Source organism: Anaerolineales bacterium, from assembly GCA_037382465.1.
GTDB lineage: Bacteria > Chloroflexota > Anaerolineae > Anaerolineales > E44-bin32 > WVZH01.
In genome coordinates this window covers 1-43390 of sequence record JARRPX010000052.1, presented here as the reverse complement: position 1 = coordinate 43390, position 43390 = coordinate 1, and the positions used below count along the sequence as shown (strand labels likewise).

At 56.0% G+C, this 43390-nt stretch carries 36 protein-coding genes; 27 read left to right on the top strand and 9 right to left on the bottom strand.

The features are described 5' to 3' along the window. Window positions 1–137: 137 nt before the first annotated feature. Both P8Z34_12795 and P8Z34_12790 read right to left on the bottom strand, forming a co-directional pair. On the bottom strand, window positions 138–701 hold the full coding sequence (locus tag P8Z34_12795; protein ID MEJ2551553.1) for a hypothetical protein: 564 nt from the start codon (window positions 699–701) through the stop codon (window positions 138–140). 171 nt (window positions 702–872) lie between these two features. After that, the gene (locus tag P8Z34_12790; GenBank protein MEJ2551552.1) at window positions 873–2159 is read right to left on the bottom strand and encodes a citrate synthase; all 1287 of its coding nucleotides are present in this window, start codon (window positions 2157–2159) and stop codon (window positions 873–875) included. Between the two features lie 204 nt (window positions 2160–2363). On the opposite strand from P8Z34_12790, the gene P8Z34_12785 reads away from it, so the two are divergent. The 8 genes from P8Z34_12785 to P8Z34_12750 all read left to right on the top strand — a co-directional run bounded on the left by P8Z34_12785 (window position 2364) and on the right by P8Z34_12750 (window position 9164). After that, window positions 2364–2795, top strand: coding sequence for a Fur family transcriptional regulator (locus P8Z34_12785; GenBank protein ID MEJ2551551.1), 432 nt, complete (start codon window positions 2364–2366; stop codon window positions 2793–2795). A 25-nt stretch (window positions 2796–2820) separates the two neighbouring features. Next, a complete protein-coding gene (locus P8Z34_12780) occupies window positions 2821–3780 on the top strand; it encodes an energy-coupling factor ABC transporter permease (protein MEJ2551550.1) in 960 nt (319 codons plus the stop codon). Between the two features lie 3 nt (window positions 3781–3783). Further along, on the top strand, window positions 3784–4569 hold the full coding sequence (gene cbiQ / locus P8Z34_12775) for a cobalt ECF transporter T component CbiQ (protein MEJ2551549.1): 786 nt from the start codon (window positions 3784–3786) through the stop codon (window positions 4567–4569). 3 nt (window positions 4570–4572) lie between these two features. Further along, on the top strand, window positions 4573–5283 hold the full coding sequence (locus P8Z34_12770; GenBank protein ID MEJ2551548.1) for an ATP-binding cassette domain-containing protein: 711 nt from the start codon (window positions 4573–4575) through the stop codon (window positions 5281–5283). 71 nt (window positions 5284–5354) lie between these two features. After that, window positions 5355–5942: a TlpA disulfide reductase family protein gene (locus tag P8Z34_12765; GenBank protein MEJ2551547.1), complete on the top strand. Its 588-nt coding sequence runs from the start codon at window positions 5355–5357 to the stop codon at window positions 5940–5942. After that, window positions 5942–6688 (top strand): prolipoprotein diacylglyceryl transferase, encoded by a 747-nt coding sequence (locus tag P8Z34_12760; GenBank protein ID MEJ2551546.1) that lies wholly within the window; start codon window positions 5942–5944, stop codon window positions 6686–6688. Before P8Z34_12765 ends, P8Z34_12760 begins: the two co-directional genes overlap by 1 nt. A gap of 169 nt (window positions 6689–6857) precedes the next feature. After that, entirely contained in the window at window positions 6858–7544 is a 687-nt protein-coding gene (locus P8Z34_12755) for a metal-dependent transcriptional regulator (protein ID MEJ2551545.1), read from the top strand. 219 nt (window positions 7545–7763) lie between these two features. Beyond that, window positions 7764–9164, top strand: a complete 1401-nt coding sequence (locus tag P8Z34_12750) for a GAF domain-containing sensor histidine kinase (GenBank protein ID MEJ2551544.1) — start codon at window positions 7764–7766, stop codon at window positions 9162–9164. A gap of 206 nt (window positions 9165–9370) precedes the next feature. Here P8Z34_12750 and P8Z34_12745 read toward each other — a convergent pair whose 3' ends face one another. Continuing rightward, complete coding sequence (locus P8Z34_12745) at window positions 9371–10279, bottom strand: TerB family tellurite resistance protein (GenBank protein ID MEJ2551543.1); 909 nt, start codon at window positions 10277–10279, stop codon at window positions 9371–9373. A gap of 226 nt (window positions 10280–10505) precedes the next feature. Between P8Z34_12745 and P8Z34_12740 the strand changes: the two genes are divergently transcribed. Then, window positions 10506–11366: an RNA 3'-terminal phosphate cyclase gene (locus P8Z34_12740; protein MEJ2551542.1), complete on the top strand. Its 861-nt coding sequence runs from the start codon at window positions 10506–10508 to the stop codon at window positions 11364–11366. Between the two features lie 21 nt (window positions 11367–11387). Here P8Z34_12740 and P8Z34_12735 read toward each other — a convergent pair whose 3' ends face one another. Beyond that, on the bottom strand, window positions 11388–12722 hold the full coding sequence (locus P8Z34_12735) for an ATP cone domain-containing protein (protein MEJ2551541.1): 1335 nt from the start codon (window positions 12720–12722) through the stop codon (window positions 11388–11390). 254 nt (window positions 12723–12976) lie between these two features. On the opposite strand from P8Z34_12735, the gene bfr reads away from it, so the two are divergent. The 7 genes from bfr to P8Z34_12700 all read left to right on the top strand — a co-directional run bounded on the left by bfr (window position 12977) and on the right by P8Z34_12700 (window position 19959). Then, window positions 12977–13456 carry a bacterioferritin gene (bfr, locus tag P8Z34_12730; GenBank protein MEJ2551540.1) on the top strand — a complete coding sequence of 160 codons (480 nt, stop codon included), beginning with the start codon at window positions 12977–12979 and terminating at the stop codon, window positions 13454–13456. 279 nt (window positions 13457–13735) lie between these two features. Beyond that, window positions 13736–15175: an NBR1-Ig-like domain-containing protein gene (locus P8Z34_12725; GenBank protein MEJ2551539.1), complete on the top strand. Its 1440-nt coding sequence runs from the start codon at window positions 13736–13738 to the stop codon at window positions 15173–15175. 174 nt (window positions 15176–15349) lie between these two features. Then, a complete protein-coding gene (locus P8Z34_12720; protein MEJ2551538.1) occupies window positions 15350–16219 on the top strand; it encodes a dihydrofolate reductase family protein in 870 nt (289 codons plus the stop codon). A gap of 239 nt (window positions 16220–16458) precedes the next feature. Then, window positions 16459–18183 (top strand): hypothetical protein, encoded by a 1725-nt coding sequence (locus P8Z34_12715; protein MEJ2551537.1) that lies wholly within the window; start codon window positions 16459–16461, stop codon window positions 18181–18183. Window positions 18184–18247: 64 nt separating this feature from the next. Beyond that, window positions 18248–18448: a hypothetical protein gene (locus tag P8Z34_12710; GenBank protein ID MEJ2551536.1), complete on the top strand. Its 201-nt coding sequence runs from the start codon at window positions 18248–18250 to the stop codon at window positions 18446–18448. A gap of 249 nt (window positions 18449–18697) precedes the next feature. Continuing rightward, a complete protein-coding gene (locus tag P8Z34_12705; protein MEJ2551535.1) occupies window positions 18698–19051 on the top strand; it encodes a hypothetical protein in 354 nt (117 codons plus the stop codon). Between the two features lie 443 nt (window positions 19052–19494). After that, window positions 19495–19959: a GyrI-like domain-containing protein gene (locus P8Z34_12700; GenBank protein ID MEJ2551534.1), complete on the top strand. Its 465-nt coding sequence runs from the start codon at window positions 19495–19497 to the stop codon at window positions 19957–19959. Window positions 19960–20202: 243 nt separating this feature from the next. On the opposite strand, the gene P8Z34_12695 is transcribed toward P8Z34_12700, so the two are convergent. Continuing rightward, entirely contained in the window at window positions 20203–20856 is a 654-nt protein-coding gene (locus P8Z34_12695) for a hypothetical protein (protein MEJ2551533.1), read from the bottom strand. Window positions 20857–21246: 390 nt separating this feature from the next. Between P8Z34_12695 and P8Z34_12690 the strand changes: the two genes are divergently transcribed. From P8Z34_12690 to P8Z34_12660, 7 genes are all read left to right on the top strand, one after another. Further along, window positions 21247–21855: a hypothetical protein gene (locus P8Z34_12690; protein ID MEJ2551532.1), complete on the top strand. Its 609-nt coding sequence runs from the start codon at window positions 21247–21249 to the stop codon at window positions 21853–21855. Between the two features lie 14 nt (window positions 21856–21869). After that, on the top strand, window positions 21870–24734 hold the full coding sequence (locus P8Z34_12685; protein ID MEJ2551531.1) for a hypothetical protein: 2865 nt from the start codon (window positions 21870–21872) through the stop codon (window positions 24732–24734). Then, on the top strand, window positions 24731–26407 hold the full coding sequence (locus P8Z34_12680) for a hypothetical protein (protein ID MEJ2551530.1): 1677 nt from the start codon (window positions 24731–24733) through the stop codon (window positions 26405–26407). The genes P8Z34_12685 and P8Z34_12680 overlap by 4 nt, the downstream gene beginning before the upstream one ends. A gap of 195 nt (window positions 26408–26602) precedes the next feature. Then, complete coding sequence (locus tag P8Z34_12675; GenBank protein MEJ2551529.1) at window positions 26603–28486, top strand: hypothetical protein; 1884 nt, start codon at window positions 26603–26605, stop codon at window positions 28484–28486. A gap of 54 nt (window positions 28487–28540) precedes the next feature. Further along, entirely contained in the window at window positions 28541–30013 is a 1473-nt protein-coding gene (locus P8Z34_12670) for an alpha/beta fold hydrolase (GenBank protein MEJ2551528.1), read from the top strand. 280 nt (window positions 30014–30293) lie between these two features. After that, window positions 30294–30503 carry a cold-shock protein gene (locus P8Z34_12665; protein MEJ2551527.1) on the top strand — a complete coding sequence of 70 codons (210 nt, stop codon included), beginning with the start codon at window positions 30294–30296 and terminating at the stop codon, window positions 30501–30503. 194 nt (window positions 30504–30697) lie between these two features. Next, entirely contained in the window at window positions 30698–30877 is a 180-nt protein-coding gene (locus P8Z34_12660) for a YegP family protein (protein MEJ2551526.1), read from the top strand. Window positions 30878–30915: 38 nt separating this feature from the next. On the opposite strand, the gene P8Z34_12655 is transcribed toward P8Z34_12660, so the two are convergent. The 3 genes from P8Z34_12655 to P8Z34_12645 all read right to left on the bottom strand — a co-directional run bounded on the left by P8Z34_12655 (window position 30916) and on the right by P8Z34_12645 (window position 36204). Next, the gene (locus P8Z34_12655) at window positions 30916–32916 is read right to left on the bottom strand and encodes an SUMF1/EgtB/PvdO family nonheme iron enzyme (GenBank protein ID MEJ2551525.1); all 2001 of its coding nucleotides are present in this window, start codon (window positions 32914–32916) and stop codon (window positions 30916–30918) included. A 223-nt stretch (window positions 32917–33139) separates the two neighbouring features. Next, complete coding sequence (locus tag P8Z34_12650) at window positions 33140–35800, bottom strand: Ig-like domain-containing protein (GenBank protein ID MEJ2551524.1); 2661 nt, start codon at window positions 35798–35800, stop codon at window positions 33140–33142. Further along, complete coding sequence (locus P8Z34_12645) at window positions 35797–36204, bottom strand: hypothetical protein (protein MEJ2551523.1); 408 nt, start codon at window positions 36202–36204, stop codon at window positions 35797–35799. Before P8Z34_12645 ends, P8Z34_12650 begins: the two co-directional genes overlap by 4 nt. A gap of 409 nt (window positions 36205–36613) precedes the next feature. Between P8Z34_12645 and P8Z34_12640 the strand changes: the two genes are divergently transcribed. The 4 genes from P8Z34_12640 (at window position 36614) to P8Z34_12625 (ending at window position 42925) form a co-directional block, all read left to right on the top strand. Continuing rightward, window positions 36614–40279, top strand: coding sequence for a two-component regulator propeller domain-containing protein (locus P8Z34_12640; GenBank protein ID MEJ2551522.1), 3666 nt, complete (start codon window positions 36614–36616; stop codon window positions 40277–40279). 86 nt (window positions 40280–40365) lie between these two features. Then, entirely contained in the window at window positions 40366–41025 is a 660-nt protein-coding gene (locus P8Z34_12635; GenBank protein MEJ2551521.1) for a response regulator transcription factor, read from the top strand. A 299-nt stretch (window positions 41026–41324) separates the two neighbouring features. Next, entirely contained in the window at window positions 41325–41924 is a 600-nt protein-coding gene (locus tag P8Z34_12630) for a hypothetical protein (protein MEJ2551520.1), read from the top strand. Window positions 41925–42169: 245 nt separating this feature from the next. Continuing rightward, on the top strand, window positions 42170–42925 hold the full coding sequence (locus P8Z34_12625) for an SIMPL domain-containing protein (protein ID MEJ2551519.1): 756 nt from the start codon (window positions 42170–42172) through the stop codon (window positions 42923–42925). A gap of 26 nt (window positions 42926–42951) precedes the next feature. Here the strand turns inward: P8Z34_12625 and P8Z34_12620 are convergent. Continuing rightward, window positions 42952–43390: hypothetical protein (locus P8Z34_12620; protein ID MEJ2551518.1), on the bottom strand; the 439-nt coding region annotated here is incomplete at its 5' end.

Below are 43390 nucleotides of genomic sequence, written 5' to 3'. Positions count from 1 at the left end.
CGCAGATCAAAAAATCCACAGTATCTACTCCAAATCTCATCATGTCGACCTTGCTTCAGCAGTTCTTTCGCGGTGATCATTGAATGACCTCCTCCATAAATGTAGTTACCGGATAATAAGTTCCAAAAATATGGTGTTCAATCTTGCATCATAGTCTTTATACAACTCCGAATACTCCTTAGATTCGGAAATAAAAAAGGTACAGACATCTTGTATTTTTCATCTCCGGGTATTGTCTTTATAAAGAAGAATCGATCCTCCGCCCAGACGAGTGCAACATCCATGAGCGTCCAGGCGATGGCTGCGCTGAGCGTAAACCGGGAAGGGTGGAGCAATAGCATACACACCGCGGCGCCGGCGAACCATAAGACGCCGGGGTGCCGGCTGAGTGCGTAGGTTCCGGTGTCGACGAGATAGGGGTGATCGGCAGGATGATTGCGCGGTGTCTTGAGCGGAATTTCGATGAGGACGGAATACAGTATCAGCGACACGAAAATAACCAGGCCGATCCAGGCCGGCACACGCACCCAGCCTGCGAACTCGGCCGCGGACGGTGTGGACAACACGCCCAGAAGTCCGATGAAAAATATGCCCCCGCTCAACAAGAAAAGCGGCTTGAGCCATGTGATTTTGTGCATCAACGCCCAATCGTATACGGCAATGAATGCAAACGCGATGCAGCCCAGGAAGATGGATGTCATCTGCTCGTTAGATACTTAGATTGCTGGCAACCAAGCGCTTCTGCATCAGATAATACACGGGACGCAGGGGGGCTGTCAAAGAGTACTTTAAGCCTGCTTCAATCCAAAATACGCAGGTAGAAACTCCCGGAGAAGCTGAATTCAGTTTGGTGGGATAATTCGGGCTGCGCTTCAGCGTTTTTCGATGGGGACGTAATCCCGCTTTTCGGCGCCGATATACACCTGCCGCGGTCGGGTGATACGCTGCTCGGGATCGCCGAGCATCTCCTGCCATTGCGTCAGCCAACCGACGGTGCGGCCCATGGCGAACAGCACGGTATACATATCGATCGGCAGCCCCATCGCCTGGTAGATGATCCCGGAATAAAAATCGACGTTGGGATACAGCTTGCGCGAGACGAAGTATTCGTCTTCCAGGGCGACACGTTCGAGCTCGAGAGCGATGTCGAGCAGGGGATTGCGTCCGGTCACCTTGAACACCTGATCGGCGATTTTCTTGATGATGACGGCCCGAGGATCGTAGTTTTTATAAACGCGATGCCCGAATCCCATCAAACGGAACTCCCCATTTTTGACGTGCTGGATATATTCGGGCACGCTTTCCACCGTGCCGATTTCTTTGAGCATGCGCAGTACGGCTTCATTTGCGCCGCCGTGAAGCGGACCGGAAAGCGATGCTGCGGCGCCCGTCATGGCGCAGAAGGGATCGGCTTTCCCCGATCCGATGGCGCGCATCACGCTGGCGCTGCAGTTTTGCTCGTGGTCGGCGTGGAGGATGAAGAGCACGTCCAGGGCGCGCTCGAAGATGGGGTTGGGTTTGTATTTGGTCTCGGTCATCTTGAAGAGCATGTTGAGAAAGTTGCCGGTGTAGGAAAGATCGTTGTCCGGCATCACGATGGGAAGACCCTGCAAGTGGCGGTAGGAGTAGGCGATGATCGTGGGAACCTTGGCGACGATGCGCCGGATTTGATGGTGACGCACTTCGGGGTCGTCCACCTGTTTGGCATCGGGATAATAGGAGGACATTGCCGCCAACGTGCTGATGAACATGTGCATCGGATGCGCATTGTTGCAGAAGGATTGGATCAGCCGCCTGAGATTCTCGTGGATGAAGGTCCGGTGAGTCACTTCATAGATCCAGGCATCAAGCTGTTCTTGCGTGGGTAGTTCGCCGTTCAGGAGGAGATAGGCAACTTCCAAATACGTGCTTTGCTCGGCGAGTTGCTCGATCGGGTAGCCGCGGTAGCGCAGAATACCCCTGGCGCCGTCGATGAACGTAATCGCACTCTTCGCAGAGGCGGTGTTGGTAAACGCCGGGTCGTAGCTCATCATACCGAAATCGTCCTCATTGACCTTGATTTGGCGCAAGTCCATGGCGCGTATGGTTTCGTGATTGATGGGTAACTCATAATTCTTACCCGTTCGATTGTCGGTGATGGTCAATGTATCTTTCGGCATGGATGTCTCCTTTGTTGAGGCGAACTGAAGTCAAACGATCTGTAATGAGCCTTGCTTACGCTCGGGCGTACGGTATTCATACATTGTACCGTGGAACACACTGCAATGTCTTGGTTTACTGCGGAGTAACCCATCCGGACCTTGACCTGCCGGGTTGAGGATGATATTCTATATGCAAATTTTTGCAACTGCAAGGATTTGCGTATGTCGTGTGGTGAGAGGCTGGCGAACGATCTTCGATCGAAGGGTTATCGGGTGACCCCGCAGCGCACCGTGATCCTGGAGACCATCGCGCACAAATCGGGGCATCTTTGTGCCCAAGACATATACTCCGATGCGCGGCGAAAATTGCCGGGTTTGAACCTGGCAACGGTATATCGTACGCTCGAGTCCCTGCACGAAGCAGGGATGATCGATCTCTTCAACGATGGTTCCAACCCGTCTCTTTTTGCGCTGCGCGATCCCTGCAATCCACACGGCCACCTGGTTTGTCAACAATGCCACGCCGTTTTCGACGTCGATCCGGAGGTTCTCGACCGGATCGTTCAGAACGTTTCTGCGGAAACAGATTTCTCCGTCAATCCCAATCACCTGACGTTGTTTGGCCTTTGCGCCGCTTGCCGGGGCGAAGGTTAATCCCCTATGAGGAGGACATAGCGCAATGTGGTTATCACCCCATCTACTGCACATTCCGGACGGTTTCCTTTCTACGCCTGTAGCCGTCGTCGGCTGGGCGCTCGCGTTCGTGTTCATTTCGGTTGCGATTCGCCAGACGAAGAATCAACTGGGCGACCGGCAGGTCCCGCTGATGGGCATCCTGGCGGCGTTCATTTTCGCCGCACAGGCGATCAATTTTCCCATCGCCGCAGGCACATCGGGGCATCTCCTGGGCGGTGCGTTGGCGGCCATTCTTTTGGGCCCGTGGGCCGCGACGCTGATCATGACGGCGGTCATCGCCATGCAAGGGCTTCTGTTTCAAGACGGCGGCCTGCTGGTGATGGGTTGGAACATCATCAACATGGGTGTGTTGACCGCTTTCGTCGGTTACGCGACGTATTCGTTCGTGCGTCGCGTGACGGGGGACAGTACGCGTTCTCGCCTGGCCGCCGCGTTTACCGGCGCCTGGCTTTCCGTGGAAGTGGCCGCTCTGGCCACTGCCCTGCAGTTGGCGGTCTCAGGCACCTCGCCGATTCAATTGGGACTGCCGGCGATGGCGGGCGTGCATGCCTTGATCGGAGTCGGTGAGGGTTTGATCACCGTCGGGGCGCTGGTTTTATTGCAAAAGGCTTCGAACGGCTTGCTCGTAGAAGGTGAAAACGCGCCTGGCCGCCGCAGCGCCAACATTATCGCCGCAGGTTTGCTCGTGGCTCTGATCGTGGCCTTGTTCTCACCGCTGGCTTCCGCGTCCCCGGATGGCCTCGAATTCGTCGCCGAACAAAACGGATTTCTCGACCGCGCACTCGATCCGACTTATTCGATCCTGCCGGATTACACCGTACCTTTCATCGCCCACCCCGTTCTGACGACGATCGTAGCGGTCGCCTTGGGTACACTGCTGGTATTTATGGTAGCATGGTTTGTGGGACGGAACACCACACGGAGTGAAGCCGCAGGGGATTGATCCTTGCACTACCATCTCACAGACCTTTACCGATTGCAGCCGAGTTTCCTGCATCGCCTGGATCCGCGCGTGAAGCTGCTGGCGGCGTTTGGTTACATCCTGGCCGTCAGCCTGACGCCGGAAGGCACGTGGTGGGCGTTCGCTTTTTTCTTCCTGCTTTTGCTCCTGGCTACATTTCTCACGCGATTGGGTATATTCTTCACGATCCGCAGGTCGTTCATCGTACTGCCTTTCGTGCTCGCCGCCCTCGCCGTGCCGTTCACTTCGCCGGGTCAGGTGATCTGGCGGATTCCGGGGTTGAACTGGGGGGTTAGCGAGCCGGGTTTGATCCGCTTCCTGAGCATCCTGGCGCGCAGTTGGCTGGCCGTTCAGGCGGCGATCCTGCTGACGGCGGTTACCCAATTCCAGGATCTCCTCTGGGCATTGGGGTCGCTTCGCTTTCCGCGCGTATTGGTTTCGACGATCGGCTTCATGTACCGCTATCTCTTCGTCTTGGCCGACGAGGCAACCCGCATGATGCGGGCGCGCGCATCTCGCAGTGCACGCGTTCCGGGCAGTCGTCGTCGATCGCTTCTCTGGCAGGGAAGGACCGCCGGCGCCATGGTGGGCAGCCTTTTCCTGCGAGCGATCGAACGCAGTGAGCGGGTCTATGCGGCCATGCTGTCCCGTGGCTACGACGGTCAGATGCGCTCGTTGACTCATTTTCATATGCGCGCCAAGGATTGGATTTCGCTCGTGACGGTCGGTTTGCTGCTGATCGTCCCGTTGAGCGTAGATTGGATGGTTTGAGCAATGCATCACACGATCGAAGTACGTGATCTGCAGTTTACGTATCCGGATGGACGCGCCGCATTGCGCGGCGTGAGCTTCTACATTGCGCCCGGCGAAAAGGTCGCACTCGTCGGCCCCAACGGCGCGGGCAAATCGACGCTCATGCTGCATCTCAACGGCATTCTCAGAGACCGGGGAGAAGTCCGCGTCTGCGGGACGCTCGTTGAAGAACGCACGTTGGGTGAAATTCGATCCTCCGTGGGGTTGGTCTTTCAAGATCCGGACGATCAGCTGTTTTCACCAACGGTGTTCGACGACGTCGCCTTCGGACCGCTGTACATGGGATTGCCCGAGGCCGACGTGCGGGCGCGCGTGCAGCGAGCTCTCGAAGCGGTGGAACTGCGCGGCTACAGTGATCGGGTCTGCCACCATCTCAGCGGCGGCGAGAAGAAGCGCGTGGCCATCGCCACCGTCCTTTCGATGGATCCGGAAATCCTGGTGCTCGATGAACCGACTGCGGGGTTGGATCCGCGCGCTCGCCGCAGTTTGATCCATTTGCTGCATGTTCTGCCGCAAACCATGCTCGTTTCTACGCACGATATCCCCATGGTGGCCGAGTTGTTCGAGCGCACCGTGGTGATCGATGAGGGAGAGATCGTCTACGATGGGTCGACCCAATCGCTGATGACGGATCGAGATTTGTTGGCGCAGCATGGTCTGGAAGCGCCTTGATCCGATCCCGCTGCGAACGGATGTAGATCCATTCAACGGAAGGTACGGTTCTGAGGGTGAGAAAAGCAGGCATGCATTCCACGATGCAGCGCATCGTCCCCTTCATGCGGGACCGAAAGCGCTGGACGGCCTTCACGGCCTTGGTGATGTTGCTGGGCATGGCCTGGACAGGCGCATCGATGGTCTCCGATGCGGAAATTTCCAGCGCGGGGATCGCGAGTCCGCAGGAAGGTTTTTTGGCGCCGGATTTCGAACTCGACACGCTCGACGGCGCAGCCGTATCGCTGGCTGCGCTCCGCGGCCGCGTCGTCGTGGTCAATTTGTGGGCATCCTGGTGCCCTCCGTGCCGTGCGGAGATGCCTGCGCTTCAGGCGCTTTACGAGGAATTCGCCGCGCAGGATCTGGTCGTGCTCGGAGTGAACATGACCGATCAGGATTCGGCGGCGGAAGCGATCGACTTTGCCGACGAGCTCGGGCTGACGTTTCCCATTGCCTTCGACCGCAGCGGTGAGGTGGCGAGGTCGTACGGGATGCGCGCCTTGCCGAGCACCTACTTCGTCGATCCGGGCGGCGTCATCCGCCGGGTGATCATCGGTGGGCCGTTGAACGAGGCCACGCTTCGAAGCATCGTGATGGACTTGCTCGAGGAGGCGCAGTAATGCTTCCGATCGTGAACCTTGGGCCTCTGGCATTACCGCTGCCGGGGCTTTTACTTATCGGTGGCGTTTGGCTGGCCACGTTGACCATCGACCGGGAAGCCGGCCGTAGGAGCCTCTCCGCCAGCACGCTCAACAATCTGGTCTTCATCGGCTTGATCGGGGGCGTCTTGGGCGCGCGACTGGGGTACGTCTTGAGTCACATCGATGCCTACGTGAACGCCCTGCCGGACGTTTTCTCACTGAATACCAGCACGATGTCGCTGGGAGACGGGCTGCTCGTCGGTTCGATCGCAGCGTTGATCTACGCCCAGCGCAGGGAATTGCCGTTGTGGTCGACGCTGGATGCATTCACGCCCGGCCTGGCGCTGTTTTCTATCTTCGTCGGATTATCCCACCTCGCCAGCGGCGATGCGTACGGTGCACCGACCTCGCTGCCCTGGGCGCTGCGGTTGTGGGGCGCCGAGCGGCATCCGTCACAGGTGTACGAGATCGCGGCCGCCTTGCTGGTGTTCTGGATCGTCAGCCGGCTCAAGCTCGCGGCTCCTTTTCCCGGGTTTCTGTTCCTCACATTCATCGCCGCGTCCGCCGCCGGCCGTGTGTTCCTGGAAGCGTTTCGGGGAGACAGCGAGATCGTATTCGGCGGCGTACGCAGTGTGCAGCTGTTGGGATTGACCGTTTTACTGCTCGGTCTTTTCGGGCTGCACCTCCTGGCAAAGGATGCCCGAACGATGAAGGCGGAGTCTTAACCCGCCATTCCATTTTCTCCTTCTTGTAGTAGCGCAATTGGCTGCAGATGAGTCGGCATCTGCCCTTCTCGTCCTGACGGGTCGGCAAGCTGTAAATAGCCGCGTTGACGAGGTTGGATTGCGCCAGTACAATGCAGCCTGAAGGACGTGTGCGATTGAGGATCATGCGATGAAGCCGCTTTCCTCCGCCGTGGAGGATTATCTGAAGACGATCTACGAGATCCAGCGCGAAGAAGGCAACGAGCGGGTGAGTACGTCTGCGTTGGCGGATAAAATGAAGGTCACCCGGGCTTCCGCCACCGGCATGCTGAAGAAACTCTCGACTTGGGATCCGCAGTTGATCCATTACGAACGTTACCGCGGGGTCCGGCTAACGCCGGCCGGCGAGAAGATTGCGTTGGAGGTCATCCGCCACCACCGTCTCGTCGAACTCTACTTGACCGAGGCGCTCGGTTTTTCGTGGGACGAGGTGGACTCCGAAGCCGACCGTTTGGAACACGTGATATCGGAAAATCTCGAAAGACGCATCGCGGCGATGTTGGGTGATCCCAAACTCGACCCGCACGGTTCCCCCATTCCGGATATGGAGGGAAATCTACCGCAGCTCGACGAAACCCAATTGACAGAACTCAAGGTCGGGCGGCAGGCATGTGTTTCCCGCGTTCTGGACGATGACCCGGCAGCTTTGCGTTATTTATACAAAATCGGTCTGCAACTCGGTGCATTGGTGGAAGTCATCGGACGATTGCCGCTTTCCGACATGATCGAAATCCGGGTCGTCGGCACGGGAGATATCCACACACTCAAACGAGAGCTGACGAATCGTGTCTACGTCTCGGCGGGCCCTGATAGATAAGCGTCAACCGGTGATTGGTTCGGGCTGGAATGCCCCGGCGCGCAGTTTGTAGGTTGATTGTAAACACGATATGCGGTCTTCATGGTGCATACTTGTAGGAATAGAGTGCAGGTAACGTTGAATTGAGATCCGCGGATGTTCACCGCTTGTCATTTCCACGTTCGTGTGCTGCGGATCGAGGATCAAGTGCTGCGGAAGGTATGCCCGGAGAATTGGTAAATGCTTGATTGGCATCAATCGCTACAAACGATCATTACCGAGATATCCTCCATTCTCGGGCAGCGTATGGATGCGTCCTCGTTGTTGGCCCTCCTGCCGGTCGTCGCTTTTCTGAACGATCTTTTCGGAAACCGGGATCGTCCCAAAGACGAGAAACCATCCAATATGTCGGTTTCCGATCGCGAGCATTTACTGCAGCGGCAGCTACAGCAACTGCGGTCGCTTTTGAGCATGACCACATCACTGAGCGCCACGTTGAATTACGAGCGCGTTTTGGAAATGACTCTCGATCTGACCTATGGAGTCCTCGACGAACCCGGCTTGCCGGCGAGCAAGATCGTCGGCGCTTTGCTGCTTTTTACGGACGATGCGCTGTACATTGCCGCTGCGCGGGGACTCACCCACGCCGACATGCGGGTCACGTTTTCAGGCGAACAAGGGATGCTTGAGGAGTCTTTGTCGAGCGGATCGCCGCGCATGGTCTCCAATCCGAGCAGCGATCCGGAGCTCCAGCGTCTGGTGGGCGTGCGTTCGTGCAAGGTCGCCGTTTGTATGCCCTTGATCGTCGGTATCGAAGCGTATGGATTGCTGCTGTTTGCCCATCCTCACCCAGATTATTTCACTCCGGATCGTTTGGAGATCATCGCCGCTGTCGCCAATCAGGCCATGGTGGCGCTGCAAAACGCGCAGCTCTACCGCGAGCTCGAGCAGGAAAAAGAACGGATCATGGAAATCCAGGAAGAGGCGCAGAAGAAATTGGCGCGCGACCTGCACGATGGGCCCACGCAGTCCATCGGCGCCATCGCCATGCGGGTGAATTTTGCCCGCCGTCTTCTTTCTCGCGATCCCGACTCGGCCGCCGAAGAACTCTTCAAGATCGAAGAATTGGCACGGCGGACGACCAAGGAAATCCGCCAGATGCTCTTTACGCTGCGGCCTTTGGTGCTGGAATCGGAAGGCCTGGTGCCTGCAATCCGGCAGCTGGCGGAAAAGATCCACGAGGCGCACAAACAGAATGTGATTGTGGAAGCGGATGAGGGCGTGGGCGAAAACATCGAGGTCGGGAAGCAGGGCGTAATCTTCTTCATCGTGGATGAAGCGGTGAACAACGCCCGCAAGCACGCGCAGGCCGAGCACATCTACGTTCGTTTGAAGCGCAAGGGCGATATGTTGTTCCTGGAGATACAGGACGACGGCGTGGGCTTTGATGTTGCTGCGGTGGAAGAAAATTACAATCAACGCGGCTCCCTCGGAATGATCAACCTGCGCGAACGCGCCGAGTTGGTCAACGGGTTGCTGCACATCGATAGCGCCAAAGGTAAGGGGACGCGCGTACAGGTGACGATCCCGATTACGTCTGCCGCCGCCGAACACCTGCACCGGGCGGGATATTCCAAGTAAGAACGTGTCAAAGACTCAGTAGATCATTCGATTGGGGTCATTATTAGACGCTGTCCCAATCATGTTGGACGCTGGCTGCAGATATCCACCCGCAGCCGACGGGCGAGGGATACACATCCATCGCCAGCGATAGCTCATCAGAGAGCTTCTTTTTTTACTGACTGCCGTTTGTCTAATGCACTACGCCGGAGTCTTCAAAGGGACGTTCAGGAGCGGGCGCTCAATTTGGCGTCGATGAACTGCTTGTGGGTTAACTTGAGGACCTGTGCGATCTTACGGATTTCTTCGGTTTCGTCGTGGGACAGATCGCCGTCGGCGGCTGCAACTTGAAAGAGCGCACGCACGAATTTGATGCGCTCTCCTTCGTCCGTGGCGATGAAAAATTCTCGGGAGAGACGATAGTAGTCCACGCCTTCTTCAAAGGCGCTGATGGCGGTCTCGGCTACCAGCGCCGCCGTTTCCTGCCGGAGGTCCCAGCTTTTACGCAGGATTTCCACGATCGACGCTCTCTCTTCCGTCGTAACGTCTTTGTCTACGAAGGCGACGCGCGAGAGCAGTCCGCTGGCCAGGCAAAGCTTTCGGAATTCTTCGTCGGAAAGCGGAATCTCCGCCTCGTTCTCCCCCAGTTTTCGTTTCATCTTGTAGTAGATGCGGTTGCGGATGAAGTCTTCCAGATATTGTTCCCGATTGGCGGTTCCGGCTACAGTCCGTGACCGTTTTTTCGCCGAGGCGAGTATCATCTTCCCCATGCGGCTGAAGATGTTGGTGTTGATCGAATCGATCGCGGATTGAATCTCATTGGCAACGGCTCGCTCCTCGGGTGTTACGGTGCCGTCCGCCTGGATCAACCGTTCCAGAGTTTCAGAGGCGAGCTCCTTATCCTTGCGGGTCCGAATCGCTGCCCGCAGGTCATGCAGCAAGCGATTTCTCTCGGATGGGTCGATTGGCGAGTCGATGTAAATGTCCAGTTCCGCCCAGTCCCTGGCCGACAGACCGGGCAAGTGAAAGAGCAGGTCTTTCAGGGCGTTGATTTCGTCGTGGGAGACCTCTTCGTCGGCCCAGGCAGCGGCGACGAGAACTTTCGCAAGGGAGAGTATCAAATCACTTTTCGGCATCTTTGCTTTCTCATTCCAACATCATATCACGCGAATGACGAAATCTCCGTCGGCAGCCATGAACGCCCGGAAGTAAATCATCCGTTCGCATCGGTTTCTTATTGGGAGGATATCGAGGCGATCCGGCCTGGAATTTGCGAGGCCGGTATTGCATATTACAGGCGGTTTTCAGGCTTGTTTGCTAGAATGACGGCGGCCGGTGTGGAAGTCCGTTACAGGAGCGGCGGTGATCGAAATCGATGGTTCTCAGGGAGAGGGTGGCGGGCAGATTCTGCGCAGCGCGCTGGCGTTATCGATCGTGACCGGAAAGGCCATGTGTGTGCGCAGGATCCGAGCGCGGCGTTCGAAACCCGGCCTGCGCGCCCAGCACTTGAAGTCCCTCGACGCGGCGGCGCAGATATCGGCGGCGGCTGTCGACGGCGCTCACCTGGGTTCTTGCTACCAGTACCTCGACTGGCAGTGGGTACATTATCTGGCGCGCTGCGGTTACCGCCTCGATTTATCCCTCGAGCGGGCGGGTTTTTTCCCGCAGGGCGGCGGGCGTCTCCAGGCGAACGTTTTCCCGGCGGGTGAGATCTCGCCCCTTCGTTTGATGGAGCGTGGCGAACTCCGTGGGATACGCGGCGTGTCGATTGCCTGCAATCTGCCGCAGCACGTCTCCGAACGGCAGCGAAGGCAGGCGCTCCGACGCTTGAAGATTTTGGGATGCGGTGTCGAGATCGAGATTGATACGATGCCTTCCTTCAACAAGGGTTCGCTCTTGTGTCTTCTGGCTGAATTCGAAAACGGCCGCGCCTGCTACTTCGGCCTGGGGGAACGCGGTTTACCGGCGGAACGTGTGGCGGACCATGCCGTGGACCAACTTCTGGCGTTCATCGAAAGCGACGGCTGTGTTGATCAATACCTCGCCGACCAGCTCCTGCTCCCGCTGGCCTTTGCCGGAGGGGCATCGGAGCTCCGCACTTCACAGATCAGCCAACACTTATTGACCAACGCGAACGTGATCCGTGCTTTCACTTCGGCGAAGATCGAACTGCTGGGCGAAGTGGGTGAATCGGGCACGGTAAAAATCAAACCCGCAAATTAGGCGACTCGTCGTTCTCCGAGTTCAGTGCACGAGGCCGCCGCCGATGAATTCTCGTAATACGGATTCCATCGGTACGGCGGAATCATCTTCGATCGGTTCGACGGCTTCGAGAAAGTGACAAACCCGTTCGGCGCGCACATATGCGTCCTCCCGCAGGGGGTCTTCCTTATAAAGGTCCCGCCACTCGAGGAAACGATCCAGCATCCGCGGACGATAGAGGGCGATCTCGTACGGCATGCTGCTGTTGAGGATGTGGTCGGCGGTGTTGATGTAGGGGATGATGTTGCGCATTTCGCTGGTGCGAACGTAATGCCAGTGTTCGAGCGTCTGTTGCGGATTGTAGGCGCGGTGTTTCGCGTCGCGCAGCATCCTGCGGATCAGGCGCAGATCGGTCCAGCGGATGTATTTCCCCTCCGGGGTCTTCATCTGCAGCAGCGGTTCGAGGTAGAGTTTCATCTTGAGCTCGGTGGGGATTTGTTCGGTCATCTCGGGGTAAAGACCGTGCAGGCTGTCGATGAGCAGGATCTCACCCGGCTGCAGCTTGAAAGGCGTGTGATCGGGAGACCGTTTTCCAATCTTGAAGTCGTAGAATGGGATGCGTACCTCCTCCCCTTTGACGATGCGTTTGAGGTGCTCATTGATCAAAGCAAGATCGAGCGCTTGGGGAGTTTCGAAGTCGTAATCCCCGAATTCGTCTTTCGGGTGCATTTCAAGATCGAAGAAATAATTGTCCACGTTGAGGGAAGCGAATTTCATGCCCATGCGCTTCAAGCGCTGTTCGATTTTGAGCGTCGTCGTTGTTTTACCCGAAGAGGACGGGCCGCTGATCAGGACCATTTTTAGCTCCTCGCGGCGATCTGCGATCATCTCGGAGGCGATATCGACGTCTCCTTCGTAAGCGGCTTCTGATTCGCTGACGATTTGTGCGAACTCGCCATCGTGAATGCGATCATTGAGGGCATCGACCGTATGCACGTTGTGCGACACCGCCCAATCCAGCGATTGCCATAATTTCGCCCAGGGGATGTTGCCCGAAGGCCGGCTGATCAGCTCGCCGGAGTCTCGACTGCGCGCCCGCTCCAGGCGGTAGATGATGTAGGCCTTGGCCACTTTGGCGTGGCCGTTTTCGATGAGCACTTTTTCGACGACGTCCTGAATTTCCTCGATGTGGGGATTGTGCCCTTCGGGACATTGTTCTTCCAGTTTCTTGACGACTTGCTGCGCCAGTTCCTCGGCTCGCTCTCGATCGCGGCCTCCTACAGCCACTGCGGCGCGATAGATGGCGTTGGTGATCCGGTCAGGGTTAAATGGGACGATCGCTCCACTCCGCTTGACAACATGCGTAATTTTGGGCATCTCGATCCTCCCTATTCTGGTGTGCATCTTCCGTGTGCGAGTGAATGATTCGTATGTTAATCATATCGCAGATCGCAGCGCCTGTTGAGCATGAAGCGCAGGGCTTGCTGATCCAGAGTGTATACGAGCAGGTCGACGCCGTTAGTGACATTAATCATTCACAGGATGTTGGTTGTACTCTAGGCGATTGGCGGTGCAGGCCATATAATTGAACTGTATCGCAATCAAATATGGAATAATAATGGAGGGAGATTATGAAGGGCGATCCGAAACTCATTCAGAATCTAAATGCACTTCTGGCGGATGAACTCACCGCCATCAGCCAATACATGGTTCACTCAGAAATGTGCAACAACTGGGGATATCGGGAGCTTCACGAGGCCAAGGAAAGTCAGGCCATCGATGAAATGCACCACGCCGAATGGCTCATCGAACGCATCCTGTTCCTCGAGGGCAGACCCGTGGTTGATAAGCTGCTGCCCATGTCGTTTGGGAAGACCGTACTCGAGATGATCAAGGTCGACCAGACAGCGGAAGCTGGTGCGGTCAAAGCGTATAACGAAGGCATTGCGCTGGCCAGCGAGCTGGGCGACGAGAGCACCGCAGATTTGCTCGTCACCATCCTCAAGATGGAAGAGGGGCATATCGATTGGGCGGAGAAACAATTGGCCCAAATCGAGCAGATGGGCCTCGAAAATTACCTCTCTCTGCAGATCGGTGAGGAAGAGGAATAGCAACCCATTTCCCTCGATGAAATCGAAATAGTGCACAGGGTTGGTCCGAGGATCGACCTGCACAACAACCATCCACCCATTTTCTGGCGTGGATGGTTTGCATTCCGGCGATGGCGAATAGTGAATCTCAATCACAGTCCTGGAGATCGTTTCCGAGAGAATTTAACACCCTGTTACAGGCATTTTACCTTTCGGCAATCACCTGCTAACACCCCCGGGATAGTCTTGGTCAAATCCGATGCAACGGGATCGAGAGGGGAAGATCCCGGGAGGAATGAAATGAAACCCATCCACTGGTCCGTTGTACTTGTAATCGCTATCTTAATCTCGATATGTTTGGCGGGCTGCAATTGGAGTCTTGAATCCGGAAATCCGGTCGACGGCTCGAATGAAGTCGATGCAGCCATCGCCAGCGGTCCTACGCCCACCTTACAACCGACGCAGGGATCGGCAAACGTCCAGCAAGCTCTTCCGGATTGCGTAAACCGTTTCGCTCTGTCGGGAACGGTAAACATATCCACCGGCCAGTCGTTCCAGGCAGGTGAGACCTTCGATGTGGTCTGGCCGCTTGAAAACACGGGTACTTGCGTCTGGGATGCGGATTACGTGCTGACGCTGGTATCCGGAGAAGCGCTTGGCGCACCGACGTCCCTTTCTCTGGGCGCTGACGTATCCCCGGGTGAGATGCACAGCATCACATTCCAGATGACGGCTCCCTCGCAGGCGGGTGTCTATACATCGATGTGGCGCTTGCAAAGCGGCACGGGTGAGATTTTTGGGCAAGATACTCCACCTGATGCACCCCTGCGCATCTCAATAAAGGTCGTCGGAACCGGGGCGGCCATTGCTGAGCCCACATCCACGCCGACCAATTCGTCGCCAACGGATGGGAACGTTGCCCCGAATCCGTATCCGTTCGTGGATGCGGTCAGCAAGGCAATGGGGGAGACGATGACGGTCAACCAGTGTTTCGATCTGGTATCCGGAGAAGTGATCAGCTGTGGGCATCCGCATGCGGATTTCAAATACACCTACGCCAGCCAGCAAGGCGGCAATCTTCTGCCCTGGAACGAGTTCGAATTTTCCGGTGAACGGGAATCTCTTCCCAGCCAGGAAGATTGTCAGGATGCGTCGTATTACGGCCTGAGCTTACAGCTGGCGCTTCCGGCCGAATCATCTGCAGGGAAGTTCTACGGCTTCCATACCGAGTATGACGGCGATGCGGTCTACGGGATGATCCAGCCGACGGATTTCAACGCCGGTGGATTGACTTTCAACTACATCACCTTCGAACCCGAATCTGAATTTCCGATAATGAAAGCAACCGCAATTCCCAACCTCAATTTGTTTGTCATCCTGCAGATGGAGGGAGTTACGCTGCTGGACGAGGATTGTTATGATCTGACCAGCGGGCAGGAAGTGTCGTGCGGCAGTTCGGATGCCAGTTTTCGCTACAACTACAACGGCTACTACGGTGGGATCCTGGAGGCGAAACCGGCGATCGAATTTGCCGCGGCGGTGACGTCTCAGCCGACGAAAGTCAGTTGTTCGACCTCGGCGTACATTTACGAAGCGGCCGTCACGCTCGATTCGTATGCGACAGAGGTCTACGTCTGTTTCGAGGCGGTGTACGATGGGGACACCGTATACGGTTGGCTGCATCCGACCCATTACAACGCAAACGGCATGACCTTCGACTTCGTGCTCTACGAACCATGATATCTGCACGACGATAGGGGCCGGGAGTATGGATGACGGGTGTTTCATCCCGTCATCCTCTTCTTATTCTTCCGCAGAGTCAGCGAAGGATCGAGATCGCGCTCCAGACGAAAAAGAAGAATGATGCTAAGATTGCATCTGGTATTCGCTTCGTGCTTCAGAGGAGGATTTCGCGTGGCGGATGAGGTGCTCCAGCTTTACCCATTGCCGGCGAGAAAGGTTCCGCTGAAAGGTCTTTATCTCGCCCACGATCTGCGCCATCAACCTGATTCGAATCGGCCCTTTCTGCTCGCCAACTTCATCACCAGTTTGGATGGCCGCATTTCGATCGAGCCCCATATCGGACGAGAAACGATTCCGGATCAAATCGTCAACGCACGCGATTGGCGGCTGTTCCAGGAACTTGCCATCCAGGCGGATCTGCTGCTCACCACAGGCCGCTACTTGCGGGACTATGCTGCCGGGGAGGTCCAGGACATCTTGCGGGTCTACGATGATCCGAATCTGACCGATCTAAAGGATTGGCGCATCGAGCGCGATTTGCCGCCGTATCCGGACCTGGCCGTGATCAGTGGGAGTATGAAATTCCCCGTGCCGGAGACGCTGCTGCGTGGGGACCGGAAGGTGTTGGTCTTCACGACCAGGAGTGCGGATGCCGCGCTCATCCAGGATGTCGAAACCCGGGTGGATGAAGTCATTGCCGTAGGAGAAAGTTCGGTCGACGGACGGGAACTCAAAGCGGCGCTCACGGCGAGGGGCTATGGGGTGGCGTATTCCGCGGCGGGGCCCAAGGTGCATCGCCTTCTTCTGGCCGCAGGCGTTTTGGATCGCCTGTATCTCACCCTGGCAGGCATGTTGCTGGGCGGCGAGCGTTTCTCGAGCATCGTCGAAGGTGCGCTTTTCGATGCCGCAATTGCATGTCGCTTGTGCAGCCTCTACTACGATCCGGCCGGGCTTGAAGGCGGCGGACAGTTGTTTACGTCCTACGACGTCATTCCGGAAACGAAACAGCAGAATCATCACGAAAGCCAACCTGATTCGTAAGCCATCTGTAAAGCCCAATCTCGTTACCCTCTGCAATAATGAATACAGCTTTTCAAACGTATTTCCGAGTGATTTTCGCGTGGTCCACATTCGGAGGAACGCAGCATTTTCGTTTTCGTGTTTGGTTTCCAGATCTCGAGGAAGGGCCAGATTGGTTTCACTGCAGCCATCGATTCAAATCCAAAGCCAGTCGTCCCGGGAGGTAGACCGTGAGATGTAAATCGTGTGGATCAGAGCTCGTGAGTGAAGCGGACATCTGCCTTTTTTGTGGTACGCCGGGTGGTGTTTCACCTCTACCGGCGGAAGACATTGACCTTCCTGTAACGCCTTGGAATCAATCCCTGGATCGAGTTTCCTACGCTCAGGATCGCCCCTGGGCTGAATTGCGATCGAAAATCTTGATCGATGAATCGCACAAGGAGCGAACCTGGACGGATGATTTCATGCCTTTCAAGCAATACTTGCGTGAGCGAGGAAGCGTCATCGTGGAAAAGGACGGTCCGGTCATGGGTTCGAAGTTGGATGGGGTAAAAATGATTGTGGTCGGAGGCCCCGAGAAACCCTGGTTGCTTAATCGCAAGGCGGACCAATGGCACGACGAGGAAATCGTCCAAATGCAGCAGTACGTAAAAGATGGCGGTTGCCTGTTGGTCATGGGAGATAAACTATCGGATGCGGCAAGATTGAGTGCATTGACCCAACCTTTCGGGATCTTTTTCACTCGTGAAACGGTAGGAGACGTTGCCGTCCATCGCTCCGACATGGCCCGACATCCCATTCTGGAAGGTGTAAGCGAACTCCGCCTGGGCAATTTTCACGGCAGCGGAGGCTACCTGCTGAACGTAACTGCGCCGGCATTCGCATTGGCGTGGGTGAAAGGGCAGCCCGTCCTTGCCGCCTGCTATTTTGGGCACGGGATGGTCGTTGCGATTTCGAATCTGATGATTTTCTCAGAACGGTATATATCCGAAGCGGGCAATGAAGTGTTCCTCGAAAAGCTGATCGATGAAGTGTTGCGCGAGGACAAAACCCAAAAAGTACAGCGTATGGATGAGTTCGTAGGGGGATACGCGGAAGCCATGTTGTCACTGGAGCCTACTGAGGAAGGCGCGTACGAGGAAATCAAGCTCGTTTATCCCGAAGAAAACCTGGCTGAGAAAGTCGAGGAATTTTCTGAAGTTGAAGTCGACGGGGAATACGATGGACCGTTCGACCTGGATGCAGAAGATGAAGAATCGGGCGATGGTTTTGAAGAGTGTGAGCCTGTCTGGCGAGAGACGCTCGACGAATTGATCGCAGTCTGGCAAACGTGGGAAGAAACCTTTGAAGCGTTCTTTGCCGATTACGAAAGCGTCGAGGAAGCGGAATACCCTGAAGATCGCGAGCTGCTCACGGATGTCTGGGAGCGCGACATCGAACACTGGCAGCCGAAATTCATCGAATTGACGGAGCGTGAGCTTTCACTCTGGGGGGACATGTATGCACAGGGTGAGATCGACAAAGTGAGCCGCACCTTGTTGCGCGATCTGCTGGTCAACCGAAAAACAGCCATCGTCCAACGAGAGCAGCAGATTGAAATTCTCATGAATCAACTCGAGGCAATGGAAAGCGGGGATAGGTTCGCCGTCGAGGAGTTGTTCGACGATGCCACCGACATCAGTTACGCCGCTGCTCTACTTCGCAACGATTATGTGGATTTGCTGCAGAATTTGAAAGATCGCGGGCTTCCCATCCCCGAAGAACATATTCCAGAGAGTGAGGAAATGGAGAAGGATGATTGGGAGCGAGGATGGTCTCTCATCGAGTGGATGCAGCCGATCCTCGTGCCCGAGAATGGGAAAGTACGTGTTGGGGTATCCGAAGACTCAATCGACGAATCCGCGTCGATACTCGATTTGCAAGATATCGACGACGAAAAGGAAGGCTTGACCGATCAGGACGACTTGAATCTCAAGGCGGCATAGTCTCGCGCACACAGGCAGGCAGGAGATCGGAACGATCCAGCAGAGAAGCCGGGGAACCGGTTGTTTGGGATTTGTAAAGGGATTTTATCCAATCGCGCTGGGCGATTCGTCCAGCGTGGTTTCTTTTCTTCGGCTGAAGCCAAACACGGTGAATGCGATGGGTCGCGTGGATTGTGATCCGCACGGCTTGGCTGGAGTTCGTTATTTTATTGATTTTGTGCAGGTATTTCTGGCGGAATCGCCTTTTTTTCAACCACGCTCCTGAACAGCAGAACAGCATCCCTGGAAGCAAACCGGTCGAGGAGCTATATAGGACATGGAGAATATCGCTTTCGAAATCAATACATGATAGAATTAGCTACTGTTGACCCTGTCGATGCACATCGATGTTGAATAATTATTGAACCAGCCCGGGGGAGGGGAGATGGAGCCAGCGACGATTCTATACGTCCAATGTGATTTAAGGGGGGCAATGGCTCTTGTTCTTGAAGCTTGCCAGAAGCTTGGATATTTCTTGTGGTCCTTACGAGGAGACCCCGGTTCTCTACGTGTGATGCCGAATGTCGCCGCTCTGCGAGTATCGATCTTCCCGAATCTGGTTAGCGCCCATCGCCCTCCGGAACTGGAAAGCAGTATCGGAAGCATCCACCTGGTGAAGATATCTGAGGAGCGCTCCCGCGTTTCACTACAGCGTGAGGACCTGGCTGGCAATCCGCTTGCGGAATCCAAAGCGAAGGATTTTTCTATTTTTTGTGCCTTGTTGGAGGACTATCTTGAATCGCAGGAAATTCTGCTCAGCGATCAAGAGACCGGTGGGAAAACGAGAGCTTTGCGTATAATGGCGGACACGGGTCCCCTTCCGATCTGATTCATAGATCGACCTTCCTTAATCCGCTTTCTGACGATACTTGAGAGCCCAATGCTGTGGCGATTGGGCTCTTTTCGTTGTGGAGGTCTTCCGTGGCTCGAACAATTGCTGGAGCTTGGGCAGTTCTGGTTCCGAGATCAGGTACGCTGCCGTAAATCCAGATGGAGAGGTATCAGCGTTTTGCGCTCAATATTACGTAGCCGCTGCGGGCGTCTGCCAGTTGCCTTTCTTCGGCGAGCAGGTGATCGGACGGCGGCGATTTCATGGCAGATTGGCCTTGTATTGAAGCTTGACAGATCGGATTGTTCATCCTACAATAGAACAAATGTTCTATAATATGACATCGGATCATATCGTTAGTTATCATCCGCCGGCGTAATTCAAACGACCTTCATCATTTTCTCGTCGAATTTCGCGACGAGCATAATTAAGGAGAAACGAAAATGAGTTACCCGATAGAGATAGTTGAGCGATCCCCACAAGCCGCAGCTTCCATCCGCACTCGAGCCAGCGTTTCGGATCTGCCGGTCCTGATGGGCGAAACTTTCGACAAGCTGGCGCAGTATCTGGGGAAGATCGGCGTGCAGCCTGCGGGACCGCCGTACTCGGCGTATTACAACATGGACATGCAAAACCTGGACGTCGAGATCGGCTTTCCAGTCAGCGAGGCTGTGCAGGGTGAGGGGGACATTCAGGCCAACGAGATCCCGGGCGGAAAATATGCGGCCTGCATTCACACAGGCGCATATGCGGAGATCGAACCTGCCTACAATGCGCTCATGGCATGGATTCAAGAGCAGGCGAAAGAGATCACGGGAGTTTCGTATGAATTCTATTTGACCGATCCCGGGCAAACACCGCAAGAAGAGCTTCAAACGCAAATACTATTTCCATTGAAGGCCGGATAACGCCTAAGCGGCTGTTTCTCAAAGGGGGGTGGGCTTCTTCTCAAGGTCGCCAGGTCAGGCGCAGCCTTCGAAGAAGCCCGCTTTTATTTGCAGCCGTATGGCTGCAGAGCGCTGAGATCGGAAACCGCCCGGAACAAGTGATCGGAGGGCAATCCTGAATCGGATCATCCGAGTCCGTTCAATCTTTTCTCCCCCACGATCAACACGCCCCCCGGCATATTCTTGGCCCCGTTTGGTAATGCGCTACGGTACGTGTTCGGAGCAACCGATGGTCGTTTGTGTCTGAATTTTCGAGTCGCAGCCCGGAGGGAGCAGCACGATGTCTCCTGAACCCGCGATCTCCGTGACGCGAACGTTGGCGCCCACGCGCTCGATCTTCACGTCGGTGCTGGCCCATGAAAACATGCCACTCCCCGCGTCGGCGTGCATCCAGATCGTGGAACCATCGATGCCGATCAGCGTTAACTTCATCCGGATGAATTCGCTCTCGAAGGCACCCTTGACATAATTGCCACAATGCTGGCCGATCAAGCAGGTGGGTTGAAGGTAAAGTGTCACGAAGGGACCGAGCGCGCTGGAGCAAGGACCCGTCGTGGTGGGTGGACCCGACGAGATGACGCATCCCGACCACGTGCCGCTGACAAACACCCAGGGGGAGGTCGTAGACGTGGCGCTGGGAGGCGCCAAAGTGTCCGTCGGGGTCGGTGGTTCGGGCGTTGCGGTTTCAGTCGCTGCTGCCACGGTTTCGGTCGCTGTTGCCGTGTTGGGCGCTTGCGTGTTGCTGGCTTCCGGTTCTGCTTGAGTCGGCGTGCTTCCGGGAAAGTCGCAGGCGAGTGCTGCGAGCAAGAGGATCGTTGGAATGAGTGGCAATATGCGAGATCTGCGCTTGTCGCTCATAAGGATTCCCTTTCGCTTTGATAGACCCGGCGTGATCCGCAGGGATTGTACACATTTCTCCGATTGTTCGCTGTTTGGAGGGGAACGTAGAAACCTTCATGAAGAAGCAGGGTTTTAACAATCACAGGATGATTTCTACAGGGCAAGTTGCTGTGTGATTTTCCCCATTATCGGCAGTACGATAAGCGTGTCATCGCCGATGCAGCCACGGCAGCCGCTCGATGAACTGCATCGCTGTTCACCTAGATCTGATTCTAAAGGTATCTTGCCCTGATTATGCTGTGTTGGTCTTACGGTCAATCGCTCGTTGATCGAGGCTTTATTTTCTTTACTGAATAACAACTTGAACGGGACGGTAGAACCTCCGCTTCGCAACGGAAAGGCGGCGCCATGCAAATCCCTGAAGCTCGCATGTGGTATCGCTGGCTGTGGTTGTCACCCGTGCTTACGATCCCCACACTGCTCTGGGTTTACTTCAGTGACCCGGGATATAGATTGGTGTGCGGCTCAAGTTATGAGGGATGTACCTGGTGGATCGTCGCCCAAATGACGAATGTTATCGCCGTCGCCGCCTCAGCGATGTGGCATTTGATCCTGCTCAAACCGGCCCTGGACAAGGAGAGACCGTTCGTACGCTGGCACGGCCGGCAGGCTTTACTGCTCGCTGGAGTACGCACCGCTATCCCATTATTGATCGCGGTCATCATGACAGACGAGTACGCGCTGCTAAACGCCATTCCCTTCCTGATCGTCGTGTGGCTCTTCGGGACCATCTGGGGTCAGCGGCAGGCTGCCCGCGGTGACTGCAGTACACTGCGATGGTTTACCCGAGATCAAGCCAAGGCGATTCTGACGGCCGTGGAGGGGGAGAAGGAAGTAATCGATATTGGCAAACAAACGAAGGATCTGGTCTACGCCATCCGTTTCGGGCGATCACGTGAGCAGCGCAAAAAGGCGCTCGCGGAGCTTGAAGCGCTCGGTATGGTGGAGACACTTTGAGGAAGGAGTCGGCCATGAAGTGCCCGAACTGCGGAACTCCGGGTCTGGAAAAGGTGGTAAAGAAATGCCGCGTTTGCGGGGAAGCGTTTGCCTCCGAGGACTTGCTCGAACTGTACCAGCTGGAGTATCTGGTGGAGAGAACCCGCGGATGGCCGGGGGTTGCCACATATCGCAACTCGTACGTCAACCGCTTGAAAACTCTGCGTGAACGGCTGCGTCGCGGCGCCCCAATGGAAGAGCCGGCCGTCGAACCGACGCCTGCGGTGTCGGAAAAAGCGGCCGCGGCACCTGCGCGGATGGTTTCAGCAAATGCTGCTTCCACATCTGCCTCCGCATCGGTGTCTGCACCTGAACCCGCCAAGGAGAGCGTGCCCTTCGACCAATGGCTGCTCAGCGAGCGCAACATCAAGATCGCGCTTTACATTGGCGGCTTCCTGCTCTTCATCGCCGGAGCGATTTTCGTCGGCGTGAATTGGGGCCGCATTCCCGGGCCGGCGAAATTTGCGATTACGCTGATGATCACGGGATTGACGTATCTCGGTGGCTTTGTATTATTCCAAAGTGAAGCATATCGCATTGCCGGCGTCGCCCTGCTTGGTTTGGCCTCGGGATTCCTGGCACTCAACTTCGCCGTGCTGCAGCACTACGTGGTGGGACCGGCAGGTCTACGAGATGACGTGATGTGGCTGATCGCATCGCCGATTTGTTTCTGCGCCTACGTGATCACTGCCCGCTGGACAAAGGCAGATCTTTTTATCTACATCAGTATCGGTGCTGTGGGGAGCACGCTGGCTGCGGCGCTGAAAGTGTTCGATGCCCATATTACATTTACGCCGCTTGCTTCCGGCCTGCTGTTGACCTTGATCATGCTGCTTTCCTATCGCGCAAAATCATCTTCTACGGCCAGTTATACGTACGATCCGCTTCGATACGTGTCCCAAATCGGTATGCCTTTGGCCATTGTATTTGCCCTCGCCCTTTGGTCGGATTATTCCGGCTGCAGCCGGTGTGCGCCTATCGTTCCCTGGCTGCCTGTTATTTGCGTCGCTGTGGGTGCTTTGTTCTATGCCATCAGTAACGTGCTTTATAAATGGATTGCGGCGCGCTGGGCGGCAGCGGTACTCGTCCCGGTGACGACGTATTTACTCCTGGTAGAGTTGAATGCCAGCGATATTGCCATGGCTGCCACGTTGATGATTCTCGCTCTGGCATACATGGGCATAGGCTATCGCCTGGAACAAGCTGAGGGATTGCGCGCCGCGGGTTGGCCGCTTTATGCTGCGGCTTATGCGGTGGCGCTGGTGGTTACGTTATCCGCAGCCGGGAACGAATTGGACCTGGCAATCGTGCTCTTCGTCGACGTGGTCATCCTGGCCATTTCGGCTGTGGTTCACCGCGATTTTCGCTGGGTGTACGGCGCGGTCTGGTTGTTCATCTTGCCCGTATGGCTGCTGCTCGCCTGGTACGTCGGCGATGAATCCGACAGCGGCTTGATCATGGGTTTACTCGGTCTGAATTACACCGTCATCGGCTACGCCCTCGGCAGGCGTCAATTGCGGCACGGCATGCCCTTCCTCAGCGCCGCCGCGCTGCTGAGCATCATCAGCGCCGTGCTGACTTACGAAACTCCCGTGATTAACAGCATTGCACTGGCCGTTATCGCCGTGGTGTACTTCCTCGTAGCCCTGTGGCTCGAGGTGCCGTGGCTGCTCTATCCCATGCTGCTGGCATCGAATCTTTGTCTGCACGCCGCCCACAATGCGATTTACGATTGGAAAACGCCGACGCAAGTGTTCGAAATTTCCTACGCAGCACTTGGCGTCGTTCTGGTGATGGTGGGATACGCTTTACGGCGTAGGGATCATGAGGGCTGGGGATGGCCGTTATACATCGTCGCGTCGTTGGATTTGTTGGCGGCCTATGGTACCGCGATGGTTGATGATTACTACATGGCAATAGGAATGTCGCTGGTGTCGTCTATTCTGCTCTTGACCTTCGCCTGGCTGGAACGCTCCGAATTTCAGAAGCGCAAGCTGCCGCATTTGCTCACCTATTTAGGTCTCCTGGTGGTTTTTATCGGTCACTTTTTCCTGCTCGAAGAGTTGAACGTGGACTACGACCAAGTCGGCCCGATGTACACGGCGGGCGTTTGTTTACTCTTCGTGGGTGTGGCCTGGTTATTACGGAGTGAAGAGAGCGTAAAGATTTACGCGGATCCACTTCGTCGCACGGGTTTGGGCTTAATGTTGATTCCCGTGGCCGCTTCGATCTGGATTGCAGTTTACGATTACGAGCCGATCATTGCCGCGGCGACCTTTGCCATCGCCGGGGTAACCTATTCGGCGGACGCCGCCAGGCGCAAATCGGTCTACCAAGCGTACGTCGGCGGCATGTCATTCTTGCTCGTGCTTTGGTCCGTGCTGATGGCTTTCGAGGTGGATGAACCGCAGGCGTATATCCTGCCGCTCGGGTTGGCGCTTTTATTCGGGGGTTGGAATGAACGCAGGCGCGGGAAACAAACCACGTACAATTGGGTGACAAGATTGGGGTTGATCCTGTTACTGGGATCGACGTTCCTGCAGTCCCTGCCGCGCGGCGCAATTGGATACACATTGTTGCTCGCCATCGAGAGTGTTGTGGCGATTGTGTGGGGCGTCCGCAAACGCTCCCGTAACTACGTGCGTTACGGATCGATTGCGTTTCTGGCTAACGTCATCGTGCAGCTCGGTGCTGGTTTCGTAGATTTATCACGCTGGGTCCAGATCGGATTAACAGGCGGAATCCTGTTCGGAGGCGGGTTGCTGGCTTTGTCCAAACGCGAGCAATTGCTTGCCACTCGTGAACGGTTTACGAAAACATGGAGGGAGTGGGAAGAATGAATGTCTTAAAATCACTTTTCGGAATTTTTCGCCAACGCGGCCTGGTGAGCACGATAAAGGAAGGGCGATCCTTGAAGGGATTTATCCTGGCCGCTTTTCTATTCTCCCTTTTCGGTGGGGCGGTGTATGGATTCGCCATGGGCATCGGCATTGGCACGGACACGGCCTTGAAAGATGCGTTCAAGGTCGCCTTGATCGTCGCTTTTGGCTTGTTGTTGTCCGTCCCCATCTTCTGGGTGACGTTCCGTTTGCTCGGTCGCGAGGAAAAGCCGTCTCAGGTGACGGCTATCCCGTTGACCCTGATAGTGACTGTAGCCATGATCATGCTCGTTACCGCACCAATTGTACTCATGCTCAGCGTATTGGTCGGGTACGACCCCAATGCGGTCTATATTCACATCGTGATCCTGGACATGGCCGCCCTGGTCGGTTTGTATCTGGTGGGAACGCTGCTTGCCAATAGCTTCGCTGAACCGAGGCAACTCATCATGCCGAACGTGATCGGTTTTTTACTGATGACGGTGATCCTGGTCGTGCTGATCAGTTTTCTGGCGCCGTTTTTATCCCCACGCGCAACCTTCAGCGTGGGGACCGATCGGTTCATGGATGGTCTGGGAATCGGCGTGGCGGAGAAAGCCGATCATGCACTGCTCGCAGCAAAATCGGCCAGCCGCGTAAACTACCAATACCAGACGACGAACGACAACGGCGATCTCGTGCGCGACTACACGGTGACGCGTGTGGGGGATGATTATCACCTCGAGGTGCATCTGCACGCCGTTCCTGGCGAACCGATCCGCAGCGAGAGTAACATCTGGGTGATCGACGGTAATTATTACACGGATTATGACAACGGACGTGTGAACAAGGTGAGTCGTGAAGACCTGACCAGCGTCCTGGACTCTGCTCTACCGGAAGCGGCGTTCAGCCTGCCGGCGGAGCTGCAGGCTGCCAGTTGGCGAGCATACGAGCGGCAAGGGCGTTATACCGCAACGAGCACCGGACAGGCGCTTGATCGTGTTGTGATAGAGATGGATGCCGACAGCGGACGGCTTGTCAGTCTTACTCTAGGACGAGCCGAACGCAGTCTTCACGCCGAGGTTCGCGTGCGAGATTTTCAGGCCGCTGCCGTAGATCGCGCCACTCTGTTAGCTTCCCTTAATCAGGCGATTGTGCTGGGAAGCGTGGACCGTACCAATGCGGCCATGATCGATTACGTACAGGACGAAACCTTTTTCGTCGTCCGCTACCCGCGTGAATGGTCCGCAGGAGTTTGGAATCAGGATTTACGGCGCGTGGGGCTGAGTGCCGTTTGCCGCGAGGATCAATCCTGTCCTGAATTGACGGTAAGCGTGTACGATCTTGCCGAAGGCAAAGGAGCCAGGCAGTATGCCGAGGACTTGAGCGACGATCTATCGCTGCAGCCGGAATATCGAGCGATCGCCTATACCACGCGCAGGATCAACGGCCGTGACGTAGGTGTGGTGGAATTCCTCTACGACCGTACGGTGAAAGGTGAATTGGAAACTGAGAGTCACATCGAATTCATCTTCGTCGGACAGGATTTCCAATACCATCTTGATTTCGCCGCACCTGAGACCGATTATAATAAATACCGCGATTTGTTTGCGGAAATGGCTGGGTTGTTTACGTATTTGGTCGGGGAAGGGTGAGCTGCTCATCGGGATGAAGGCGAATTGTCGCTGCCAGCTTACAGAATTTCGACCTTCTGAGAGTAACTTGTTTTGAAATGCGCAGGGGACAATTCGGAACGTGTCGTAATATGGTTTCAATTTTCCCCTTTTTTCCATATAATCCTGCCGAAATTTGAGCTTTCCCAATGTCCGCTCGTTGGAGGATGACACTCGATGGCAAAAAGAAAGCGACTGGTTTTCGATCTTTTTTTGGCCAGCGCACTGGGCCTTTTTGTCGAACTCGTCTTCATTCGCTGGGTCGCATCTGAGCTGCGTTTCTTTTCCTTTTATAAGAATATCGCCTTGATTGCGGCGTACCTCGGCATGGGTTTGGGGTTTGTCATATACAGCAAGGAACGCGGCCTGCGTTCCTTGTTCCGTATTTACCTGCCATTGATGATCCTCATCGTCGGGATCGTGCTGGGTCTGGGGCGAACGTTGCTGAGCGACATTCTGCTCAGCAACCGTTTCAATGCACAGGAGTACTTCTGGTCGGGATCGATTGAAGAATTAAGTTCCCAGATCATGGCGCTGCGGCAGATCGCTCTCCACGGTCTCTTGTTGGGAATGTTTCTGCTGTTGGCGCTCGTCTTTGTCCCGCTCGGCGAGTTGGTCGCAGCGAAATTCGTGGCATTTCGTCCGCTTGAAGGATACAGCATCAACGTCATCGGCAGTGTGGCAGGTGTGCTTCTCTATACGGGAATCTCGTTTATGTCCTTGCCGCCGGCGATCTGGTTTTTCCTTGCGGCTGCGGGCATTGTTTACTTCATCCTGCAGATGGCGTCCCGATCGCGTTGGTTGGCCGTGATCGTGGCATTCATACCCGCAGTGATGGTTCTCGTATGGCCGAATATGTCGATGAGAACCATCTGGTCTCCATACTATCGTATCGACGTGCAGGAAAAGCGCGTACCAGGATCCCCGGATGTGCTCCTGGGATACGAGCTCTCCGTGAATCTGGCCTTCCACCAGGAGATGGTCAACCTGGACCCGGATTTCGTTAACGAAAATTACGCCAAGGCTCCGGAATATTTCGATTCCAGGCAGGCAATTTATGATGCCGCCTATACGGCGGCGCCGTCTCTGACCCGGATATTGATCGTCGGCGCGGGTACGGGAAACGATGTGGCCGGTGCATTGCGCGCCGGAGCGCAGGAAGTGGTCGCGGTTGAAATCGATCCCTTGATTCTGAGTCTGGGGAAGGAATTCCATCCGGAAAAGCCGTATTCCAACCCGGCTGTCACGGATGTCGTCGAAGACGCCCGTTCGTTCTTTACGAACGCGACCGATGAATACGACATGATCGTCTTCGGGTTTCTGGACTCTCACGCCCTCTTCAGTCCCAATGCAAGCGCACGACTGGACAACTTCGTCTACACTCGCGAGAGCTTCTCCCGTGTGCGGGATTTATTGACGGACGACGGCCTGCTGGCGATTTCCGACAAGGCGATCCCTTCCACGCACGTCATTGCCATCCTGGGGATTGGCATCCTTGCCTTCCTGCTCATTCTCCGCAACTTGCCCGGCTTAAGGCAGTTCAAGCCCGGTTTCTTCTTCCTGGGTGCGGGTTTTTTCTTGCTCGAAACCAAGAGCGTGACGGAGATGGCTTTGCTGTTCGGATCGACTTGGGTGGTCAACGCAGTGGTGATCAGTGCCATTTTACTCATGATCGTGTTGGCCAACATCATCGTCGAACATTTCAAGCTGAGCGACACGCGTGCCCTGTATGTTTTCCTCGGGCTGACGTTGATCCTCAGTTACTTCATCCCGCTGCGGAATTTCCTGGAACTGCCAACGATGTTGCGTATGACGCTGGCCAGTCTGGAACAAGCAGCGCCGTTGTTTTTTGCGGCGATGATCTTTGCCATTCGTTTTCGTGACGTGACTTCGATTCCGGCCGTAATGGGCTCCAACTTGTTCGGCGGCGTGCTGGGCGGCCTGACAGAGTACGCCTCGCTTGCGCTGGGAATTCGCAGCCTCTACCTGCTTGCGTTGATCTGTTACGCGTTCTCGATTTACCCGCTTGCAGAACGATCCACCGAACCACGTGCGGTGTAGGGAAAAACGATCGGTCACAATGAGCACGTTGAATCCGGGTGAAAGTGAATCGAAATGAAACGATCCGATTGGATCCTCTTGTTGCTGGGTTTCGCGTTATTCGGACTCGCAATCTTTCGTATCCAGGACGCCGAACGTGACCTTGCGATCATCCAACTTCCCAATTCAAATCCGCCAACAACCGTCTTCGCCCTCTCTGAATATGACGCTGAAATGCGACCCACGGTACTGGTCGGTCATGGATTTGCGGGTTCGGAACTACTCATGCGCGGTTTTTCCCTTTCTCTGGCGCACGCGGGTTATACGGTAGTGGCCTGGGATTTCGACGGCCACGGAACCAACCCGCAACCGTACCCGCTGCGGCGTGCGAGCGACGTGTTGCTTGAAAATGCAGAAGCGGCGCTTCGAATCGCCCAATCCGCGGGATATACCAGCGGATCGGAGGTCGCCATTTTGGGTCACTCGATGGGAAGCGGTGTCGCGCTCGATTATGGAGTCGATCACCCGGATACGAATGCCACAATCGCCGTTTCTCCCATCCGGCGCAAGGTTACCCCGGATTTCCCCCGCAATCTGCTGCTGCTGGCGGGAAGTCTGGAACGTGAATTTGTGGAAACCGCCGAAGAACTCCTGACGGAGGCCGGTGGTGCGGGAGGTGATCCGGAGAACGGAACGGGGCGCGCTTTGATCGTCATCCACGGGGTCGAGCACATCTCCATTCTTTTCGACCCGGACAGTCACGCTGCGGCACGAACCTGGTTGGATGAAGTGTTCGGACCCCAGCCCGACGCCATGCCGTACGTCGATCGTCGCATCCTTTGGTACGGGTTGGGAATTTTCGCCGCTTTGTTGGCGGGTTGGGGGCTGTCACCGCTCGTCGTTGTCCGTGAGAATGTGGACCGAAAATTGCTTCCATTTTGGCGGCGGCTTTTGCCCCCTGTTGGTGGCGCGCTCGCCGCAACTGCCTTGCTTGCCCTGGTAAACGGATTGGGCGTCAACACGAGGCGCACTTTGGGGTTGATCGTGGGCGGTTACCTGCTGACCTGGTTTGCGTTGGCGGGGTTGATAGGCCTCTCCATGCTCAGGTTCCGTATCTCGCTTCCGTCCCGGCGTTCGATTATCGGCGCAGTCTTTGCATTTTTGATTCTCTGGGTTGGTGTGGGGTTGTTGGGGAACCTGGTGTGGGTGCCCTGGCTGCCCATCGGGAAACGATTGATGCTCTGGCCAATCGCCGTCTTGTTGACCTTGCCCTGGTTCGTGTGCGTCGGTGAGAGCTTGCGCGGGCAGGGAATCATACAAAGGTTCTTGGCGTGGCTGGTCCATAGTGCGATTCTGGCGGCGGGATTCATCGCTTCGCTGCTCGTCATCCCGGGGTTGGGTGTGTTGGTCCTGGTGCTGCCACTGCTGCCGGTCGTTCTGGGATTGATCGAGCTGTCAACGGCCCGGATGCGGGGAGGCTGGCCTGCTGCGCTGAGCGGCGCGATGTTCTTGAGTTGGGTATTGCTGGCCGTTTTTCCCATTTCCTAGGCCTGTGTGTGCTGGACAGGGATGGCGCCGGCAGGATGCTTGTCGAACTTGAGCGGAATGAAATCTCCCGGTCCTTGAATTCCCCGGCGTGCGTAAGGCCCTACCCAAAGAAAGTGCATGATGATAGAATCAATTTAGATAGGTTGCATGTAAGTTCTGTCTGAGAGTCGCATGATCACGGCCTGGGCAATTTCAACTGTACCGCATGGCTGCCATCAAATCGACCTCCGAGAACGAGTCAGGCACCTTCAACCCGATTGCCATAAGGAGGCAATGTCTAATGTCGGAGCGAGTTCTTGGAACGGTCAAATGGTTCAACAGCAGCAAGGGCTACGGCTTCATCGAGCGTGAAGAAGGCGACGACGTCTTCGTGCATTACTCGGCCATTGAAGGTGATGGCTTTCGCAACCTCGAGGAAGGCCAGCGCGTCGAATTCACGATCGAACAAGGCGCCAAAGGCCCGCAAGCAGCGCAGGTCGTCATAGTTTAAGGCTACCACACAACGATTCTGCCGACCCCTGCACTCGCAGGGGTCTCTTTTTTTAAGCCCGTTCACTCGATTTTCCTGGCAGGAAACCCCTCCAATCCGAGCGCCTCGAAACGGACCGTAGAAGGAACAGGTTGCGATCGGCGGTATACTTATCAGTGAAGTGGATACTTCCGAATCCCGAATAAGGAGGCATCATGGGTAAGTTCGAAATCTACAAAGACAATAAGGGCGAATTCCGCTGGAGATTGCGGGCATCGAACGGCGAGGTCATCGCCATGGGCGAAGGATATTCATCCAAAAGTGGATGTAAGAAGGGGATCGAGTCTGTAAAAAAGAACGCAGCGAAAGCGGAGATCGAAGATCAAACCAAGTAAGTCGTCCTATTAGCGCGGTTTTACTTACAACCTTTCGCTCATTCTGAACGTGCACAGCGGAACCCGTAGTGGTCGAACGATGCCGTTGGTAAAGCGGGGAAGCGGATCGCCACGCGCATCGTATCGCCGTACGTATACCAGGAACCGCCGCGGGCCACGCGGTACGTCTCTCCAAATTCGTCTGAAATGTCCGGGTCACCACCCGGGTAAAAATCATACCAATCCGCCGTCCATTCCAGGACGTTTCCACTCATGTCGTAAATCGTGAGGAAGTTTGGCCAATAGCTGCCGACTTGGGCGCTATCGGCGTCATCGCAAAGGCCGTTGTCGTCGAAGCGCGCCCCGAACAGCGAGTTCGTTTCGCAAGCCGGAATATCGTCGCCCCATGGAAAAGCGTATCCCTCCAGGCCGCCCCGGGCAGCGGTCTCCCATTCCGCCTCTGTCGGCAAGCGTGCACCCCGCCAGGAGCAGTACGTATCGGCGTCGTCCCAGCTGACGTATATCACCGGGTAATCCGCGTATTCGGGATTGCCGTAGTAGCTCTCCCGGGTGGCCGAGCTTGTTACATCGGGCGGATCGCAGACTCCGGCATCGACGCATTCTGCGTAGCGGGCGTTGGTCACCTCGAATTGATCGATGAGGTAATCTCCCAATTCCACCAGGTGCGCCGGCTCTTCATCCAGGAACCACGAGATGCTGCATTCGTCGCGGAATAGGCGGCAGATCTCTACCGCTTGCACTGGATCACCACCCACGATGAACGGGCCGGCGGGGATGCGTATCATGGGCACCCCGAATTCGTCCACGTAGTCACTTGGCCAAATCGTGGCCTTGGTTAAGGGAGCTTGAGTCTCAGTTTGTTGATGTACTCCTTCCAATGTGGGACTGGCCGTCGATTCGACAGCCGCTACCTCGTCTGACGTTTCTGCGGGGAACATTACGGCTAGAGTCTTCTGGCTGGCCACGTCGGTCTGGGTCCGATCCGGTGTGGGTTGATCCGGATCGGCGATTTCGATGTTCCAGGAGAAGAGTGAACCGTCTTTGTAGCCCAGATACACGATTGGAGCGATGGGCGCAACCGCCAACATGCGGATATCCGCGGCGTCCTGGGGTTCGACGTGGATTTGCGTACCACTGAAGGTGTGCCAGATGCGCAGCGCGTCGTCTGCCACAGAGGCGAAGGCGTTTCCTTCCGGGAAAAACGAGATCTGCCGAACGGCGCTGTGATGGCCCTCGAAGGTGCGTATCAAATCACCGTTCGTAACGTCCCACAAATGGATCAGATTGTCGGCACCTCCGGAAAGCAGGGTTTGGCCATCGGGGGAGAAGGCCAGGCTGCGTACGCCGTCCGGATGTCCATCCAAAGTCAAATCGGGCTGATCGGCCCCGATCGTCCATACGTCAATCTTTCCATCGGGGTGGGCGACGACGAACTTTGGTTCGGTTGGGGAGGCTCCCATCATGGTGAATTCCCCGTCGATGTTCGACAGCAACTCACCGGCTTCCCAATCCCAAATCGAAAGCCAATACCGGGTGAGCGAAAGAAGATGTTCGCCGTCATGGGAAAATGCCAGACCCAAAGTGGAAGGCGATTCGATCGTTTGCAGTAAAACAGTCGGGGTTCCCGGCGGCGCGAGTGTGCTGAGCTGTGAGGTGTCCCAGATCGTAATTTGTTCGTCGTCGAAAGCCGCGGCTATTCGCTGTTTATCGTAGGATGCGGCGACGTTGGTTACGTCCTCCGGCTCCAGGATCAGGCCTTCATACCAATACTCCTGTACCGCGCCTGTATAAAGGTAAATATCTGCAAACTGAGAATTCGTCACCACGACCATTAATTCACCGTCAGCCGAATAGGCCAGGGGGTCGGGTATGGCGTCTTCGACGAATCCGGCGATATCTTCGGTCATATCCCCGATACGCACGATGGGCACCACGGATGTCGGAGTTTCGCTCGGCTTTGATTCCGTCTTGTTTTGACAGGCGATCAGCAGGGTCGGGCAAAGGATGACCATCAACAGGCAGCGCGTTACGTTTCTCATCTTCGGGCTCCTCGGGTTTGGGGGCCAGTTGGTGTGAAACGACAAAGACCCTGCGATGAGGGTCGATGTCGTTGATGCTTTATGGCTTTACTGGTCGAGATCGAGACGACTTCATGCCATACCTTGTGCTTTCATCATTCTGGAGAAATTAAGCCTATTATAGCCTAAAAACTCCGTTCTCCAGTACACTTTTGTCGATGGGCAGGTGAAGCGTAGATGGGCGTCATTCACCTGCCGTTCCGATCGTGAGAAACACACGCGCCTGCGATCGCTCTCCATTCCCATCCGTGACGGCGTAGGTGATGATCACTTCGCCGGTGTATCCTTCCTCGGGTGTGTAGATGATCAGGCCATCTTGGATCTCGATCGTACCCGTGGTTGGAAGCTCCTCGATGGTGAGTGAGAGCGGAGCGTCTCCCAGACCTTGATCGTTGCCCAAGACAGTGATCTCCACGATTTGGTTCACTGCGGCGTTCAGTCGATCTTCCACGGCGATGGGGACGTCATTTACGGGGAGCACCTCGATTTCTACGAACGCCAATCCGGACTGCAGCCAGCCATCGGAGATGCGGTAGCTGAAGCGATCCGCTCCATGGAAATCCGCAGCCGGTGTGTACTCGAAGGAACCGTCCTCGTTCATGACCAGTTCACCGGACTGCGGTTCTTCTTCGAGCGTGATTCGCAGCGTCTGACCATCAGGGTCGTAATCGTTGGCGAGAATGCCCGGTGCGTCGACCTGCAGGGTTTCGTCCTCCAGTATTTCGTAGGAGTCGTCCGTGGCGATCGGTGGAGAATTCGTGTCGACGACCGAGATGGACACCCTGGCGGTATTGGAGGTGTTTTCGCCGTCCGAAATGCGGTAGGTGAATGCGTCCTCTCCGCTGAAGTCCGTTTCCGGCGTATACGTAAATGAACCGTCCGTTTTGAAGGATAGGACTCCGTGGGAGACGTTGTCGACGAGCATCGCAGTCAGTTGGGAAGGATCCCAATTCAATCCACTCTTGTCGTTGCTCAAGATGCCCGGCGCGGGGACGCTGAGCGTCTCGTTGCGAGGAGTTTCATAGGCGTCTGGGTTTGCAACCGGCATCTGGATCGGTGGATCGAGAAGTTTCCACCAGAATTCGACCTCGGCGGCGCCGCTGCGTTCGTAGTACTCCACATCCAGGCGCGTCGATCCGGAAAGAGAGAGATCCACGCAGTAATCCTGGCTGGCGTCATTTGCGTGCCATTCATTGAGTACGAGCTTGCCGTCCACCTTGACGCGGACCCCATCGTCTGCGCGGGCGCACAGGCGGTAGTTCCCCGCGGTGAAATTAATGATGCGGCTCCAGCGGGCGGAGAAATCGTCCTTCGGCAGGCCGAGCGCCGGGGAATTCTTGCCCCAATCGAAGTCGAGCTCGTCTGCTTGTTTGACCAGGGCCCACGAACTGTCCAGCGAGCGGTTGTACCAGTATTTACCGACCCAGTAATTCTGGTTGTCGGGGTGTATGATCTCCGTGTCGAAGTGGATGCGCGCCTCTCCGGAACGCTCGAAGTACTCGAGTTTCAGATCGTGCTTGCCCTCCGCCATGCGCAGAACGACGTTCACGCTGTGGAGCGGATTCGGCGCCCACGAATCGATGACCAGGCGATCGTCCACCCACAAGCGTACGCCATCGTCCACGCGGATGGTAAAGCGATAGAAGGCCTCGTCGAACTTCAGGGTTCGTGTCCAACGTGCCGAGAAGTGATCGTCCGGCAGGGATGAAGCAGGCGAGGCGGCTTTCCAGTTGAAATCGATCGATTTGTCGTTGCGGACCAGGACGGGGTTTCCGCTGAGATTTTGATTGTCGAAGTAAACCCCGCGCCACTCACGAATCTCAGGCTCGGTGATGATTTTCACCCAGACCGGTGAATTTCCATCATCCCCCGTGCCGAAGAGTTGGCCGTTGGCGTTGCGCAGCATCCAGAAACCCCAAAAGCTTCCCGGAGTTTGAGGCGCACGGAGATCGATGGTCAGATCGACCGTATCGCCCGGTTCGACGCTGCCGTGCATGGGAATCACGCTCGCTGCGCCCATCCGGTATCCGGACTGAAAGGTGAGGGCGTATTCGCTCGTCCAGGTGCACGTGCCGCTGTTGCGCAGGCGCCATACCTTGGAGAAGGACTTGCCCGCATCGATGTATGTTCCGTCGGGAACGCTCACGTCTTTGACGAACGTTGCCGCATCGCTGCAGTCTGATGACGGCGAAGGCGTGGGTGAAGGTGTGGCCGCAGGGTTCGTGTCCTCGGGAACGTTGAACGGATCGTATCCGAAGTTCACGTTTTCGCGTTGGTCGTCGACCTGCAGCGTCAGCGATTGCATGCCGCGTGTGTTTTCGTCGACACCCAGGGGAAAGGTCCATACCCCTGTTTCCGTCTTTGCGGGTTGGCCTGAACCATCCTGAACGACGGCACGTACGCAGTACGTGCCCGGCGCCAGGCCCTGGAAGGTGTATCTGCCTGCTGCGTCCGTCGTCGTCGATAAAACACTGTCGGCAGAGCAGAGACCGAATCCCAATTCGACGGTAACGTTCGCCAGCCCGGTCTCACCGGCTTCAAAGACACCGTTGGCCACATATACGTCCAGGACTCGATCGTCGATACAGCCAGCGGGAAGCGGCTCATCTTTTTCCAGATTGGCACAGAGATCGTGCCAAACGTAACCTGAAATGGAAGCGGTGTTCAGCGGCGTCGATGGTTCTGTCGGCGTTGCGGACGGTGTGTTTGCCGAAAGGGGGTAATTGCAGCCCGCAAGCATCAGGGCGGTGAAGGCAGCGAAGACCAATCCCCACATCTTCATGCGGGGAGAAAAGGATACGGTTGCGTGTTTATCATTCATATTCAAAAGCAATTTGGCGTTCATCGTATGCGCTCCATATTGAAATTGAGTTGGAATTCAGCAGCGAACTTATTCGGTTGCCGCGGTTCAAAGACTGCGGCTGTCGCATCGAACTTGTGCTCGCTCCTGCGAGCGTTTATTCGAACGGGCGTTTCCGAATGGATTGTGGTTGCCTCAGCTTTGTGAAGCGCCCGCTCGAAGGCGGAACGATCGGTCGCGACGAGCGGCAGTTGTTTGATATCGATTTGCTTCAATGAAGCGGCTCTTTTTCGAACTTGATCTCGCTGGTCATCCCTGCGGCGTTTTATCTGCAGGGTTGCCTCAGTGTTATCCAGGGTCACGATATCGTTAGACCTGGCAAACGGCAGCAGTGCGCCGGTCGATGCGGCGGTCTGGAAAATTATTGATACGCCTCTATACAGGTTCATGCTCGTCTCCTTCCTCGAACAATCAATCGATGCGTTCATGCTCAAAGTCTACGGGGAAGACGTTGTACAAACACCCATCCAGCGACCGAACTTGCCGGGGGCCATGCGAAGTAAATCGCCCTCGTCCACCTGGACAGGTCGGGTTTGGCCCTGTCGGATGATGGAAAAAACGAACGGCTGCGATAAAGTTGGTTCATCGATCTCGTTGCGGATCGTACGAAACCACTTCGGTCGGGGCCGTATGAGTTCTGGATGGTACGTTGAAGGCGGAAAGTATCTTTTATGACGGAATTTGTTGTACGGAATGAACGGGTTGCTTATACTTATCGAAATTCTCAGGATGTCCGGCTCGGCCCGGGCGTTCAAGCGCGATGATTTTATTCTAGCCCCTCAGAGAAGACGGAATGCGATGAAAACGATGCTGAAAACCATGCTGATCGCCGCAATCATCGTGGCTGATTTTCTCTTTCCCATGCGGGCCACAGCGCAAACGCAAAAGCTGCGTTTTGAACGCCTGGGGATCGAACAGGGCCTGTCCCAGAATGCGGTTCTGGCCATCGCGCAAGACACGCAGGGATTTCTGTGGGTCGGCACGGAAGACGGCCTGAACAAATACGACGGATATCAGTTTACGATCTACAAACACGATCCGGACGACCCCACATCGATCATCGACAACTATGTATCTGAGATCCTGGTCGATCGAAACGGTGAAATCTGGATCGGCACGCGCAGCGGCCTCGATCGCTACGATCCATCCTCAAGTTCCTTCGTCCATTACCCCACGCAGCTGGAAACGGAACCCTATCTTCAGGGCGCCTGGGTAATCAGCCTCTATGAAGATCACCAGGGAACCCTGTGGGTGGGAACGGAAGAGGAAGGTCTCAATCGGTTGGACCGCACCAACGGGACGTTTTCCAATTCCCTGGATGAAGCCGGCAATGTGCCTCTTCTGCACGACAACGCCGCACGCGTGATTTTCGAGGACACGAAGGGGGAAATGTGGATCGGAACCCACGACGGCATGTATCGCTTCGACCGCGCCAACGGGGAATTCACGAAGTACAAATCGACCAGCAATGTTGAGAATGATGAAGTCAACGACATTTCCGTAATCTACGAGGATCGATTTGGAAATTTATGGGTGGGTTCCGAGGCGGGTGGAATCAGCCGTTTCGATCCGGCCAGCGGGTTGTTTACGCGCTACGTTCACGATCCAGACAATCCGTTTAGTTTGAGTCACGACCGCGTTCGAGCGATCTATCAAGACCGCCCGGGCAACTTCTGGGTGGGAACTCAGAACGGCTTGAATCTGGTGCCTGCGGATGAATTCGACTCATCGAACACCGCACCTCAGTTTCTCCATTACTACAACGACCCGTTCGATCCGGCCAGCCTGGGCAGCAGCACGGTCTGGTCGATTCTTGAAGACCAATCGGGCGTGATGTGGTTTGGTACCTGGGGCGGTGGGCTGTCGAAATACAATCGCTCCACGGACCGTTTCAAGCTCTACCAGCACGATCCCAATCAACCCGACAGCCTGAGCGACAACATGATTTGGGCGGTCATGCAAGCGTCGGACGAAAATGTGTGGGTGGGGACGTTTAACGGCGGTCTGAACGTCCTCGATCGAGAGAAGAACGAAATCGTAGTGTACCGCCATGATGAGGGCGACGCCGACAGCCTGCTCAGCGATGACGTGCGCGCCTTACTCGAAGACCCGTCCGGCAGGATCTGGGTAGGGACCGCTGGCGGCCTGGAGCTGTTTGATTCTGAATCGGACCGGTTCACTCACTTCACTACGGATGCGTCCGATCCACACAGCCTGAGTGGCAATCGCGTTAACGTTTTACTGGCCAGTCGTTCGGGCGGTATCTGGGTGGGCACGCGGTATTCCGGCTTGAACCTGCTCGACCCTGCCAGCGGAAAATTCACCCGCTACCGGTACGACGAGTACGATCCCTCCAGCCTTGGCGATGATCGCATCTGGGCGCTGTACGAGGACGAGGAAGGAGCTTTATGGGTGGGGACGCTCAACGGCATCAGCGTTCTTCAACCAGGAAGCGATCGTTTCATCCATTACCGTTTCGATGCCGAAGACGAGACCAGTCTGAGTTCCGATTCGATTTTTACCTTCTACGAAAATCCGCAGGGCACGATGTGGATCGGGACTTGGGGTGGGGGTTTGGACCGCTTCGACCGGGCGACGGGCCAATTCGAGCATTTCACGGAACGCGATGGCCTGCCCAACGATACGATCTACGGGATCGAGGCCGATGCGAGCGGCGGCCTATGGATGAGCACGAACCGCGGCCTATCACGCTTCGATCCGGAGAGCGAAACCTTCGAGAATTACGACGTCCGCGATGGTCTCCAGGACAACGAGTTTAATGTGGGAGCGCACTTCAGGAGTGGAAGTGGGGAAATGTTTTTCGGTGGAATTCGAGGCTTTAACGCCTTCTTCCCCGATGAGATTCAACGGAACTCTCACGTGCCCCCGATCGTCATCACGACGTTCTTCAAATTCAATCAGGCGATACGACACGACCTGCTTCCCAATGAACAGATCCAGCTTTCCTACCGGGATAATTTCATCGCATTCGAATTCGCAGCCCTGGACTATTACGCACCAGCGAACAACCAGTATGCCTACATGCTGGAGGGTTTTGACGATGACTGGGTGCAGTCCGGTACGCGCCGCTACGTGAGTTACACCAACCTCGCGGGTGGAACGTACGTGTTCCGTGTGCGGGGCGCGAACAGCGACGGCGTCTGGAACGAGGAGGGGGTCTCGGTCCTCATCACGGTGACCCCGCCGTTTTGGGAGACCGCGTGGTTCCAGGTCCTCGGCGTGCTCGTTTTGGCTGGGATTGTCTTTACCGGGTTCCGCTGGAATGTACGCAGGATCGAAGCGCGCAGTCGTGAGCTGGAAAAGCTGGTCAGTGAACGAACGCAGGAAATCGAGCAGCGCAGAAGTGAAATCAACGCTTTGTACCTTGCGGACGAGAAATTGATGCGGCACCTCGAAGTGGATCAGGTGTTTCAGGCGTTGGTCGAAATCGCCGTCGATATCCTGCATGCCGATAAGGGACTGCTGCTCTATTGGGACGAGGCGGCTGGACGATTGAAAGTGCGCGCTTCGAGAGGCTTCAAAACAAAAACGCTCGATAAACTGGACCATTCGGTCGAAGGCAGCACGGCGGAAATCGTCATGAAAACGGGAAAACCGGTCGTGATTCGAGACGTTCAGGACGACACCCGGGTGAACCGCAAGTTAATGAAGCCGGAAGGCATTCAGTCCCTCATGCGTGTGCCCATTCAAAGCGAGGATCGAACGTACGGCGTTCTGACCGTGGCCTATACAACGTTGCAGGAGTTTGGCGGAGAGCAGCAGCGTCTGTTTGAGGCGCTCGCGCAGCGAGCGGCGATCGCCATCGAGCAGGCACAACTGCAGGACCAGGCGCAAAAGTCCGCCGTTTACGAGGAGCGCCAGCGCTTGGCGCGTGATTTACACGACGCGGTGACACAGACGTTGTTTTCTGCAAGTTTGGTGTCCGAAGTGCTGCCCACCCTCTGGGAGAAGGATCCCGAACTCGGCCGCAGCCGTCTCAAGGTGTTGAACGATCTAACCAAGGGCGCGTTGGCCGAGATGCGCACGTTGCTCTTCGAATTACGTCCCTCCGCTCTGGCGTCAGCGAATCTCGACGAACTGATGCGGCAGTTGGCGGATTCCTTGATCGGCCGTGCGCGCATCCCGGTGGAATTGGAGATCGATGGCAGCTGCGAAATCAGCCCCGAAGCGAAGGTCGTTTTCTATCGAGTGGCGCAGGAGGCGTTGAATAACGTGGCCAAACATGCCCAGGCCAGTCACGTTCGCATATGCCTGCGGAGAGACGGTTCGGGAACTGAGCTCGTTGTGGAGGACGATGGCGTTGGTTTCGATCCCGAAACGGTTTCACCGGATCATCTCGGTTTACGCATCATGCAGGAGCGGGCAGAGAGCGTCGGCGCCCGGCTTCGCATCGAACCGGGAAAGAAAAAGGGCACCCGCCTTTCGCTTACCTGGAATCGCTAAAGGGCGAACCCGCACTGCTTCGTGGTAATTATTTATAATTTCTGCGATTATGCTTTAATAGAAAAGAGACATGCCTGGAGCAGGAAGTGAATGAGGAAAAAATGGAAGAATCAGACAAGATACGCGTGATGGTGGTCGACGATCACGCCGTCGTCCGCAGTGGTTTGGCTGATTTTTTGCTCGCCTACGATGATCTGGAACTGGTCGGAGAAGCGGCAAACGGGAAACAAGCGCTGACGCTTTGTGGCCAACACCGGCCGGACGTCGTGCTCATGGATCTGGTGATGGAAGGCATGGACGGCGCCGAAGCGACGAAAGCGATTCGCCAGGAATTCCCGCAGACCCAGGTGATCGCGTTAACAAGCTTTCGCGAGGAGGCCCTGGTACAGAAGGCCATTCAAGCGGGCGCCATTGGCTATTTGTTGAAGAGTGTCAGCGCCAAGGAATTGGCAGAAGCGATCCGCAACGCCCATGAAGGCCAGCCGACGTTAGCGCCGGAAGCCGCGCAAGCCTTGATCCATGCAACGACCAAGCCGCCCGAACTGGGTTCCGATCTCACGCCGCGCGAATTGGAAGTGTTGGCCTTGATGGTGGAGGGCTTGAACAATCCGGAGATCGCCGAGCGGCTGGTGATCAGCCGTTCGACGGTGAAACATCACGTACGCAATATTCTCTCCAAGCTGGGCACCTCCAGCCGGACGGAAGCCGTTGCGCTGGCGGTGAAAGGCAACATCGTCCCCGATTGAATCCCCTCGAATACCCACGACATAATTACGAAGATGAGGACGTCGGGCGGGTTTCAAACCCGCCCGACGCGTCTCGGGCAGCGTCGTTCTGAATCAAGACGAATTTTATTCCTCTTTTTCCAAGTTGTTGTTCTGCCTCGTGCAACTTTATCTTCCAGGCCTATCCACATGGAGGAGGTGAATATGGGCCCGGCAGCGACCACCCAAACCGGCCGCTCGGCAGATGATCGCAGCGCCGATCTGCACTAGGATGACCAGTTAAGGTAATTATTTCACTCGAGATATGAAGGAGATGACGAATGAGCAGTATAAAAATGTGGCCGGCAATCTTCATCGTGGTCGGATTGGGCATTTTAAGTGCATGTGCGATGGTCGCCGTGCAGGCGGAAGATGATTGGCAGGTGTATGAGAACGAGGAGTTCGGCTATTCCCTGCGTTTTCCCGCGGAATGCACCTTCGGGCCGATGCCGCCCGGATGCAAGGAGAAACCCCCCGAGGAACGCTCAGCGGAATGCTTGTGCTTTTTGAACGCGGAGAATCCAAACGAGGTGTTCCTACAGGCTTTCCTGGGCGAGGGTGAATTGACCCTCGCCGGAATGGCCATCGCCCATTACGAAACACCGCTTTACAATCCGCCAAGCGGCACGGACCTGGCGGAATGGATGCAGGAATCGTTTGCGGGACGGATACCGGATGTCCCGCAGGATGTAAATGCCGAGATCGGCGGACTGCCTGCGCTGCGAATCACAACGCCGTCCTCGCCCATGGCTGTTTCGATGGATGAGATCTATGTATTGGCCGCTGGCCGGCTCTTCCAAATCCGCCTGACGGATGTCGACGCCGAACTCAATCGACAGTTCTACGATCAACTGCTGTCTACGCTCAGCTTCGGCGGATAGACGGCGGAGATTCAATGCCATTGGGACCTGGCCAGGTGGTCGATTGCGTTGCGGTCCAAGTGGTCGATGGGAAAACCATTCTCGTACCCGGTTCCGTGTTCCGATTGAGGTATTATGCTTGATGGTGTACACGGTGAGGAGCGACGTCCCATCTGGTAAGTCGCTCAAGCCGTCAGATGAAACGAAAGAAGACGCGATCAACAGAAATGATGAATCAAATCCTAAATACTGAATGGAGGAGTATCGTGAAAAAAGCAAGTCGTTATACGCGGACATTACTCGGCGCGATGATGTTCTTACTCATCGCCTTGGTCGTCAGCGCCTGTGGAACGAAATCGACAGGCGTACTCGAGTCGATCTCGGTAACAGGCTACGGGGAGGCAAGCGGGTCGCCCGACCTGGCGCACGTGCAGCTCGGCGTGTCGACCGTCAATACCGACATCGGCCAGGCGATCTACGACGCCAACACGGCCATCGAACGGATCACCGAGGCCATCGTCGCCCGTGGGGTAAATTCGGACGACATCCGCACCGCCAATTACAGCGTCTGGACCGAGGAAGTCTACGATCCGCAAACGGGCATGCCCACGGGAGAGACTCGCTACCACGTGGACATCCAACTGGCCGTAACCGTGCACGATGTGCAGGGCATTGGCGGTTTGATTTCCGCCGGTTTGGATGCCGGTGTGACCAACATTTATGGCATCGACTTCACCATCGACGACACATCCGCCCTCGAAGCGGAAGCGCGCGACCTGGCCATGCTCGACGTTCAGGACCGCGCCCAGAAGCTGGCGCAGGGTATGGGCGTGCGCTTGGGTAAACCGATCGCCATCAGCGAGGGTTCCGTGGGCGGGATTGCGCCGACCTACACCTACGGTCTCAAGGGAGACATCGGGATAGGGGGAGGCGGGGTAGCCGCCGGCGTTCCGAGCACCGTGAGCCCGGGACAGACGACGGTCGGGATGCAGGTGACGGTCGTGTTCGAGCTGCTTCCCTGATCGAGCTGATCGAGGTTCGAGAACCCCTACATCGTCTGTAGGGGTTCTTTATTTTTTATCATTCCCGGCGGCTTGATACGAGCGGGCAAATGCATGGCTTTATCTGCTTTATAATAGCGGCGAGCGAGGCCCAAAGCGATCGTGCCCAGTCGGCCGGCCGGCTCTCTTGCCATGAACGAAGCGACTTCACCTACACCCAGCCCACCGGACGATGTACGTTTCAACGTAACCGTTAATATCCTGGACGGCGCCTTTTTCGGCGTAGCGCTTGGCTTTGCTTCCTTTACCACCATCATTCCGCTCTTCGTGCGCCAATTGACCGATTCGCCTGAATTGATCGGCTTGATTCCTGCCATAATTTCGTGGCGATCCCGGAAGGATAAGCCGGAGTGTGATCCTGCTCCCGTGTCAACCCCAAGAAGATAAAGGAGAGCGCCAAACCCGCGCTGGCGAGCAGGAAGCAAT

Excerpts from the sequence above, each read along its gene's own strand:
- bfr (MEJ2551540.1), top strand. The coding sequence starts at position 12,977 with ATGAAGGGCGATCCGAAACTCATTCAGAATCTAAATGCACTTCTGGCG.
- P8Z34_12750 (MEJ2551544.1), top strand. The coding sequence starts at position 7,764 with ATGCTTGATTGGCATCAATCGCTACAAACGATCATTACCGAGATATCC.
- P8Z34_12785 (MEJ2551551.1), top strand. The coding sequence starts at position 2,364 with ATGTCGTGTGGTGAGAGGCTGGCGAACGATCTTCGATCGAAGGGTTAT.
- P8Z34_12765 (MEJ2551547.1), top strand. The coding sequence starts at position 5,355 with ATGCATTCCACGATGCAGCGCATCGTCCCCTTCATGCGGGACCGAAAG.
- P8Z34_12725 (MEJ2551539.1), top strand. The coding sequence starts at position 13,736 with ATGAAACCCATCCACTGGTCCGTTGTACTTGTAATCGCTATCTTAATC.
- P8Z34_12770 (MEJ2551548.1), top strand. The coding sequence starts at position 4,573 with ATGCATCACACGATCGAAGTACGTGATCTGCAGTTTACGTATCCGGAT.
- P8Z34_12630 (MEJ2551520.1), top strand. The coding sequence starts at position 41,325 with ATGAGCAGTATAAAAATGTGGCCGGCAATCTTCATCGTGGTCGGATTG.
- P8Z34_12780 (MEJ2551550.1), top strand. The coding sequence starts at position 2,821 with ATGTGGTTATCACCCCATCTACTGCACATTCCGGACGGTTTCCTTTCT.
- P8Z34_12690 (MEJ2551532.1), top strand. The coding sequence starts at position 21,247 with ATGCAAATCCCTGAAGCTCGCATGTGGTATCGCTGGCTGTGGTTGTCA.
- P8Z34_12760 (MEJ2551546.1), top strand. The coding sequence starts at position 5,942 with ATGCTTCCGATCGTGAACCTTGGGCCTCTGGCATTACCGCTGCCGGGG.
- P8Z34_12700 (MEJ2551534.1), top strand. The coding sequence starts at position 19,495 with ATGAGTTACCCGATAGAGATAGTTGAGCGATCCCCACAAGCCGCAGCT.
- P8Z34_12645 (MEJ2551523.1), bottom strand. The coding sequence starts at position 36,204 with ATGAACCTGTATAGAGGCGTATCAATAATTTTCCAGACCGCCGCATCG.
- P8Z34_12680 (MEJ2551530.1), top strand. The coding sequence starts at position 24,731 with ATGAATGTCTTAAAATCACTTTTCGGAATTTTTCGCCAACGCGGCCTG.
- P8Z34_12640 (MEJ2551522.1), top strand. The coding sequence starts at position 36,614 with ATGAAAACGATGCTGAAAACCATGCTGATCGCCGCAATCATCGTGGCT.
- P8Z34_12650 (MEJ2551524.1), bottom strand. The coding sequence starts at position 35,800 with ATGAACGCCAAATTGCTTTTGAATATGAATGATAAACACGCAACCGTA.
- P8Z34_12790 (MEJ2551552.1), bottom strand. The coding sequence starts at position 2,159 with ATGCCGAAAGATACATTGACCATCACCGACAATCGAACGGGTAAGAAT.
- P8Z34_12745 (MEJ2551543.1), bottom strand. The coding sequence starts at position 10,279 with ATGCCGAAAAGTGATTTGATACTCTCCCTTGCGAAAGTTCTCGTCGCC.
- P8Z34_12755 (MEJ2551545.1), top strand. The coding sequence starts at position 6,858 with ATGAAGCCGCTTTCCTCCGCCGTGGAGGATTATCTGAAGACGATCTAC.
- P8Z34_12660 (MEJ2551526.1), top strand. The coding sequence starts at position 30,698 with ATGGGTAAGTTCGAAATCTACAAAGACAATAAGGGCGAATTCCGCTGG.
- P8Z34_12675 (MEJ2551529.1), top strand. The coding sequence starts at position 26,603 with ATGGCAAAAAGAAAGCGACTGGTTTTCGATCTTTTTTTGGCCAGCGCA.
- P8Z34_12655 (MEJ2551525.1), bottom strand. The coding sequence starts at position 32,916 with ATGAGAAACGTAACGCGCTGCCTGTTGATGGTCATCCTTTGCCCGACC.
- P8Z34_12685 (MEJ2551531.1), top strand. The coding sequence starts at position 21,870 with ATGAAGTGCCCGAACTGCGGAACTCCGGGTCTGGAAAAGGTGGTAAAG.
- P8Z34_12795 (MEJ2551553.1), bottom strand. The coding sequence starts at position 701 with ATGACATCCATCTTCCTGGGCTGCATCGCGTTTGCATTCATTGCCGTA.
- P8Z34_12670 (MEJ2551528.1), top strand. The coding sequence starts at position 28,541 with ATGAAACGATCCGATTGGATCCTCTTGTTGCTGGGTTTCGCGTTATTC.
- P8Z34_12735 (MEJ2551541.1), bottom strand. The coding sequence starts at position 12,722 with ATGCCCAAAATTACGCATGTTGTCAAGCGGAGTGGAGCGATCGTCCCA.
- P8Z34_12665 (MEJ2551527.1), top strand. The coding sequence starts at position 30,294 with ATGTCGGAGCGAGTTCTTGGAACGGTCAAATGGTTCAACAGCAGCAAG.
- P8Z34_12695 (MEJ2551533.1), bottom strand. The coding sequence starts at position 20,856 with ATGAGCGACAAGCGCAGATCTCGCATATTGCCACTCATTCCAACGATC.